Consider the following 56,360-nt stretch of genomic DNA (forward strand, 5'->3'; position numbering starts at 1 on the left):
GGATCAGGAGATTGCGGATGAACAGCGAATGCCAGGCGAATTCGGTGACGACCCGGGTCGGCAGCTTCAGATCCGAATCGGCGCCGCCGACCAGATCCTGAACATAGAGGTCCTTGTTCGCCGCATGGGCGTGGAAATCTGCCAGCAGCGCATCGAACTGCGCCGGCGAGATCGCCTTGTTGTTGTCCCACCAGACATGCGGTTCGGTGGCGCCGTCGCGCACGACGAATTTGTCCTTGGGCGAGCGTCCCGTATGCTGGCCGGTCTCGGCGACGAGGGCGCCATGGGCGGTGAGCCTGGCCTCGCCGCGGCGGATCGCTTCCTCGTACAGCGCGGCGGCGCCGAAGTTATAGCGTACCGTGCCCGTGGTCTTCAGATCGAGGGGGCATGCGGGATTGCGTTTGCCGGCTTCCGACATCAAGGGTCCCTTCTACGTTTGCCGCATCTGGCTTTGTTTTGCCGCGTCTGGCCGGCGGATAATCGGCGCCCCGGCGGTGGGGCTGAGAGGGTCAGAACCAGAAAACCCGAATGATATCAAATCTTTAATCGATTTAAAAAATTTGAAAGTTGTTTAAATCGTTTATATGTGCAAAAAATCACAGTGGTTGCCCAAAGGATTGGCAAACCTTGTTCGTCCAATCCGCGTAGGGGTGCGAATGCGGCCGCCGGCACGCTGTGCGTGACACTGCGCGGAGCTTATGCCACATTTTGTACCTAATTTGTCCTGCAAAAGCCCCTTCTCGACGAAAGAAGGGACAGCTCATGAGGGAGCCGCTTGAAATGGCAACAATCGCGCTTGTCGACGACGACCGCAATATCCTGACGTCGGTGTCGATCGCCCTCGAATCCGAGGGCTATCGCGTCGAAACCTACACGGATGGTGCGTCGGCGCTGGAAGGCCTGGCGGCGCGGCCGCCGAATCTCGCCATCCTCGACATCAAGATGCCGCGCATGGACGGCATGGAACTCTTGCGCCGGATGCGTCAGAAATCCGACCTGCCGGTGATCTTCCTGACCTCCAAGGACGACGAGATCGACGAGCTCTTCGGCCTCAAGATGGGCGCCGACGACTTCATCCGCAAACCGTTCTCGCAGCGCCTGCTGGTCGAGCGGGTGCGCGCGGTGCTGCGCCGCACCAGCGCCCGCGAGGCCGCCGCCAAGCAGCCCAGCCAGCAGGCCCGCTCGCTGGAGCGCGGCCAGCTGGTGATGGACCAGGAGCGGCATACCTGCACCTGGAAGGGCGAGCCGGTGACGCTGACGGTCACCGAATTCCTCATCCTGCATTCGCTGGCGCAGCGTCCCGGGGTGGTAAAAAGCCGTGATGCGCTGATGGATTCGGCCTATGATGAACAGGTCTATGTCGACGATCGCACCATCGACAGCCACATCAAGCGGCTGCGCAAGAAGTTCAAGGCCGTCGACGACGACTTCGAAATGATCGAAACCCTTTACGGAGTCGGATACCGGTTCCGCGAAGCGTAAGTTGATGCATGCCGCTCGACGGTGTACGGCGGTTTGGGTCAACGACATGCGTAGGAACAGGCCGGGAGCTGCTATTCGATGGCAGTGGACGTAGAGCGGAACAGAAGGGCGGGCGCCGTCAGGCGGCCGTCCAGGATGCTGCCCGCATTCCTGTCGAAGATCACCGTGCCGATGCGCCGTTTCCTCGGCCATCACATCTTCTCCAGCCTTACCCGCCGCATCCTGTTCCTCAACCTTGCCGGCCTGGCGGTGCTGGTCACCGGCATCCTCTATCTCAACACCTTCCGCGACGGGCTGATCGATGCCCGCGTCGAAAGCCTGATGACGCAGGGCGAGATCATCGCCGGCGCGATCGCGGCGTCCGCGACGGTGGAGACCGATTCGATCAGCATCGATCCGGAAAAGCTGCTCGAGCTGCAGGCGGGCGAGAGCCTGGGCCCCGGTTCCGACCAGCTCGACAATCTCGACTTCCCGATCAACCCTGAGCGGGTCGCGCCGGTGCTGCGGCGGCTGATCTCGCCGACGCGCACGCGCGCCCGCATCTACGACCGCGACGCCAACCTGCTGCTCGATTCGCGCCATCTCTATTCGCGCGGCCAGATCCTGCGCTACGACCTGCCGCCGGTCGACGACGAGCAGCCGGGCATCGTCGAGCGCGTCGAAAAGTTCGTCTTCGACTTCTTCCGCAACAAGGACCTGCCGGTCTACCACGAGCAGCCCGGCGGCAACGGCGCGGCGTTTCCGGAAGTGGTCAAGGCACTGACCGGCAGCCCCTCGACCATCGTGCGCATCAGCGAGCAGGGCGAGCAGATCGTCTCCGTCGCCGTCCCGATCCAGCGCTTCCGTGCCGTGCTCGGCGTGCTGATGCTGTCGACCGAAGGCGGCGACATCGACAAGATCGTCTCCGCCGAGCGCAAGGCGATCCTGCGCGTCTTCGGCATTGCGGCACTTGTCACCGCCATCCTGTCGATGCTGCTCGCCTCGACCATCGCCAACCCGTTGCGCCGGCTTTCCGCCGCCGCCGTCAGGGTGCGGCGCGGCGTCAAGAACCGCGAGGAAATCCCCGACTTCTCCGACCGCCAGGACGAGATCGGCAATTTGTCGATCGCGGTCCGCGACATGACCAACGCGCTCTATGCCCGCATCGAGGCGATCGAGAGCTTCGCCGCCGACGTCTCGCACGAACTGAAGAACCCGCTGACGTCGCTGCGCAGCGCCGTGGAGACGCTGCCCCTGGCGAAGAACGAGAATTCGCGCGGGCGGCTGATGGAGATCATCCAGCATGACGTGCGGCGGCTCGACCGGCTGATCACCGACATTTCCGACGCATCGCGCCTCGACGCCGAGCTGGCGCGCGAGGATGCGGGAACGGTCGACCTCAAGACCTTCATCACCGACCTCGTCGCCGTCTCGCGCGAGACGACGCGCAACAAGAAGGCGGTCGAGATCGAGCTCAAGGTGGCCAAGCTGCCGCAAGGCGTCAAAGGCTATGTCGTCACCGGCCACGACCTGCGGATCGGCCAGGTGATCACCAATCTGATCGAGAATGCCCGCTCCTTCGTTCCCGAGGAGCATGGCCATATCACCATCTCGCTGGCGCGCGCCGGCAAGCTCAACATCGTCACCGTCGACGACAACGGGCCGGGCATCCGGGCCGACAACATCGACCGCATCTTCGAGCGTTTCTACACCGACCGTCCGGCCGGCGAGGCCTTCGGCCAGAATTCCGGCCTTGGCCTGTCGATCAGCCGGCAGATCGTCGAGGCGCATGGCGGCACGCTGACGGCGGAAAACATCCCCGGCACCAAGCCCGGCGAGATCAAGGGCGCGCGCTTCGTGGTGACGCTGCCGGCCGAAGCTTGACTTCCGACGCCATCATGTCCGATCCCGCCGCGAAGCCCGAAAACATCCACGGAACCGCTATCCTGATCGGCGAGCGCGGCGTCCTCATCACCGGAGCGTCCGGCGCCGGCAAGACGACGCTGGCGCTGACGCTGATCGACCATTGCCGCGCGCGCGGCCTGTTTTCACGGCTGGTCGGCGACGACAGGCTGCTGGCCATGGCGCATGGCGGGCGGCTGGTGTGCCGCGTGCCGGCGACCATCGCCGGCCTCGCCGAGGTGCCCGGCTTCATTCCGCGGCCGCTGCCATTCGAGCCGGGCGCGGTGATCGACCTCAATGTGCGGCTGGTGCCACAGGCGGAAATGGCGCGTTTCCAGGAAGAAATCCGCGAACCGGTCGCCGGCTGCCCGGTGCCGCGCGTCGACCTTGCCGAGCGCAATGCGGCGACCGCCCTGCCGGCCGTGATGGCGCGGCTCTCCATCGCGCCTTTTCTATGATCCGCTTCGGCTTTTTTGCTGCAATGCGTCAAAATGGCCCGGGCCTGCGCAATTTTGGGCTTGTCAACGCGCCGCGCGTCGACAAGATAGCGCTCCCGCCGCCTGGAATGGCTGGCGAGCATAAAATACGCCTGTGAAGCGGCGATGACGGGAGCCACCAAAGAATGATCGGACTCGTGCTCGTGACGCACGGTCAGCTGGCCACGGAGTTCCGACATGCCGTGGAACATGTCGTCGGGCCACAGGACAATTTCGAAACCGTGGCGATCGGCGCCGAAGACGATATGGAGCAGCGCCGCCGCGACATCGTCGACGCCGTGGCGCGCGTCGACACCGGCGCCGGCGTCATCGTCTTGACCGACATGTTCGGCGGCACGCCCTCGAACCTTGCCATCTCGGTGATGGAATCCGGCCGCATCGAGGTCATCGCCGGCATGAACCTGCCGATGCTGATCAAGCTTTCCTCGATCCGCAAGGGCGACAACATGGCCGCCGCGCTCGACGAGGCGCAGGCCGCGGGGCGCAAATACATCAACGTCGCCAGCCAGCTCCTGAGCAGCAAATGAACGCGCTGTCGCCGGAACAGGACCAGCTCGTGCGTGATTTTCCGATCATCAACCAGCGCGGCCTGCATGCGCGCGCCTCGGCGAAATTCGTCCAGGTCGCCAGCAGCTTCGATGCCGCCATCCATGTCGAGAAGGACGGCGTCACGGTCGGCGGAACCTCGATCATGGGCCTGATGATGCTGGCGGCAAGCCCGGGCTATTCGATCCGCGTCACCGCCAGCGGCCCGCAAGCGCTGCAGGCCATCGACGCGCTGGAGCAGCTGGTCGCCGGGCGCTTCGGCGAGGAATGCTGACGACGAGCTTTTTGTCTTCATGCATGTCGTTACCCCAAAACCGCTGCACACTTTTGGGCGACATGCATCGGCGCAAAGACATGCACGAATAAAGATTTCTTTATATCCCATTGTCGTTTGGATGCCGATCTGCTAGTCAGGCCGGCAATCCGCGCCCTTCCACGCGCCGTCAGGCGCCGGCGCGTGTCACAGACAAATCACACCGGAGCACTGCCATGACGGGTAGCAAGGACTATGTGGTCGCCGACATTTCGCTTGCCGGCTGGGGCCGCAAGGAGATCGAGATCGCCGAAACCGAAATGCCGGGCCTGATGGCCTGCCGCGAGGAGTTCGGCGACAAGAAGCCGCTCAAGGGCGCGCGCATCACCGGCTCGCTGCACATGACGATCCAGACGGCGGTCCTGATCGAGACGCTGAAGGTGCTGGGCGCCGACATCCGCTGGGCCTCGTGCAACATCTTCTCGACCCAGGACCATGCCGCGGCGGCGATCGCCGAAGCCGGCATTCCGGTGTTCGCCATCAAGGGCGAGACGCTCGAGGACTATTGGGAATACACCGACAAGATCTTCCAGTGGGCCGATGGCGGCACCTCCAACATGATCCTCGACGATGGCGGCGACGCCACCATGTACATCCTGATCGGCGCCCGCGCCGAGGCCGGCGAGGATGTGCTGTCCAATCCGGGCAGCGAAGAGGAAGAGATCCTGTTCGCCCAGATCAAGAAGCGCCTGAAGGCCTCGCCCGGCTTCTTCACCAAGCAGAAGGAAGCGATCCGCGGCGTCACCGAGGAGACGACCACCGGCGTCAACCGGCTCTACCAGCTGCAGAAGAAGGGCCTGCTGCCGTTCCCGGCGATCAACGTCAACGATTCCGTCACCAAGTCGAAGTTCGACAACAAATACGGCTGCAAGGAATCGCTGGTCGACGGCATCCGCCGCGGCACCGACACGATGATGGCCGGCAAGGTCGCGGTCGTCTGCGGCTATGGCGACGTCGGCAAGGGCTCGTCGGCCTCGCTGAAGGGCGCCGGCGCCCGCGTCAAGGTCACCGAGGTCGATCCGATTTGCGCGCTGCAGGCGGCGATGGACGGTTTCGAGGTGGTCACGCTCGAGGACGCGGCGCCGACCGCGGATATCGTCATCACCACCACCGGCAACAAGGATGTCGTCACCCTCGACCACATGCGGTCGATGAAGGACATGGTGATCGTCGGCAACATCGGCCACTTCGACAACGAGATCCAGGTGGCGTCGCTGCGCAACCTGAAATGGACCAATGTCAAGCCGCAGGTCGACATGATCACCTTCCCGGACGGCAAGCGGATGATCCTTTTGTCCGAAGGTCGGCTGCTCAATCTCGGCAACGCCACGGGCCATCCGAGCTTCGTCATGTCGGCGTCCTTCACCAACCAGGTGCTGGCGCAGATCGAGCTCTACTCGAAGCACGGCCAGTACCAGAACCAGGTCTATGTGCTGCCGAAGCATCTCGACGAGAAGGTCGCGCGCCTGCATCTCGATAAGCTCGGCGCCCGGCTGACCGAACTGTCCGGCGAACAGGCCGCCTATATTGGCGTGACGCCGCAAGGGCCGTTCAAGCCGGAACACTACCGCTATTAACCAAAACGAAAATTACCACTAGATATTGAAGCCGGGCGATTGACTTTCGCCCGGCTTTATTTTTGCGCGGAATGATTCTTCACGCCGATTCCAGCAGGCGTTATTGTTGTGATTCGCGGTCCGGGGGACGAGGGCCGGGATACGCAATCTGGGCGGTCTTGCATTCAGGCGGCGAAGAGGACCAAGACATGCCGGGGGAAAACCCGCCTCGCGCGGGACAGGCCGTTTCCGGCGGCCAAAGCGATTCGGTGAGATCGGGCTCCGCCGTCAGGGGCGGGCGTTTGCTGCGGCGTGCCGGTGTCCGCATGGCGGCGCTGCTTGCCGGCTCGGCGCTTTGCAGCCCGTTACTTGGCCTTGCGGCGCATGCCGAAGCCGGCGTCGCGCAATCGGCCGGACTATCGGTCAGCACGGTCGAGGTCATGCAGCTCGCCATGTTCGCCGGGGTCATGGGGGCCGCCCTTGTCTCGGCCATCTTCCTGATCCGCGAAAGAGCCCGCACGTCGGCGCAGAACGCCGAGCTCAGGACCCGCATCGCCGACGTCAACGCGGCGCTGCAGCGCTCCGAGGCGCTGCTCAATCTGCGCGACCAGCGCGTCGTGGTGTGGGCTTCCGAGAACAAGAAGCCGGAACTCATCGGCACATTGCCGCTGGAGAGCGGCGCGCCCGAGGACCGCGCCGCCTTCCTCGCCTTCGGCCGCTGGCTGATGCCAGTTTCGGCCGCCGCGCTCGAGCATGCCGTGGCGGCGTTGCGGGAAAAGGCAAGGACCTTCGATCTCGTCATCGAGACGCAGGCCGGGGTGCCGCTCGAGGTGCAGGGCCGCAAGAGCGCGGCGCATGTGCTGGTGCGCTTCGTCTCGCTGTCTGAAACGCTGCGCGGCCAGGCAAGGCTGAAGATCGAGAACCAGCGGCTCAGCGCCGACTACGACACCATGCTCGGCCTGCTCGACGCGCTGAAGATGCCGACCTGGCTGCGCGCCGCCGACGGGCGGCTGAAATGGGTCAACCGCGCCTATGCCGAGGCGGTCGAGGCGCCAAATGCCGAAGCCGCGGTGCGCGAGGCCAAGGAGTTCCTCGGCGGCCAGGCGCGCGAACAGATCGCCGAGCAGCACAAGGCGCGGCCGGTGTTCGAGCAGACGCTGTCGACGGTGATCGAAGGCGATCGCCGCATGTTCTCGGTGACCGATTTCGCCGGTGCCGACGGCTCGGCCGGGCTTGCCTGCGACACCAGCGCCACCGAAACCATCCGCGGCGAGTATGAGCGCACGGTGCGCAGCCACGCCGACACGCTCGACCAGCTCAACACCGCGGTCGCCATCTTCGACGCCAACGAGAAGCTGCGTTTCTTCAACCAGGCGTTCCAGAAACTGTGGAACCTCGACAGCGGCTTCCTGCACAGCGCACCGGACAATGCCCTGCTGCTCGACCGGCTGCGCAGCGAGGGCAAGATCGCCGAGCAGCCGGAGTGGCGGCGCTGGAAGGAAGGCCTGCTCGGCGCCTATCGCGCGGTCGAATCGCAGGAGCACTGGTGGCACTTGCCCGACGGCAAGACCATTCGCGTGGTGGCCAATCCGCAGCCCAAGGGCGGCGTGACCTGGGTGTTCGAGAACCTGACCGAGAAGATGGATCTCGAAAGCCGCTACCAGACGGCGGTGCGCGTCCAGGGCGAAACGCTGGACAATCTCGCCGAAGGTGTCGCGGTGTTCGGTCCGGACGGTCGGCTTCGGCTGTCGAACCCGGCATTCGTGGCGCTGTGGGGACTGGACCAGGACGTGGTCAAGCCCAATGTCCATGTCTCGGCGATCCGCGACCTCTGCGACCGGCGCGCCAAGGACAGCCCGTGGGGCGGCTTCGTCGCCGCCATCACCGGTTTCGACGACGAACGCCGCGACCGCCATGGCCAGAGCGAACTCGTCAACGGCACGGTGCTCAGCTACGCCGTCATCCATCTGCCCAACGGGCAAGTGATGATGACCTTCGTCGACGTCACCGACAGCGTCAATGTAGAGCGGGCGCTGAAGGACAAGAACGAGGCGCTGGAGCGGTCCGACCAGCTGAAGAACGAGTTCGTGCAGCACGTTTCCTACGAACTGCGCTCGCCGCTGACCAACATCATCGGCTTCACCGAGCTGTTGTCGCTGCCCGCGACAGGGCCGCTGACGCCGAAGCAGCGCGAATATGTCGAGCATGTCGGCTCGTCCTCCTCGGTGCTGCTCACCATCGTCAACGACATACTGGATCTCGCCACCGTCGATGCCGGCATCATGCAGCTCGACATCTCCGAGGTCAGCGTCGACCGGACGATCGCCGCCGCCGCCGAGCTGGTCGCCGACCGGCTGGAGGAGCACTCGATCACGCTCAAGGTCGACGCCGCGGCGGCGCCGAAGAGCTTCCATGGCGACGAGACCCGCATCCGCCAGATCCTCTACAATCTCCTGAGCAACGCCGCGAACTACGCGCCGGAAGCAAGCACGGTCACCCTCGCCTGCCGCCAGCTCGCCGAGGGCGTGGAATTCTCCGTCCATGACGACGGGCCCGGCATGCCGCCGGATGTGCTGGATTCGGTGTTCCGCCGCTTCGAGCCGCGGACCAATGGCGGGCGCCGGCGCGGCGCCGGCCTCGGCCTGTCGATCGTCAAGAGCTTTGTCGAATTGCATGGCGGCAGCGTCCGCATCGAGACCGGCAAGGACCAGGGCACCACCGTCATCTGCGCCTTCCCCGCCGCGCCTTCGGGCATTCGCGCCGCGGCCGAGTAGCGGGCCTCATGGCAGGGCTGGAGCGTTTTCTCGCCGACGAAGCCGCCACGGCAAGGCTGGGTGAAGACCTGGCGATGGCGCTGCGCCCGGGCGACGTGCTGGCGCTCAAGGGCGATCTCGGCGCCGGCAAGTCGACGCTGGCGCGGGCGCTGATCCGGGCGCTGGCCGACGATGCCGGCCTCGACGTGCCGAGCCCGACCTTCACGCTGGTGCAGAGCTACGAGACGCGCGTTCCCGTGCATCATTTCGATCTCTACCGCCTGTCTTCGGCGAGCGAGCTCGACGAACTCGGCTTCGACGACGCGCTGGAGCAAGGGGGGGCGGCCCTGGTCGAATGGCCGGAACGCGCCGAAGCCGCTTTGCCCGATGGCACGGTCTGGATCGAGCTCGTCCACCAGGGCGACGGCCGCCTGGCGAAGCTGTCGGGACAGGGCGCTGCCATCGATCGCGCGGCGCGCTCGCTGGCGATGCGTGATTTCCTGGCCACGGCCGGCTGGGGCGAAGCCGCCAGGCGCTTCTTCGTCGGCGACGCTTCCGCCCGCTCCTATGAGATCGTTTCGCTCGCCGGCATCGCGCCGCGCGTGCTGATGAACTCGCCGCGGCTGGTGCTCGGCCCGCCGGTGCGCGACGGCAAGCCCTATGCGGTCATCGCCCACACCGCGCAGTCCGTCACCGCCTTCGTCGCCATCGACAAGGCGCTGCACGCCGCCGGCGTCAGCGTGCCGGAGATCCATGCGCAGGACCTGGAGCAAGGCTTCCTGCTGCTCGAGCATCTCGGCGCGGAAGGGTTCCTGGGCCAGAACGGCGAGCCGATCGCCGAGCGCTATGCCGCGGCGGGCGAGCTGCTGGCGATGATGCACGGCAAGGCCTGGTCCGACAGGATGGAGGCCGCGCCCGGCATCTTCCACGACGTGCCGCCCTTCGATCGCGAGGCGATGCTGATCGAAACCGATCTCCTGGTCGACTGGTATGTGCCGATGCTGACCGGCAAGCCGGCGGGCAATGCGTTGCTGGCCGGCTACCATAACGAATGGAACAAGGTGCTCGACCGGCTCGAGGGCAGCCAATACACGCTGATGCTGCGCGATTTCCATTCGCCCAATATCATCTGGCGCGGCGACCGCACCGGTCACGACCGGCTCGGCGTCGTCGATGTCCAGGACGCGTTGATCGGCCCCGCCGCCTATGACGTCGCCTCGCTCGCCATGGACGCCCGCGTCACCATCTCGCCTGCGATCGAGAAGCGGACGCTCGATGCCTATGTCGCGGCGCGCCACGCCGCCGGCGCCTTCGACGAGGCGGCGTTCCGGGAGGCCTACGCGATCATGGCGGCGCAGCGCAATTCGAAGATCCTCGGCATTTTCGTGCGGCTCGAAAAGCGCGACGGCAAGCCCTTCTACCTCAAGCACCTGCCGCGCATCCGCGACTATCTCAGAAGAGCGCTGGCGCACCCGGCACTCTCCGGGCTACACGACTTCTACGCCGCCCATGGCCTGCTGGAAGAACGACCGCTGTGACCGCAACCCCCCGGACCGCAATGGTGCTCGCCGCCGGGCTTGGAAAGCGCATGCGGCCGATCACCGACACGATGCCGAAGCCGCTGGTGGAAATCGCCGGCAAGACGCTAATCGACTGGGGGCTGGACAGCCTGGCGAGCGCCGGTGTCGTTAGGGCGATCGTCAACGTTCATTATCTTCCGGACCAGATCATCGCCCATGTCGCCGGCCGCAAGGCGCCGAGGATCGTCATTTCCGACGAGCGCGAGATGCTGCTGGACTCGGCGGGCGGCATCGTCAGGGCGCTGCCCTCGCTGGGACAAGAGCCCTTCTACATCATCAACGCCGACACGTTCTGGATCGACAGCGGCCAGCCCAGTCTCCAGCGCCTTTCCCTTGCATGGGACGCTGCCAGAATGGATATTCTGCTGATGCTCACCGATCTCGATTCCGCCACCGGACATTGCGTCGGCACCGATTTCCTGGTGGCGCCGGACGGCGCCCTGCAGCGCTCGAAAGGCGATCCGGCCGGCCTGATCTATGCCGGGGCTGCGATTGTCCACCCGCGCATCTTCAAGGACGCGCCGACGGGCCCGCATTCGCTCAACGCCTATTTCGACACGGCGATCGGCGCCGGACGGCTGTTCGGAATGGCGATGCAGGGCCGCTGGATCACCGTCGGCACGCCCGACGCCATTCCGCTCGCCGAGGCGGCGGTCGCCGGCGCCCTCGCGAAAGCGATATGAGCGGCTCGCGCCGCGTTTTCTCGATCCCGCCCGGAGCGCCGTTTCTGCCGACGCTGGCTGAAGCCTTGCTGGCCGGCCGGCTTGTCCCCGGCTTCCGCTTCGAGGGCGACCCGCTGGCGCTCGCCGACGTCACCCTCTATGTGCCGACGCGGCGCGCGGCACGGGCATTGCGCGGCGCCTTCGTCGACATGCTGGGAGGTCGCTCGGCCATTCTGCCGACGGTGCGGCCGCTCGGCGAGTTCGACGAGGACGAGGCCGCCTTCGACACCGAGGCAACGCCGGCAATCGATCTGGCGCCGCCGATTGCGGCGCAGGAACGCTTGCTGTTGCTGGCGCCGCTGGTGCGGGCGTGGAAGGAGAGCCTGCCGGCGCATGTCGCGGCGCGCTTCAATGAGGAATTCGTGGTGCCGACCTCGGCGGCCGACGCCATCTGGCTGGCGCGCGACCTTGCCCGGCTGATGGACGAAATCGAGACCGAAGGTACGGATTGGGCGAAGCTCGCCGGGCTGGTCAGCGGCAACCTCGCCGGCTGGTGGCAGGTGACGCTCGATTTCCTCGGCATCGTCACCGACCACTGGCCAAGGCTGCTGGAGGAGCGCAGCCTCTCCAATCCGGCCGCGCACCGCAGCGCGCTGATCCGGCTGGAGGCGGCGCGGCTGAAGCGCAATCCGCCGGCCGGACCGGTGGTCGCCGCAGGCTCGACCGGCTCCATTCCGGCGACAGCCGAACTGCTCGGGGTGATCGCCGGCCTGCCTAACAGCGCGGTCGTGCTGCCCGGCCTCGACAAAGGGCTGGATGAGGCATCCTTCGCCGCGATTTCGGCGCCCGGCGCCCGGCCGGCGACGCTCGGCCACCCGCAATACGGCCTGGCAAAGCTGATCGGCGGCATCGGCGTGCTGCGCACCGATGTCGAGGAGATCGTCGCCGCTGACCGGGCGCTTTCGCTGCGCGCGGCGCTTGTCGGCGAAGCACTGCGACCGGCCGAAACCACCGAATTGTGGACCGCGACCCGCCCCGGTTTCGCAGGCGAGGCCATGGGCGAGGCTCTGGCCGGCGTGACGCTGGTGGAAGCCGCAAGCGAGCGCGACGAGGCAGTGGCGATCGCGATCGCGCTGAAGCGCGCCGTCGAGCAGCCGGCCCGGCGCGCAGCACTTGTCACCGGCGACCGCGCGCTGGCGCGGCGCGTCTCCGTCGAGCTCAAGCGCTTCGGCGTCGTCGCCGACGATTCCGGCGGCACACCGCTCGCCAACACGCCGGCGGCGAGCCTGCTGAGGCTGGCGCTGCAGGCCGCATTCCGGCCTGGCGATCCGGTCGGCCTGTTGTCGCTGCTGAAGCACCCGCTGCTTGGCCTCGGCCTCGACCGGGCGCGCGTGCGCCATGCGGCGGAGATCGTCGAGCTGGTGGCATTGCGCGGCGGCACCGGGCGGCCGGACGCGGCCTCGCTGGCGTTGCTTTTCGAGGCCCGCCTTTCGGCTCTCGGCGACAGCCGCCCGCCCTTCTGGCTCTCGCGGCTGTCGGCGCGCGGCATCGACGAGGCGCGGGACATGCTTGCCCGCCTGGCCGAGGCGCTTGCGCCGCTCACCGCCTTTCGCGGCGAACAGGATGCCGACCTCGCCGCCTTGACGCATGCAAGCGTTGTTGCGCTGGAGAACCTTGGCCGGGCAGCCGATGGCGGCCTGGCGCAACTCTATGCCGGCGACGCCGGCGAGAAGCTCGCCGAACTCATGCGCGGCCTTGTCGCCGCTTCGGTGCCGTTCGCCTTCGCGGCAGCCGATTGGCCGGACGTGATGGACGCGCTGATCGCGCCCGAAATGGTCAAGCCGGCGCAAGGCACCGACCGCAACATCGCCATCTGGGGCGCGCTGGAGGCGCGGCTGCAAAGCGTCGACACGCTCGTCATTGGCGGGCTCAACGAAGGCGTGTGGCCGCGCAAGCCGGAGAGCGGCCGCTTCATGTCGCGGCTGATGAAGACCGGCATCGATCTCGAGCCGCCGGAACGGCGCATCGGCCTTGCCGCGCACGACTTCCAGATGGCGATGGGCGCGAAAGAGGTGGTGCTGACGCGCTCGGCCCGCTCCGGCGACGCGCCGGCGGTGCCGTCGCGCTGGCTGCAACGCATGCTGACCTTCATCGGCAGGGAGCATGCGGCAGCGCCCTTGCGGCGCGGCGAGGCGCTGCTCGCCTGGGCGCGCGCGCTCGATGCCGGCGAGCGGCAGGATTTCGCGCCACGGCCGCAGCCGAGGCCGCCGCTCGGCGTGCGGCCGCAGCATTTCTCGGTCACCGAGATCGAGACGCTGCGCCGCGACCCCTATGCCATCTATGCCAGGCGGATCCTCGGCCTGATGCCGCTCGATCCCGTCATTCGCGATCCCGGAGCGGCCGAGCGCGGCACGCTGTTCCACGCCATCCTGCATCTGTTCTCAGCCAGGATCGCCGATCCGCGCCAGCCGGACGCGCTGGCAGGTCTTCTCGAAGCCGGCCGGGCCTGCTTTGCGGAAGCCGCGCTGCCGCCGGACATCGAGGCGGTGTGGTGGCCGCGCTTCGAAAAGCTCGCCGCCAACATCATCGAATGGGAGCATGGCCGCGCCGACGCCGTCGCCCAACGCTATGCCGAGGAACGAGCCGAGAAGACCGTGGTCGGCCGCACCGGCGTGACGCTGTCCGGCTATGCCGATCGCGTCGACCTGCTGGCCGGCGGCATGGCCGACATACTCGACTACAAGACCGGCTCCTCGCCATCGAGGGCGCAGGCGCACACGCTGCTTTCGCCACAGTTGGCGCTGGAAGGCGCGCTGCTCAGGCGCGGCGCCTTCAAGGCGCTCGGCACAGCTGAGCCCTCGCAGCTCGCCTTCGTGCGGCTGAAGCCCAATGGCGACGTGTTCGAGGAATCGATCCTCGAATACAACCGCAAGCCCAGGACCGCCAATGAGCTCGCCGAGGAGGCCTGGGCACGGCTGGAGAAGCTGCTCTTCCACTATGCCGACCCGACAACCGGCTATCTGTCGCGCGCGCTGCCGTTCCGCGAGGGCGAGGCCGATGGCGACTACGACCATCTCGCGCGCGTGCTCGAATGGTCGGCCGGCGGCGATAGCGAGGACGAGGCGGGGGAGGCATGAAGAAGGCCTACCCGATCCCCAGCGACACCGCTGCCAGCCAGGCGCGCGCTTCCGACCCGCTGAATTCGGCCTGGGTGTCGGCCAATGCCGGCTCGGGCAAGACGCATGTGCTGGCGCAGCGCGTCATTCGGCTGCTGCTCAACGGCACCGATCCGTCGAAAATCCTCTGCCTGACCTATACGCGCGCCGCCGCCGCCAACATGTCGAACCGGGTGTTTTCGACGCTGTCGGAATGGACCTCGCTCGGTGACGCCGAGCTCGCCACGCGGATCGCGACGCTGGATGGCCGCCGCGCCGACGCCGACACGATGCGCCGCGCGCGGCGGCTGTTCGCCGAAGCACTGGAGACGCCGGGCGGGCTGAAGATCCAGACGATCCACGCCTTCTGCGAATCGGTGCTGCACCAGTTCCCGCTGGAAGCCAACATTCCCGCGCATTTCGAGATGCTCGATCCGCAGATGGAAGCGTCGCTGTTCGCCGATGCCCGCCGCGACATGATCTCTGGCGCCGGCGCCGGCGCCGAAGGACTGGCCGAGGCCTTCGCCACGGTGCTGGAGCGCGGCGGCGAGGCCGGCCTCGACGCGCTGCTGGCCGAGATCGTGGCGAAGCGCGATGGGCTGCGCGCCTTCCTGTCGGGGCTGGGCGAGGACTTCCGGCCGCTGTTCGCCGAATTCCGCTTCAGGCCAGGCCTGACGGCCGAGGACATCGCCGCCTCGCTCTGGCCATTGCCCGGCTTCCTGCCAGACTATTTCGCCGGCTTCGCGCGCACCGCGGAAACGGCCGATGCTCGCATCGTGCTGAACAACATCCTGCCCTATGCCAGGCTGGCCTTCGCCGAAGCCGACCCGATCCGCAAGCTGCAGCTGCTCGGCAAGGCCTTCCTCAAAGCCGATGGCGACGCTTACGAGCCGGCAAAGACCTTCAAGAGGGCGCTGCTCGACCGGCTGCCCGACCTGCCGGAGCGCTATCTGGCCGCGGCCAAGGCGATCCTCGAGGTGTCGGACCGGCTGGCGCTGTTTCGGATGCTCGAAGGCACGGCGGCGGCGTTGACCGTCGCCCGCTGGCTGATCGCCCGCTATGAGCAGCTGAAGCGCGGCCGCGGCTTCCTCGACTTCAACGATCTGATCACCCGCACCGTCGCCCTTTTGTCGCGGCCCGATGCCGGCCCCTGGGTGCAGTTCAAGCTCGACCAGGGCATCGACCACATCCTGCTCGACGAGGCGCAGGACACCAGCCCCGACCAGTGGGAGGTGGTGAAGAAGCTGACGGAGGAGTTCTTCGCCGGCCTCGGCCAGCGCGAGACGGTGCGGCGCACGATGTTCGCCGTCGGCGACGAAAAGCAGTCCATCTATTCCTTCCAGGGCGCCGCACCCGATTCCTTTGCCGAGAGCAGGCTTTTGTTTGCCGGTCGCGTGCGCGACGCAGAAGCCTCTTTCGCCGATCTCAAGCTGACCTGGTCGTTCCGCTCCAGCGACGATGTGCTAGCCGCCGTCGACCGTGTCTTTGCCGATCCGGGCGTCAGGCGCGGCATCAGCCACGACCCCGATCCGCTCAGCCACAAGGCGATCCGCACCGACGCGCCGGGCTATGTCGAGGTGTGGCCGTCGATCGGCGCCGACGCGGTCGAGGAGCCTGACGACTGGACCTTGCCGGTCAACCATGCCAGCGCGCCGGCGGTGCGGGTGGCCGAGCATGTGGCTGCGACGATCCAGGCCTGGCTCCGGGACGGCGAGGTCCTCGAGGGCAAGGGCCGCAGGCTGACGGCCGGCGACATCCTTGTCCTGGTGCGCAAGCGCGACCGCTTCGTCCATGCTTTGTCGCGCAGCCTGAAGAACCGGCAGATCCCGGTCGCCGGCGCCGACCGGCTGAGCCTGCCCGGGCACATCGCGGTGAAGGACCTGATCGCGCTCGGCCATTTCCTCATCCAGCCGGAGGACGACCTGTCGCTGGCGGCCGTGCTGCGCAGCCCGATCTTCGACGTGTCCGAGGAGCGGCTCTTTTCGCTGGCTAACGGACGGCCGACGGGTCTTTCGCTAATCGCTTCGCTCCGCAAGCAGGGTGGCGAGGATGCCGTACTGGCCGGCATTGTCGCGCGGCTCGACGCCTGGACGGACGAGGCAGCCTTCAAGCCGGTGTTCGAATTCTACGCCGCGGCCCTTGCGCGCGACGGCCTGCGCAAGAAGATGATCGCGCGCCTCGGGCCGGAAGCCGGCGACATAATCGACGAATTCCTGAGCTTCTGCCTTGCTGAGGAGCGCACAGGCCTGCCGGGGCTGGAGGCGTTCCTGGCAACGCTGGAAAGCAGCGGGCCAGAGATCAAGCGCGAGATGGACCAGACCCGCGACGAGGTACGCGTCATGACCGTGCACGCAGCCAAGGGCCTGGAGGCGCCTGTCGTCTTCCTGGTCGATGGCGGTTCGGCGCCGTTCAGCGACCAGCATCTGCCGCGCCTGATGCCGTTCGAGGGTTCGGGCGAGCATCTTGGGGGCAAGGGCTATCTCTGGCGCTCGGCGAGCGACGTTGCCAATAGCTTTTCGAAAGCCGCGGCCGCGCATGCAAGGGAGCTTGCCGACGACGAATATCGCCGTCTGCTCTATGTCGGCATGACACGGGCCGAGGACCGGCTGGTCGTCTGCGGCTATCACGGCAAGCGCGCGCCGAGCACCGGCACCTGGCATGCGATCGTCAGCCGGGCGCTGATCGGCGCGCCGGAAAGCGGGGAGCGCCGGCACCCGGCGACGGACGAGGTCGCAGTGCACCGCTTCCATATGACCAAGCTGCCGCCGGTGGCGTTGGTGGCGGCCGGATCGGCAAGCCCGGTGCAGCATGTCGCGCCGCTGCCGGAAAACCTGTTCCGCCCGTTGCCGCCCTATGAGGAGCTGCCGCGGCCTCTGTCGCCCTCCGGCGCCTCAGCGCTGATCGACGAAGCCAAGCAGACGGTGACCGACACGCGCTCGCCGGTACTGGATGCCGAGGCAGAGCCCGGTTTCGCCGTCCTGCGCGGGCTGGCGCTGCACAAATTGCTGCAAATGCTACCTTCGATCGCTGAAGGCGAGCGTCAGGACGCCGCGGAACGCTATCTGGCGCGCGCCGGCGCCGGCTGGCCAGAAGCAGAGCGCGGCAAAGCGCTGGCAGCCGTGATGGCGATCCTCGCCGATCCCCGCTTCACCGCATTGTTCGCGCCCGCATCGCGCGCCGAAGTCGCGGTCATGGGCAGCCTCGAGGTGAAGGGAAAGCTGCGCTCGATCTCCGGCAAGATCGACCGGCTGGCGATCTCTGGGCACAGCGTGTCGATCGTCGACTACAAGACCAACCGGCCGGCGCCAGCGACGCTGGAGGAGGTGCCGCCTGCCTACGTGCTGCAGCTCGCGCTCTATCGGGCACTGCTTCAGCCGCTCTATCCCGGCCGCGCGGTCCGGGCCGTGCTGCTGTTCACCGAGGCACCAAGGCTGATCGAGCTGCCGGCGCGTGCTCTTGACGATGCCCTTGCCCGACTCACGGGAGCGTGACACAAGAACTGCTTGAATTAGGCCGCTGCCACCACCACATTTGGTGTAACCCGAGTTCTCGAAAGGATTTCCGCATGACCACCGTCAAGGTCGACAAGAGCAATTTCCAGGCCGATGTGCTCAACGCCAAGGAGCCGGTCGTGGTGGATTTCTGGGCCGAATGGTGCGGCCCCTGCAAGATGATCGCCCCGGCGCTGGAAGACATCGCCAAGGAGCTTGGCTCGAAGGTGAAGATCGCCAAGCTCAACATCGACGAGAATCCGGAGCTTGCCGCCCAGTTCGGCGTGCGCTCGATCCCGACGCTGATGATCTTCAAGGGCGGCGAAGTCGCCGACATGAAGGTCGGCGCGGCGCCGAAGACCGCGCTGTCGCACTGGATCAACGGCAGCCTCGCCTGAGCCAATCGAAAAGTTTCAAAGGACAAGCCCGGCCATCGCACCGGGCTTTTTCTTTGGCGCCATGTCTCGGCGCCTTCTGGCCCTCGTGTGCTATGCCTGCATGTCGTCTGCTTGGGACGGACAGGAGAACACCATGACCGGAACAGCCAAGGCCACCGTCTTCATCGACAACGAGCGCGTCATCGTCACCGAATACCGCTTCCAGCCCGGCGACAACACCGGCTGGCACCGCCATGGCCATGACTATGTCATCGTGCCGCTGATGGACGGCAAGGTGAAGCTGCTGACCAAGGACGGCGAATCCTTCGCCGAGATGAAGAAGGGGGCGCCCTATTTCCGCAAGGAGGGCGTCGAGCACGACGTCATCAGCGCCAATGACAGCGAATACGCCTTCATCGAGATCGAGCTGAAATAGCCCATAGACGGCGCGCGGAAGTCACCAGTCGGCGATGCGATCGCCGCCGGTAAATTGCGCGCTTTTGGCGGTGTATTCGAACAGCTCGATCTTCACGCCGTTCGGATCGCGGATCCAGGCCTGAAATGTATCGTCGCAGGCGAGCTTCTTCGATGTGACCTCGACGCCCTTCGACCTGATATGGGCGATCGCCGCGTCGATGTTTTCCACTTCCAGGCAGAAATGGTTGATCTGGTTGCGATCGCTGTATCTGGCCTCGTCCTTCTGGAACACCTCGACATGGCTGCGGCCGCCGCAATCGAGGTAAAAGCCGAAAACCGTGCCGTCACGCAGGAAATTGAACCTTGTGTCCATGCCGAGCACGTCGCGGTAGAAGCTGCGCGTCGCTTCCAGGTCATGCGCGAAGATGCAGACATGGGCGAGTTGCTTGACCTTGATCACGACGGGCTCCTTGCGGTCAGAACAGGTCGGAACCCTGCCCTCAGGTCGGCGGCGTGCCGTTTTCGGCCAGCACCGCGCCGGCCAGGTAAAGCGAGCCGCCGATCAGGATGCGCGGCGGCGGACCGTCCCAGGTGTCGCGCAGCAGCATCAGCGCGCTGGCGACGGAGCTGACGGGTTCTGCCGACAGGCCGGCTTCGGCGGCGCGCAGCGCCAGCTCGTCATTCGGCACGCCGGCGTCGCTGAGGCTCACCGGCACCGTATAGACATGCCGGGCGAGCCCCTTGAAGGCACGGAAATAGCCGCTCTGGTCCTTGGTGTTGATCATGCCGGAGATCAGGAACAGCGGCCGCGGGTGCTTCTCTTCCTGCTCGGCGAGCGCCTCGGCGATGACGATGCCGGCGCCCGGATTGTGACCGCCGTCGAGCCAGATGTCGGCGCCCTTCGGCGCCAATTCGGCCAACTTGCCTTGCGCCAGCTTCTGCATGCGGCCGGGCCAGGCGACGCTGGCCATAGCCTTTTCGGCGGCGCGATGGCTGATCTCGAAGCCGGCGGCCTTGATCGCGGCGATCGCCGCGGCCGCATTGGCGAACTGGTGGCGCCCCGGCAGGCGCGGCGGCGGCAGGTCCATCAGCCCGTCCTCGTCCTGGTAGACCATGCGGCCGTTTTCCTCGAAAGCGAGGAAATCCTGGCCATAGACGAAGGTCGGGCAGTCGAGCCGCTCGGCGGTCTCGATCAGCACCTGCAGCGCCGTCTCGCTTTCCTGCGCGCCGATGACAACCGGGCAGCCGGGCTTGATGATGCCGGCCTTTTCTGCGGCGATCAGTTCGACGCGGTCGCCGAGATAGGCCTCATGGTCCATCGACACCGGCATGATCACCGACACCGCCGGCCGGGCGATGACATTGGTGGCGTCGAAGCGGCCGCCAAGGCCGACCTCGATGATGGCCGCTTCGGCCGGATGCTCCGCGAACAAGAGGAAGGTGACGGCGGTGAGGATCTCGAAGACGGTGATCTTCTGACTGGCATTGGCGGCCGCGACGCGGGCGATGGCATCGGCGAAGACCTGATCGTCGACCAGCTTGCCGCCGCCCTCGGCGGCGAGGCGGTAGCGCTCGTGCCAGTTCACCAGATGCGGCGAGGTGTGCACATGGACGAGGTGACCGGCCGCTTCGAGCAGCGCGCGCGAGAAGGCGGCGCAGGAGCCCTTGCCGTTGGTGCCGGCGATGTGGATCGCCGGCGGGATCAGCTCCTGCGGATTGCCGAGACGTTCGAGCAGCCGCGTGATGCGGTCGAGCGAAAGGTCGAAGCCCTTCGGGTGAAGCGCCATCAGGCTTTCGATTTCGCGGTCGGCGGCAAGCGTTGTCATGGACGAATCCTAGCGCATGACCCCGAAACCGGAAATCGGTTTCGGAAAGGATCATGCGCAAATCAAAAAGCTACAACACCGGACGGTGCGCGCAATCGCGCCTCGCGGCGTTCAGTGTCGCGTCAGGCCTGCGGCCGCGCTTCCTGGTGGGCGAGCGCCGGCGGCAGGATCTCGGGCTCGAGCGGCTTTTCTTCCTGCGGCAGCTTGAGCAGCATCTTCAGAAGCCGCGCGATGGTCTGGCGCATCTCCAGCCTCGACACCACCATGTCGACCATACCGTGCTCCATCAGATATTCGGAGCGCTGGAAGCCGTCGGGCAGCTTTTCGCGGATGGTCTGCTCGATGACGCGCGGCCCGGCAAAGCCGATCAGCGCGCCGGGCTCGGCGATGTGGACGTCGCCCAGCATGGCATAGGAAGCGGTGACGCCCCCGGTGGTCGGATTGGTCAGCACGACGATATAGGGCAGGCCGGCTTCCTTCAGCCGGTCGACGCCGACCGTGGTGCGCGGCAACTGCATCAGCGAGAGTATGCCTTCCTGCATGCGGGCGCCGCCGGAAGCGGCAAACAGGATCAGCGGCCGCTTGCGCTGCAGGGCGACCTCGAACGCATGGACGATGGCGTCGCCGGCAGCCATGCCGAGCGAGCCGCCCATGAAGGCGAAATCCTGCACGGTGACCACCACAGGCAGTCCGTCGATGCTGCCCAGCGCATTGACGATCGCGTCCTCCAGGCCGGTCTTGGCCTTGGCGTCCTTCAGCCGGTCGGTGTAGCGCTTCTCGTCGCGGAACTTCAGCGGATCCTGCACGACCTTGGGATTTTCGAGCGTCTCGTATTTGCCGTCGTCGAAGAAATATTTCAGCCGCTCCTTGGCCGAGATCTTCATGTGATGGCCGGACGACGGGATGACGAACTGGTTGGATTCGAGATCCTTGTGGAACACCATCTCGCCGGTCTCGGGATCCTTGATCCAGAGATTCTCGGGCATGTCGGTGCGCCGACCGAGCATCGAATTGATCTTCGGGCGGACGTAGTTGGTGATCCAGTTCATCGCTTCGGCTCCCGTCCTGACTAGGAAGAGGTAGGAAAACTATTCGGCGGCAGCAAGGCGGGCGGAGCGGACACCCTGGGCAAGGCCGCTGACCAAAGTAGCCACCGCCTCGGCCGGATCGGCGGTCTTTTCGCCCTTCGGCCCCAGCACATTGGCGACAGCGTTGACGATCGCGGTGCCGACGACGACGCCGTCGGCCGAGGCGCCGATGGTGCGCGCCTGCTCGGCGGTCTTGACGCCGAAGCCGACGCAGACCGGCAGCGCGGTGTGGCCCTTGATGCGCTTGACGGCCGCCGCCACCTTGGCGGTGTCGGCCAATGCCGAGCCGGTGATGCCGGTCATCGAGACGTAGTAGACGAAGCCGGAGGTGTTCTCCAAAACCTTGGGCAGGCGCCTGTCGTCGGTGGTCGGCGTCGCCAGGCGGATGAAGTTGATGCCGGCCTTCAGCGCCGGAATGCAGAGCTCCTCGTCCATTTCCGGCGGCAGGTCGACGACGATCAGCCCGTCGATGCCGCTGGCCTTGGCATCGGCAAGGAAACGCTCGACGCCGTAGATGTAGATCGGGTTGTAGTAGCCCATCAGCACGATCGGCGTCTCGTTGTCGGCGGTGCGGAATTCCGACGCCATCTTCAGCGTCTTGACCAGCGTCTGGCCGCCTTTCAGCGCCCTGAGGCCCGCCGCCTGGATGGCCGGGCCGTCGGCCATCGGATCGGAAAACGGCATGCCGAGCTCGATGACGTCGCTGCCTGCGCCAGGCAGCGCCTTCATGATGGCGAGCGAGGTGTCGTAGTCGGGGTCGCCGCCCATGAAATAGGTGACGAGCGCCGGGCGGCCCTCGGCTTTCAGCTTGGCCATGCGGCGGTCGATGCGGGTCGTCATGATCAGATCTCCATGCCCAGCATGTTGGCCACCGTGTGCACGTCCTTGTCGCCGCGGCCGGACAGGTTGACGATGACGATCTGGTCCTTGTCCATGGCCGGCACGATCTTGACCGCATGCGCGATGGCATGGGCCGATTCAAGCGCCGGGATGATGCCTTCGACGCGCGTCGTCAGCTGGAAGGCCTCCAGCGCCTCGTCGTCGAGGATCGGCACATATTCGACGCGGCCAGAGTCGCGCAGCCAGGAATGCTCGGGGCCGACGCCCGGATAGTCGAGGCCGGCCGAGATCGAGTGGCCGTCGAGGATCTGGCCGTCGGCATCCTGCAGCAGATAGGTGCGGTTGCCGTGCAGCACGCCGGGCGCGCCGGCATTCATCGAGGCGCAATGCTCGACGCCATCGAGGCCGCGGCCGCCGGCTTCGATGCCGATGATGCGGACGTCCTTGTCGTCGAGGAAGGGGTGGAACAGGCCGATGGCGTTGGAGCCGCCGCCAACGGCGGCGATGATGGTGTCGGGCAGCCGGCCTTCCTGTTCGAGGATCTGCGCGCGGGCTTCGGCGCCGATGACCGACTGGAAGTCGCGCACCAGCTCCGGATAGGGATGCGGGCCGGCGGCGGTGCCGATCAGGTAATAGGTGTCCTCGACATTGGTCACCCAGTCACGCAGCGCTTCGTTCATGGCGTCCTTCAGCGTGCCGTGGCCGGCGGTAACAGGCCGCACCTCGGCGCCGAGCAGCTTCATGCGAAAGACGTTGGGGCTTTGCCGGGCGACGTCGGTGGCGCCCATGTAGACGACGCAGGGATAGCCGAAGCGGGCCGCGACAGTGGCCGAAGCGACGCCATGCTGGCCGGCGCCGGTCTCGGCGATGATGCGCTTCTTGCCCATGCGCTTGGCGAGCAGGATCTGGCCCAGGCAGTTGTTGATCTTGTGCGAGCCGGTGTGGTTCAAATCCTCGCGCTTGAAATAGACCTTGGCGCCGCCGAGATGCCTCGTCAGGCCTTCGGCGAAATAGAGCTTTGAGGGCCGCCCGGCGTAGTGGGTCGACAGGTTCTGCAGCTCGGCCTTGAACTCCGGATCGTTCTTGGCCTCGTTCCAGTGCCGTTCGAGGTCGAGGATCAGCGGCATCAGCGTCTCGGCGACGAAGCGGCCGCCGAAAATGCCGAACATGCCCTGCTCGTCGGGCCCGGTGCGGAAGGAATTGGGCATAGCCGGCTTGTTCATCGCCGATCTCCTGGTTCAAGAATTGCTCAGGCGGCGCGGTCGTCGCGCGCGGCCCTGACGGCCCGGAAAAACTGCTCGATCAGCGCCGGATCCTTGACGCCCGGGGCGCTTTCCACGCCCGACGAAATGTCGATGCCGGGCGGATTGGCTGATCTCAGGGCGTCGCCGATGTTGACGGCGTTGAGCCCACCGGAAAGCATGTAATCGACGCCGGCGTCAAGGCCGGCAAGGATATGCCAGTCGAAGGCGACGCCATTGCCGCCCGGCAACTCGGAACCTTTCGGCGGCATGGCATCGAAGAGGAAGCGGTCGGCGATGCCGACGAACGGCTTTATCCGCTCCAGATCGGCCGTCTCACTGATCGACAGTGCCTTCATCACCGGCAGGCCATAGCGCGCTTTCACCTCGGCCACCCGCCCGGGCGTTTCGGAACCGTGCAACTGCAACATGTCAGGCTGCATCCTGGCGACGATCTCATCCAGGAAGGTGTCGCTGGCATCGACTGTGACGGCAACCGCCAACGCCTTGCCGCGCGCCGCCTCGCGCAACCAGCCGGCGCCGGCGGGCTCGATATAGCGCGGGCTCTTGGCGAAAAAGATGAAGCCGACATGGCTGGCGCCGCCGGCCAGCGCCGCGGCCATTGCCGCGTCGGTCTTCAACCCGCAGATCTTGATGTCGAGCGCCATGGCGCGGGGATTGGCACGAAAAGCCGCAAGAGTCGAGAAAAAGCATGCTGTTGCCGCCACGGCGGAAAGCACTACCTTTCAAACAGGGGACATTGGCGGGAGCAGACAATCATGACCGACCGAACCGTTGCCGAACTCAGGCAAAAGATCGCGCAGGCGCGCGACGTGATCGCGCATCTGATGGACAAGGCCGCCTTCAACGGGGCCGAGGCGCACCGGGCGCTGGACTATTTCGGCGGTGACGCTTTCGACCGGAATTTCCTGCCGTGGCCGCAACATGGCGCCGAGGGGTTGCGACCGGAGGAACTGAACGCGGCGAATGATGACTGAGCGGCCGGCCCAAGGCCGCCGGACGCGTCAATCGAACACGATCGCCTGCAGGGCGCCGCCGTTGCGCTTCAGCCAGTCCTTACAGCGGTCGGTGTCGGGGCAGAGCTTTTCGCACAGTTTCCAGAATTTCGGGCCGTGGTTCATCTCTTTCAGATGCGCCACCTCATGCGCGACGAGGTAGTTTATCACCGGCGCCGGCGCCATCATGATGCGCCAGGAGAAGGACAGATTGCCTTCCGAGGTGCACGAGCCCCAGCGGCTGGAGGTGTCCTTGAAGCGGATCGCCTTGGCGCGCTTGCCGAGCGCTTCGGTGTGTTTGGCCACCAACTTCTCGATCTCGCGCTTGGCCTCGCGCTTCAGATAGTCGGCGATGCGGCGCGGCAGATGCACGCGCTCGCCATGCACGATCAGCAGCGGGCCACGCTCGTCGCGCGAGATGGTGACGGTGCCGCGCTTAGACGGATCATGGACGATGCGATGCGCCACGCCGCGCACCGGAATCTTGATGCCCGGCCGCACCTGCGGCCGTGTCGGCACCTTGGCCAGCCGCTGCTCCAGCCAATCCTGGTGACGGTCCAGGAATTTCTCCACCTCGCCGCGGCGCAGGCCCGGCGGCACGGTGATGCGCAGGCCCTGGCCGCCGGAATCGATGCGCAGCGTCAGCCGCCGCGCCCTGTGGCTTTCGACGATCTTGAGCGGCAGGGTGCGGCCGGCAACGCTGTGCTCGCGCTCGACGACTGGCGCCGGCTTGGGTTTGGTCAGGCTGCGGAAAAAGCCGATGGTCATGGCCGGACGATACGCGATTCGAGGAAAACGACCAGTGGAGTGAACTTAAAAAGAGAACAAAAACGAAACGGCGCCGCTTGCGCGACGCCGTTCGTCATAGCGAGGCCGGTCGCGCAACCTCAGTCGTCAAGCAGGTTCGAGCCCTTGCGCTTGGGGGTCGACGGGCTTGCCGGCTTGGTCGTCCCGGTCGTGGTTGGCGCGGTCGACTTGTTGCGGTTGGCCATGAAACGATCGAACTCGTCCTGGTCCTTGGCGCGGCGCAGCTCGCGGGCATAGTCGTCGAACTCGGTCAGCATCTCGTCGAGCTTGCGGCGTTCCTCGGCCAGGCGGTCGAGCTCCTTTTCGCGCCAGTCGTCGAAAGCGACGTTGCCGGTGCGGGCCGAGCCGTGACCCCAGCGCGCGGCCTTGTCGGAACCGCGGCGGCAGCCGGCGAAGATGCCGTCGGTGGCGCGGTTCACGTCACGCTTGAAGCCGTCGAGCCGGTCGCCCCAGATGATGTAGGCGAGCATGGCGAAGCCGAGCGGCCAGAACACCATGAAGCCGATCACCATCAGCGCGATGGTCGCCGGCGTCCAAGCCGGACGGATCAATGCAGTTGTGTTCATTTTCTCCCAGTCCTTCCGTTGGGCACAGCCAATCCTGGCTGCGTGGAATCGAGATGGGATGGGCAAAACGGCGATTCAAGACGACCGCATCCAAAACCGGACAAAGGGCTGAAATGATTGTCTCATTTTGAGTTCTTCGAGGAAAAGCACGACCATTCCGGCAACCAGGCCCCAGAATGCCGCGCCGACGCCGAACAGCGTCAACCCCGAGGCGGTGACGGCGAAGGTGACGATGGCGGCCATGCGGTGGCCTTCGTCCTTGAGCGCGATCGACAGCGCGTTGGTCAGCGGCGCCATCAGCGCAAGACCCGCCACGAGCACGATGAGGGCCTGCGGCAGCACGGCGAAGATCGCCACCAGCGAGGCGCCGAACATGGCGAAGACGAGGTAGGCGAGCGTGTAGAACGGGCCTGTCTTCCAGCGCTCGGCCGGATCGGGATGGACATCCGGCCCGGTGCAGATCGCCGCTGAAATCGCCGCCAGATTGGTGGTCGGCCCGCCGAACGGCGCCGACAGCAGCGAGAAGAAGCCGGTGACGCCGATCAACGGACCGGGCTCGGGGTGGTAGCCGGCGGCCTTCAGCACGGCGAGGCCGGACAGGTTCTGCGAGGCCATGGTGACAAGGTAGAGCGGCAGCGCAAGCCCGATGACGGCGCCGGCCGTGAACTGCGGCGCAATCAGCGTCAGCGTCGACAGTTCCGGCGCCGGCAGGCCGCCGACACGGCCGGTGAGGAAGGCGGCCAGGCCACCGCCGATCAGCACCGCCAGCACCGATAGCGCCGGATTGAACAGACGGATGACGAAGAAGGCCGCGATCAGCGGCAGGATCAGCCAGGGATCGGAAGGGATGGTCTTGAAGGCATTGGTGGCGAAGCCGACGAGGATGCCGGCCAGCATGCCGGAAGCGACGGAGGGTGGAATCCGGGCGATGAATTGGGTCAGCGGCTTGAACAGGCCGGTGGCGATCAAAAGCACCGCGGTGACGATGAAGGCGCCGACCGCCTCGTTCACCGAAAAGCCGCTCGATGCCGCGAGCAGCGCCAAGCCGGGCGTCGACCAGGCGGTGATGACAGGCATTTTCGTGCGCCAGGACAGCCACAGGCACTCGACCGCCATCGCCAGGCAGATCGCCGTCACCCCGCTCGCCGTCTCGACCTGCGTCGCGCCGACCGCCTTGGCGGCGGCGATGACGACGGCGAGCGTGCCGCCGAAGCCGACGATCGCGGCGACGAAGGCGGATATCGGAACGGAGATGCGCATGCTCACATGCCCCGCTGCACCATATCGCCCACCGCCCGCAGCAGCAGGTCGAGATCCTGCGGCCGCGACAGGCGGTGGTCGCCGTCGGGAATGAGCGAAAGCGTCACGTCGTCAGCCGGCAGCAAGGCGGCAAGCTTGAGCGCGTGGCTGGACGGCACGTCCGCATCGGCGAGGCCCTGCAGGATGTGGACCGGGCAGTGGGTGTCGATCGGCCCGCCCATCACCAGGTTCTTGCGGCCGTCCTCGATGAGCGCGCGCGTGTAGATATAGGGCTCGGCCGAATAGTCCGATGGCTCGGCGAAGAAGCCTTTTTCGAGCAAATCCTGCTTCTGCGCCTCGGTCAGCGCCGGCTCGACCAGCTCGGCGGTGAAATCCGGCGCCGGCGCCAGGAGCACCAGGCCAGTGACACTGGCGTCGCCCGCCTTGCGCAGTTCCTGCACCATGCGCAGCGCGATCCAGGCGCCCATCGAGGACCCGACCAGGATCTGTTTGCCTTGGGTGAAACGGCGAAAGACGGCGAGGCTCTCGGCCAGCCATTTCGAGATGGTGCCGTCGGCGAAGGCGCCGCCGGACTCGCCATGGCCGGAATAGTCGTGGCGCAGGAAGGCTCTGGGCTCCTTTGCCGCCCATCCGGCCAGCGTCTCGGCCTTGGTGCCCAGCATGTCGGACTTGTAGCCGCCGAGCCAGACGACGCCAGGCGCGGCCCCTTGCGACGGCCTGACGGCCGCGCCTTGCGACTGCCTGACGGCGATGCTGGTTCCCCCGACATCCAGAAACATGGGAGCGGTTGCGGTCATGGCTGGCGTCTGGTCCTGTTCCTTGTGCCGGTCTTTTGGCACGGCGGAGCGTTCGACGAAAAGTGCTCTGCAACTTTCTTTGCTTGGTGCAGACGCGGGATCAGGTGATTTCTTGCGAAGGCTGTGCTATTGACTTGCGCCGCGCGCTCACCACATTGGCGCGTCCCGACCATCCGAACCCTACGAACCCCGAACGAAACGGCCAAGGAGACCACGACCATTCGCAGACCTTTCAAAGCAGCGGCGCCCACCAAGGATGGGCCGCGCTCCAACCGCGACATCCGGGTGCCCCGGGTCCAGCTCATCGACGCAGAAGGCCACAATCGTGGCGATGTTTCCATCAACGACGCATTGCTGCTGGCCGAAGAGGCCGGGCTCGATCTCGTCGAGATCTCGCCCAACGCACAGCCGCCCGTCGTCAAGATCCTCGATCTCGGCAAGCTGAAATACGCCAACCAGAAGAAGGCGGCCGAAGCGCGCAAGAACCAGAAGGTCATCGAGATCAAGGAGATCAAGATGCGCCCGAACATCGACAGCCATGACTACGAGACCAAGATGAAGGCGGTGCGCCGCTTCTTCGAGGACGGCGACAAGGTCAAGCTGACGCTGCGCTTCCGAGGCCGCGAAATGGCGCATATGGAGCTCGGCATGCAGCTCCTGAACAAGGTTCGCGAGGAAGTGGCGCCGATCGCCAAGGTCGAAGCCGAACCGAAGCTCGAAGGCCGCCAGATGATGATGGTGCTGGCGCCCCGCTGACTGGCGGGCGCCCGACCACCCAGGCGTTGGCGTCGATCACGGCTTCGAGAAGCCGAATTGACCACTTCCCCTGGCGGCGTGCTCTAAAATCCGCCTGAATTGCGGAGCACGGCGTCCCGACGATCGGCGGGGCGCCTGTTTTCAATCCGATCGCCGGCAAACCTCGACGATCGGATTGCATCATGGTCGATGACGTCAAATACCCCGACACCAACCCCGTGAAATACGGGCTGGGCAACTACCAGCAGATTCGCAGGATGGTGCTGGCGGTGCTGATCGCGGTGCTGTTCGCCGCGCTGCTGTTCGGCCAGTCGACCTTTCCGCCCGACACGTGGCTGCATGAGTCGATCGAGATGTTCGGTGTGCTGCTGATCTTCCTCGGCATCGTCGGACGGCTGTGGGCGACGCTCTACATCGGCGGGCGCAAATCCTCCGAAGTGGTCACCGGCGGCCCCTATTCGATCACCCGCAACCCGCTCTATGTCTTCTCGACGGTCGCCGCCGCCGGTGTCGGCGCGCAGATCGGCTCGTTCACCGGGATCATCCTGTTAGCGGCCCTGTGCGCCGGGGCGTTCCACATCGTCATCCTGCGCGAGGAGAAATTCCTCAAGGAGGCGCTCGGCGCCCCTTATCGAGCCTATCTGGCGAAAGTGCCGCGCTTCTTCCCCGACCTCTCGCTCTACGACGAAGGCGACACCGGCAGCTTCAAGCCGCGCCTGCTTCTGAACACGCTGCTCGACGGGCTGGTCTTCCTGGTCGCGCTGCCGGCCTTCGAGCTGATCGACGGCGCGCAGCTGTCGGGCGTGCTGCCCGTGCTCTTCAGGCTCCCCTGATCGCGGGCAGAGCGTCGCATGGCTTGAGGTGTTGCGCGCCGGCCGTGTTTGATCTATAGGACCGCCGTTCCGCGTATCGGCCCGAAATCGTCTTTCGGAAAGATACGCAGGAACAAAAACGAAAACCGCCCGGCAGGGCATGCCGTGGCGGTTTCATTTGCTTTTCGGGCTTTGGTCGGCCCGAAGCGAACAAGAAGCGCGATGGTGCGCCCACAATACGGAGTAGCAAAATGCCCAAGATGAAGACCAAATCGGCCGCCAAGAAGCGGTTCAAGATTACTGCCACCGGCAAGGTGCTGTCGGCTGCCGCCGGCAAGCGCCACGGCATGATCAAGCGTTCCAACAAGTTCATTCGCGATGCCCGCGGCACGATGGTTCTGGCTGAACCGGACGGCAAGAAGGTCATCAAGAATTTTCTGCCGAACGGCCTCTGAGCATTCGGCCTGGACACGCAACTGGTTTGACGCAATTCCCAACGGAAAACCGCTAAACACTTTTCCTGGAATTGCTTTTAAGGAGATCATGACATGGCACGCGTAAAGAGAGGCGTCACCGCTCACGCCAAGCACAAGAAGGTCCTGAAAGCCGCCAAGGGTTTCTACGGCCGCCGCAAGAACACCATCCGCATCGCCAAGCAGGCGGTGGAGAAGTCGCTGCAGTACGCCTATCGCGACCGCAAGAACCGCAAGCGCTCGTTCCGCGCGCTGTGGATCCAGCGCATCAACGCCGCGACCCACGAGCACGGCCTGACCTATGGCCGCTTCATTGACGGCCTCAACAAGGCCGGTATCGAGATCGATCGCAAGGTCCTGTCCGACATGGCCATCCACGAGCCGCAGGCTTTCGCCGCGCTGGTGGCCAAGGCCAAGGTCGCGCTCGAATACCTGAAGAACACCACGCCGAACGCTTTTGAAAGCGCTGTCGCCTAAGCCAGCGCTTCCCAAGCATTCGCAATTCTGATTTGGGGAACCCGCGCTGGCACGGCTGGCGCGGGTTTTTCTTATGCCTGATGCAACCAAAATGGTGACGCACCGGACACTGGTGGTTGCCCTATCGAGAGAGTTTCACCGTGAACGCCAGTGCTGGAAATCTTGAAGTCCTGGAAGGCTCGCTGCTTGCCGACATAGCGGCAGCCGCTGACGAGGCTGCGATCGAGGCGGTGCGCGTCGCGGCGCTGGGCAAGAAGGGCTCGGTCTCCGAAATGCTGAAGACACTCGGCGCGATGACCGCCGAGGAACGCCAGGTGAAGGGCCCGGCGATCAACGGGCTGAAGAACCGCGTCACCGAGGCGCTGACCGCGCGCAAGGCGGAACTGAAGGACGTGGCGATCGCCGCCCGGCTCGCCGCCGAGACGGTCGACGTGACGCTGCCGGTGCGCCAGTCGCCGGCCGAGCGCGGCCGCATCCACCCGATCAGCCAGGTCATCGACGAGATCGCGGCGATCTTCGGCGATCTCGGCTTCGCCATCGCCGAGGGCCCCGATGTCGAGACCGACTATTACAATTTCACCGCGCTGAACTTCCCGGAAGGCCACCCGGCCCGCGAAATGCACGACACCTTCTTCTTCCAGCCGGACGAGAAGGGCGAGCGCAAGCTTTTGCGCACCCACACCTCGCCGGTGCAGATCCGCACCATGGAGCGGCAGAAGCCGCCGATCCGCATCGTCATCCCCGGCAAGACCTACCGGCAGGATTCGGACGCCACGCACTCGCCGATGTTCCATCAGGTCGAAGGGCTGGTGATCGACAGATCAGCCAACGTCGCCAACATGAAGTGGGTGCTGGAGGAGTTCTGCAAGGCCTTCTTCGAGGTGCCGAGCGTCAAGATGCGCTTCCGCCCGTCCTTCTTCCCGTTCACCGAGCCGAGCCTCGAGGTCGACATCCAGTGCGACCGCTCGCGGCCGGGCGAAGTGCGCTTCGGCGAAGGCTCGGACTGGATGGAGATTCTTGGCTGCGGCATGGTGCACCCCAATGTGCTGCGCCATGGCGGGCTCGATCCCGACGAGTATCAGGGCTTTGCCTGGGGCATGGGCATCGACCGCATCGCCATGCTGAAATACGGCATGCCGGACCTGCGCGCCTTCTTCGATGCCGACGTGCGCTGGCTGTCGCATTACGGCTTCAGGCCGCTCGACCTGCCGACGCTGTTCGGAGGCCTCTCGGCATGACGGCGCCGCACACCGGCGGCTGCCGCTGCGGCGCGGTGCGGTTCGAGGCGTCAGTCGAGCCGCACCACATCAGCTACTGCCATTGCGGCGATTGCCGGCGGGCGAGCGGCGCGCCGGTGTCGGCCTTCGTCGGCTTCATGACCGACCAGATCGCGCTTGACGGCAAGGCACTGAAGCGGTTCGAGAACGGCCCGGTAACGCGCACCTTCTGCGGCGTCTGCGGCTCGCCGATCGCCTATACGGATGAGCGGCTCGCCGGCCACATCTATTTCACCCTCGGTTCGATGGACATGCCGGCCTATTTCAAGCCGACGCACCATGCCCATGTGCGCGAGCAGCTCCCCTTCCTGCATATGCCCGACGACCTGCCGCGCCATCTCAGAACCAGCGTGACCAGGCCCGATGGGCAAAGACCAGACGGAACACAGTCATGAAATTCACCCTCTCCTGGCTCAAGGACCACCTCGAGACCGACGCCTCGCTCACAGAGATCGTCGAGCGGCTGACCGCGATCGGCCTCGAGGTCGAGCATGTCGACGACAAGGCGGGGCTAAGACCCTTCGTCATCGCCAAGGTGCTGACGGCGGTGCAGCATCCCGACGCCGACCGGCTGCGCGTGCTGACGGTCGATACCGGCGACGGCAAACCGCCGGTGCAAGTGGTTTGCGGCGCGCCGAACGCCCGCGCCGGGCTGATCGGCGCCTTCGCCGCCCCCGGCACCTACGTTCCCGGCATCGACGTGACGCTCGCGGTCGGCAAGATCCGCGGCGTCGAGAGCCACGGCATGATGTGCTCGGAGCGCGAGTTGGAAATCTCCGACGAGCACAACGGCATCATCGACCTGCCGCAGGACGCGCCTGTCGGCACCAGCTTTGCCGCCTACGCCCATCTCGACGATCCGGTGATCGAGATCAATCTGACGCCGAACCGGCCGGACGCGACCAGCGTCTACGGCATCGCGCGCGATCTTGCCGCGAGCGGGCTCGGGCGCCTCGTCGGCGGCGGGATCATGCCGCATGCCGGCGATGGCCTCTGCCCGGTCAAGGTAACGATCGAGGCGCCGGAACTCTGCCCCGGCTTCGCGCTCACGCTGATCAGGGGCGTGAAGAACGGCCCGTCGCCGAAATGGCTGCAGCAGCGGCTGCTCGCCATCGGGCTCAGGCCGATCAGCGCCTTGGTCGACATCACCAACTACGTCACCTTCGACCGCGGCCGGCCGCTGCATGTGTTCGACGCCGAGAAAGTGACCGGTAACCTCACTGTGCGCCGGGCAAAGGATGGCGAAAAGGTGCTGGCGCTCGACGGCCGCGAATACACGCTGACGCCGGAAATGTGCGTCATCGCCGACGAGGACGGCGTCGAATCGATCGCCGGCATCATGGGCGGCGAGCATTCTGGCTGCGACGAGAACACCACCGACGTGCTGGTCGAATCGGCGCTCTGGGATCCGATCACCACGGCCCGCACCGGCCGCGCGCTCGGCATCATCACCGATGCGCGCTACCGCTTCGAGCGCGGCGTCGACCCTGAATTCATGGTGCCCGGCATCGAGCTGGCGACCAAGCTGGTGCTCGATTTCTGCGGCGGCACGCCGACCGAGATCGAGGTGGCGGGCTATGCCGGCCACAAGCGGAAAACCGTCTCCTTCCCGCTGTCGGAAGTGAAGCGGCTGACCGGCATCGAGGTGCCGCAGGCCGAAAGCCTCGACATCCTGACCCGCCTCGGCTTCGAGCCGCAGGGCTCGGGCGACGTCGTCAAGGTGAAGGTGCCGTCGTGGCGGCCTGATGTCGACGGCAAGGCCGACCTGGTCGAGGAGGTGATGCGCATCCACGGCGTCGACAATATCGCGCCGCAGCCGCTGACCTCGCATGACGCGGTCAACGGCAAGATCCTGACGGTGCTGCAGATCCGCACCCGCGCGGCCAAGCGCGCGCTTGCCGTGCGCGGCATGATGGAGGCCGTCACCTGGTCGTTCATTCCGGCCAAGCACGCCGAACTGTTCGGCGGCGGCCAGACGGCGCTGAAGCTCGCCAACCCGATCGCCGCCGACATGTCGGACATGCGGCCCTCGCTGCTGCCCGGCCTGATCTCTGCCGCCCAGCGCAATGCCGACAGGGGCATTGGCGATGTGGCGCTGTTCGAGGTTTCCGGCACCTATGAGGGCGACCTGCCCGACCAGCAGCGGCGCGTCGCCGCCGGCGTGCGGCGCGGCACGGCCAAGCTCGACGGCTCCGGCCGCCACTGGGCCGGCAATGCCGGGCCGGTCGGCGTGTTCGACGCCAAGGCCGATGCGATCGCGGCGCTCGAAGCCTGCGGCGCGCCGGTCGACCGGCTGCAGATCGAGCCCGGCGGCCCCGCCTGGTACCATCCCGGCCGTTCAGGCACGATCAAGCTCGGCCCGAAGACGGTGCTCGGCACGTTCGGCGAATTCCATCCGAAGACGCTTGAGGCGCTCGACGTTTCCGGACCGATCTGCGGCTTCGAGGTTTTTGTCGACGCCGTGCCGGAGCCGAAGGCCAAGCCGACCCGCACAAAGCCGAAACTGGAGCTGTCGCCCTTCCAGGCGGTGAAGCGCGACTTCGCCTTCGTCGTCGACAGGACAGTCGAGGCCGGCACGCTGGTGCGCGCAGCGCTTGCCGCCGACAAGAAGCTGGTCACCGGGGTCTCGGTGTTCGACGTCTTCGAGGGCGCGTCGCTGGGCGCGGCCAAGAAGTCGATCGCCATCGAGGTGTCGATCCAGCCGGTCGAGAAGACGCTGACCGACGAGGACTTCGAGGCGTTGGCCAAGCGCATCGTCGAGAACGTCAACAAGCAGACGGGCGGCGTGCTGCGCGCTTAAGCAGCGGATTGCCGGAAGGTGGCGAATCGTCCTCCAAAGGGCGATGGACCATCTCCGCTATTCCGGCCTTCCCTTCGAAGTGCAGCGCGCAGCGTTCCTCGGCATCATCGCGAGCGACCCGCTCATTGGCGAAACGCTGGCGCGGGTGCGGGAGCTCGCGCTGCCGGACTGGCTGATGGTTTCCGGCGCGCTCTACAACAGCGTCTGGAACCACCTGACCGGCAAGCCGCCGGGCTACGGCATCAAGGATGTCGACCTGTTCTATTTCGACGATGCCGACCTTTCCTACGAGGCCGAGGACGCGGTCATCCGCCGGGCGGCCAGACATTTCGACGGGCTGACGCTGCCTGTCGAGGTGCGCAACCAGGCGCGGGTGCATTTGTGGTATCCGGAGAAGTTCGGGCAGGAATGCCCGCGCTATGCGAGCGCAAGCGAGTCCGTCAGCTATTTTGCTTCGAAGACGCATGCGGTTGGCGTGCGGTACGGCCGGGACGGAGCGCTGGAGCTGGTGGCGCCGTTCGGGCTGGACGATGTGTTTTCGTTCCGGATTACACCGAACCGGGTGATGGACAACCAGCGGACGCATGAGGCGAAGGGGAAAAGGGCGCAGGAGTGCTGGCCAGAGATTGAGGTGGTGCCGTGGTAGGATATGTAAGCGCGAGGCGCCCCCCTCTGCCCTGCCGGGCATCTCCCCCACAAGGGGGGAGATCAGCAGCTTTGGCGCCGCGCCTTTCCTTCAAACGGTCGTAATTGGCGAAAGCGGCGGTGACAGCCAATCTCCCCCCAAGTGGGGGAGATGTCCGGCAGGACAGAGGGGGGCGCTGTCCCGCCGGCGTCTCAAAGCAAGCTGAACCGTCTAACCATTCACCAGCGCCATCAGCTCCTCGGTATAGCGCTTGCCGACCACCTTATCCGGCGACAGCGCGTCGCCGATCGCGGCAACCTCCGCAGCACTCAATTCGACCCTGGCCGCTGCCGTGTTCTGTTCCAGATGGCGGATTTTCCGCGCGCCGGGGATCGGCACGATGAAATCGCCCTGGTGCAGCACCCAGGCGAGCGCCAGTTGAGCCGATGTCACGCCCTTCTCCGCCGCCATCTTTTCCAGCGTGGCAACAACCTTGGCGTTGGCCGCCATGGCCTCGGCCTGGAAGCGCGGCTGGCCGAGGCGCCAGTCGCCGGCGTCGAGGACGTCCGGCTTGGCGATCGTGCCGGTGAGCAGGCCGCGGCCGAGCGGGCTGTAGGGGACAAAGCCGATGCCGAGCTCGCGGCAGACGGCGAGGACCTCGTCCTCTGGATCGCGGGTCCATAGCGAATATTCGCTCTGCACGGCCGAGATCGGATGCACCGCATGCGCCCGGCGGATGGTCGCGGCACTCGCCTCGGAGAGGCCGAGCGCGCGTACCTTGCCCTCGCGCACCAGCTCGGCCATGGCGCCGACCGTATCCTCGATCGGCACGTTGGGGTCGACACGGTGCTGGTAGTAGAGGTCGATGACATCAGTGCCCAGCCGCTTCAGCGAGGCCTCGGCCACCGCCTTGACGTGCTCGGGGCGGCTGTCGACGCCGGCCATGCGGTCGGTGCCCGTCCCCTCTTCCAGGATCTTGAAGCCGAATTTGGTGGCGATCGTCACCTTGTCGCGCACCGGCTTCAGCGCCTTGCCGAGCAGGATCTCGTTCTCGTAGGGGCCATAGACTTCGGCGGTGTCGAAGAAGGTCACGCCGATCTCGACGGCGCGGCGCAGCGTGGCGATCGCTTCGGCTTCCGGCTGGCCGCCATAGACGAAGCTCATGCCCATGCAGCCGAGGCCGACGGGGAAGACTTCGAGTTCAGTTCCAAGTTTGCGGGTTTGCATCACGCATCTCCTTGTTGTGATGCGGAACAAGTAGCCACTTGCCTTTCGTTCGATAACCGTGTCGCTTTTGCACGGCTTGTTCTATAAAATAGATCAATGAACCGCACCAACTTTTCTCAACTGGCCGTGCTTGCCACCGTCGCCCAATGCGCCAGTTTCCGCGGCGCCGCGCGCGAGCTCGGCATCGCACCGTCCGCGGTGAGCCATGCCGTATCGAGCCTGGAGGCGCGGCTCGGCGTGCGGCTGCTGGCGCGCAGCACGCGCAGCGTGGCGCCGACCGTGGAAGGGGCGCAGTTGCTCGAACGGCTGCGGCCGGCGCTTTCCGAAATAGACCACGCGCTGGAGACGGCGGTGGAGGCGCGCGACCGGCCGGCCGGCAATCTGCGGCTGACCGTGCCGCGCACGGCAGCGCACCTGACGCTGACGCCACGGCTCGGCGCCTTTGCCGCCGCCTATCCCGACATCGTGCTGGAGATCGTCATCGAGGACCGCTTCACCGATGTGGTCGAGGGCGGCTTCGATGCCGGTGTGCGGCTCGGCGAAAGCCTGCAGCGCGACATGATCGCCGTGCGCATCGGGCCCGACCTTCGCGGCGCCGTCGTCGCCGCGCCGTCCTATTTTGCCACGATGCCCAGACCGCGCCACCCGCGCGAGCTCGCCGACCATCGTTGCATCCGCTTCCGCTTTTCCAGCGGCATCCTCTATCGCTGGGAATTCGAGAAGGACGGCGAGGAGATCGAGATCGCTGCGCAAGGGCCGCTGATCCTCGACGAGGACCATCTGATCGCGCAAGCAGCGGTAGACGGCGCCGGGCTCGCCTTCGTCTTCGAGCCCTATGTCAGGGCGCCGCTCGCCGACGGCGGGCTGATCCGCGTGCTGGAAGACTGGTGCCCGACCTTCGACGGCTTCTTCGTCTATTATCCCAGCCGCCGGCAGATGCGGCCGGCGCTGCGGGCTTTCGTGGATTTCTTCAGGGTGGGCGGGTAGGGGCGCTGCAGGCTCGCGGCGAAACCATCGCTCCAAGGTTGGTCGCCAACCCTATTGGCCGCCGGCGCCCGGAATTGTGTGGAGAGTGGGGCATAGGGTAGCCTGGAAGAAAGCTGACCTCAGCGGCGTTTTTCGACCATGGAATCGTCAATCACCAACACCTCAACCCGCTATGGCTGGGCGATGATCGTCCTCCACTGGGTGATCGGGATCATCTTCGTCGGTCAGTTCGTGCTCGGCTTCGTGATGATGCGGATCGAAAGCCAGCGCACCGCCTTCGAGCTGATCCAGTTGCACAAGTCCTTCGGCTTCCTGCTGCTCGGCCTGATCATCCTGCGCATCGCCTGGCGGCTCGGCAACATCGTGCCGGCGTTGCCCTCCTCGGTCGGAGGCCTGGAGCGACAAGCCGCGCCGCTCGCGCATTTCGCGCTCTATCTCTTCCAGATCGCCCTGCCGCTCTCCGGTTGGGCGCTGGTGTCGGTGTCGACGCTGGAGATCCCGAGCATGCCGTTCAACCTGTTCGTGATGCCCAACCTGCCACTGGCTGTATCCGACGCGGCGGAGAGTTTTTGGACGGCAGCGCACTGGTACCTCGCCTATGCCGGCATCGCGCTCGTCGTCCTGCATATCCTGGCCGCGTTGCGCCATCATTTCTGGCTGCGCGACAGCGTGCTTGCGCGCATGATCACGCCTTCGTCAGGCCGGGAATAGAAGACCGCCGTCGTTCGTTGGTGAGGCGAGAAGACAGCAATGCGCTGCCTCAGAAAAAGGACCTCCCCCATGCATGCGCGCATCCTTGGATTGGCGGCCCTTGCCGCTTGCCTTGCCGTGCCCGCCATCGCGGCGGTGGCGCTCAGCGACGCCGCCGGCAGCTACACGATCAGCCCGGCCGCATCGAACATCCGCTTCACCATCGGCAAGGCGGGCGGCGGCGGCTTCGACGGCGCCTTCGCCCGCTTCAAGGGCAGCATCCGCATCGACAACGGCAATGTCGAACGCTCGCAGGTCAACCTCACCATCTTTCCCGAGAGCGTCGGCACCGGCCAGAACCGCATCGATGCCTTCCTGCGCTCCGACGCGGTGTTCGACAGCACCAACAGCCCGGAAATCCAGTTCCGCTCGACCAATGTGACCCGTACCGGCGACACGACGGCCTTGGTCACCGGCCGGCTGACGGCGCGCGGCAAGACGTTTCCGGAAAAATTCACCGCCGAGCTCAGCAGCCTCAAGGCCGGCACGATCAAATTCCACGTCACCGGCAAGGTGTTGAGGTCACGCTACGGCATGGATGTCGGCACGCCGATCTATTCCAACGTCGTCAACTTCGACATGACGCTGACGGGCAAGAGGGGCTGAGGCGCATTTCCTCGCCCCCGGCAAAGCGGGCCACGCTATGCACACATCTTCTGTGATTGGCGTGACTGATCAGGCCGTAGCTTGATTGCCACGTGGTTCCCCCAATCCGTCGCTGCTTCGCAGTGCCACCTTTCCCCCCTCCGGAGGGAAAGGAAGGGAGCGTTGCTGGAGGAGCGTTGATGGCAAAAAGCTAGGCGCCTTCCTCTACCCCGTCGATCGGGGGAGAGGTGGCTCGGCGAAGCCGAGACGGAGTGGGGGTCGACCAGCGCTACATTGGACAATGCATGCGCCAAGCCACGGAGTGTCTGCGATTGGCTTTTCCCCTGAATTGGGGCACACCTCCATGATGCAATTCGACATGGAGAAGCGTGATGTTCCGATGGGGTGTTCTGTCGACGGCCAAGATCGGCCGCGAGCAGCTGTTACCGGCGATCGTCGAGGCGGAGAACGGCATCCTGTCGGCGATCGCCAGCCGCGATCTGGCGAAAGCCCGGGCACTGGCCGACCGTTTCGGCGCGCCGCATGCTTTCGGCTCCTATGAGGAACTGCTCGCGTCGAAGGACATCGACGGCGTCTACATCCCGCTGCCCACCTCGCAGCATGTCGAGTGGACGGCCAAGGCGATCCAGGCCGGCAAGCATGTGCTGGTCGAGAAGCCGCTGGCGCTCGACGCCAAGGACATCGCGCCGCTGATCAAGCTGCGCGACGAGAAGAAGGTGCTGGTCTGCGAAGCCTTCATGGTCATCTACCACCCGCAATGGATCAAGGTGCGCGACCTGATCGCCAGCGGCGCCATCGGCCGGCTGCGCCACGTGCAGGGCGCGTTCTCCTATTACAATGTCGACCCCAAGAACATGCGCAACCAGCTTGACCTCGGCGGCGGCGCGCTGCCCGACATCGGCGTCTACCCGACGGTGTCGACGCGCTTTTCGACCGGCAAGGAACCGCAGCGCGTGCAGGCGACGATCGAGCGCGACAAGACCTTCGGCACCGACATCTATTCCTCGATCCGCGCCGACTTCGGCGACTTCGAACTGTCCTTCTACCTGTCGACGCAGATGGCGGCGCGGCAGGTGATGGTGTTCCACGGCGAGAAGGGTTTCATCGAGGTGTTCTCGCCGTTCAATGCCGGGCTCTACGACCACCATCGGGTCGAGCTGCACAACCAGAACCACACCGAGGCGCAGGTGTTCCGCTTCCCCGGCACGCAGCAGTACCGGCTGGAGGTCGAGACCTTCGCCAGGGCGGCGCAGGGCGGCAAGGAGCGCGTCTTCACGCTGGAGGAATCGGTGCTCAACCAGAAGGTCATCGATGCCATCTTCCGCGCCGGCGGCAAGGACGGCTGGGAACCGGTCTGAGTCTTTGTCTTGACGCAATCCGGACGGAAAACCGCTTCACACTTTTCCTGGAATTGCTCTATCGGCCTTGGGGGGAGCAAAAATGGCTGACGACGCGGACGTCATCATTGTCGGCGCGGGGCTGGCCGGCCTCGTCGCCGCGGCCGAGCTGGCCGAGGCCGGCAAGAAGATCATCATCGTCGACCAGGAACCGGAGCAGTCGCTGGGCGGCCAGGCCTTCTGGTCGTTCGGCGGTTTGTTCCTGGTCGACTCGCCGGAGCAGCGACGCATGCGCATCCGCGATTCGCACGATCTCGCGCTGGAAGACTGGATGGGCACCGCGGCTTTCGACCGCCCGGAAGATTTCTGGCCGCGCAAATGGGCCGAGGCCTATGTCGGCTTTGCCGCCGGCGAAAAGCGTTCCTGGCTGATCGAACGCGGGCTGAAATTCTTTCCCGTCGTCGGCTGGGCGGAACGCGGCGGCGGCAACGCCATCGGCCACGGCAATTCGGTGCCGCGCTTCCACGTCACCTGGGGCACCGGCCCCGGCGTGCTCGAACCTTTTGTCCTGCGTGTCCGCGAGGCGGCGATGCGCGGGCTTGTCCAGTTCAAATTCCGCCATCGTGTCAACGAGCTGACGCGAACGGGCACGACCGTCGATGGCGTGCGCGGCGACATCCTCGAGCCAAGCAGCGTGGAGCGCGGCCGCAAGAGCGCGCGTGACATCGCCGGCGATTTCGAACTTCACGCGCAAGCGGTGATCGTCGCCTCCGGCGGCATCGGCGCCAATCACGAGCTGGTGCGCAAGAACTGGCCCGAGCGCCTGGGCAAGGCCCCATCGCGGATGATCACCGGCGTGCCCGACCATGTCGATGGCCGTATGCTGGCCATCACCGAAGCGGCCGGCGGCAGGGTCATCAACCGCGACCGCATGTGGCACTATGTCGAGGGCATCAAGAACTGGGCGCCGATCTGGACCGACCACGCCATCCGCATCCTGCCCGGCCCGTCGTCGCTGTGGCTCGACGCGCGCGGCAAGCGGCTGCCGGTGCCGCTCTATCCGGGCTTCGACACGCTCGGCACGCTCAGCCACATCATGCGCACCGGCTTCGACTATTCCTGGTTCATCCTGACCAGGAAGATCATCCAGAAGGAGTTCGCGCTGTCGGGCTCCGAGCAGAACCCGGACCTGACCGGCAAGAGCTGGCGCCAGGTGCTGGGCCGCGCCACGTCGGGCATTCCCGGCCCGGTGAAAGCCTTCATGGAGAAGGGCGAGGATTTCATCGTCGAGGCCGACCTTTCGACGCTGGTCAAGCGCATGAACGCGCTGGCCGGCGGCGAACCGCTATTGGAGGAGGCCCAGGTCGAGCGCGAGATCCGCGCCCGCGACCGGCAGCTCGACAATCCGTTCTCGAAAGACATGCAGATCACGGCGTTGCGCGGCGCGCGCGCCTATCTCGGCGACAAGCTGATCCGCACCGCAAAGCCGCACAAAATGCTCGATCCGGCGAACGGCCCGCTGATCGCGGTGCGCCTCAACATCCTCACCCGCAAGACGCTCGGCGGCCTGCAGACCGATCTCGACAGCCGCGTTCTCGATGCCGGGGGCCTACCGGTCCCCGGCCTCTATGCGGTCGGCGAAGCCGCCGGCTTCGGCGGCGGCGGCCTGCACGGCTACGCGGCGCTGGAAGGCACGTTTCTCGGCGGCTGCATCTTCTCCGGCCGCAGCGCCGGGCGGTCGGCGGGCGGCGCGGTGGTCTGAACGTTCGACGGCGTTCCCGCAGGCTCGTGACGTCGGGCGCGCCTCGTTTGCCGCATCATTTCGCAAGCAAGACCATCTCTTGTGTGGGTACCCCCGCGCATTAACAGATGCTAACATTCTTCGTTCCTCGGGAACGTCGCAATGTCCAAGATTTGCTTGTTGTGCGCGTGCCTTCTTTTTCTGGCTGGCTTGTCGACACCTGCGTCCTCTGAGGCCGAAATCAGTCAGCGCAGTCACAGATATGCACTTGTCATCGGCAACTCCGCCTACCGCTATGCGCCATCGCTCCCCAACGGGGTGAATGACGCGAATGCGATCGCTCGAATTTTGGAAGAGACCGGGTTTAAGGTCACGCTTGGCCTGGATGCCGACGCCTCAACGTTCAGGGAACTCATCGGAAAATTCAGGCGAAACTTGCAGCCGGGTGATGTCTCGCTTTTTTACTACGCCGGACACGGGCTCCAAGCGAACGGAGAAAACTACCTATTGCCTGTTGATGCCGCCCTTCACCGTCCGGCCGACTTGGCTCTGGAGGCTGAGCGCTTGCAAGACATTATCGCAGCCATGACGGCCGAGGAAAATACCGCCATCGTCCTTCTCGATGCCTGTCGGGACAATCCTTTCGTCAAGCAACTAAGTGGACAGAGTCAGAGTCGCGGCTTTGCGATAGAAAAGGGGCTGGGAGCGCTGGATGCCGGCAGGGGGGTCTTCATCGGCTTTGCAACACAGCCGGGCAATGTCGCTCTCGATGGGGCCGTCAATCATAGCCCGTTTGCAGACTCTCTTGTGAAGCGCATAAAGACTCCCTCGATCGACATTGAAATTCTCATGCGTCGCGTCCGCTTGGACGTCATGAACGCGACGTCTGGAAGGCAGGTTCCCTGGAGCAATTCGTCCTTGGTGGAGCCGGGGTTCTCATTCAACCCAGATCCCACATTCAATAATCAGTCTCCGTCAGAGCTTCCTCAGCCAGACATCAATACGGCGAAAGACCTCGAGTTTTGGAAATCGATCAAGGATACATCCGATGTCTCCATGTATCGTGCCTATCTGGCGGCATTTCCGAATGGTGCGTTCATCGAAATAGCGAAGAGCCGAATTGCCAAGTTCCAAGCACCTTCGCCGCCACGCAAGAAAACCCTAACAAGGAAAGTCAGTCGCAAGCCGCAAGCCTCGCTGCCGATCAACGAGCCTTCCGCCAATCGTTCGGCGGAAACGACCGCACCTGCCAAGCAGGAATCCGTTGGACGATGCAGGGATGGCAACAAAGAGAGATGTCGCGAGAGATGCCGTGAAGGCGTAAGGCGTGCCTGTCGCAAACTGCAACAGCTTGGGGGTTAGACGACCCGCGGATTATCGCCTTGCGTAGCAAATTCGGGTGCGGCGGGCGTGTTCGCTTGATCCCACAATCCGACATTGCAACCTGAGGGCATGCGTCCAGATTACCGGCTTGCCAGCACCATACGGTTGCCCTCGCTGTCGCGGAACTCGGCGACGGTGCGGCCAGGCTGCCATGGAGCTTCCTGAGGCTCGGTGACGATTTCGACACCCTTCGCCTTCAGCGATGCGAACGTGCCCTCGACGTTGTCGTCGACCAGCACCAGCACGGGGTCGACCCCCGGCGCCTCGTCGGCGCGTCTGACAAAATGCAGGTTGGTGACGGCGTCGGGAAACGCCAGCTCGATCCAGCGCCAGCCGCCCTCGCCCATCGGCTGGTCGGCTATCACCTGGCAGGCAAGGTGATCGGTATAGAACGCCTTGGCGCGGTCCTGGTCGAACACCGGAAGTTCGGCAAACTGGATATGCATGATGTCTCTCCTCATCGCGGAGGCCGCCGCGCGGCCTCGACGGACGAAAGACGACGCAGACGCGCAGAAAGATTCGGGCCACCTTGAGAATCTTTTCGATGCTGCGGAACGTCTTTTGTGGGCAAACCCAGAAAAGGAGATGACAATGGGCTACAATCTCATCCGCTACGGCGTGAAGGATGAAAGCATCGCCGAAAACCGTACCCTGGTTGCAAAGGTGTTCGAGGCGCTCGACGAAACGAAGCCGCTATCCGTGCGCTACCTCGTTCTGGAGCTGGAGAATGGCGAGTTCGTGCATCTTGTCGGGTATGACAAGGACAGCGCCGCCCTGACCGGGCTCGACGCCTTCAAGGCTTTCAGCGCCGACCACGCCGAGCGGCGCTCCGGCGCTCTCGCCAGATCGGCGGCAAAAATCGTCGGCAACTATCGTATGCTGGACAATGCCAGTGAGGCCATGCCGGCCTGACCTCAGTGCCGGCACGGCCCTCCTGGCGTCGCCGTGCCGCAGCCTGCTCGGGAATGAACGCAATGATGTCATCGAAATTCGACCGGGCGGCGCTGGACGCGATGCTGGCCGGCCTGCGTCCGAAGTTGCACCGCTACGCAGCCCGCATGGCCGGCTCCGTCATCGACGGCGAGGACATCGTGCAGGAGACGGTGCTGAAGGCGCTGCAGGCGATCGACGGCAACGCCGCAGTCGACCGTCCGGAGCAATGGCTGTTTCGCATCGCCCACAATGCGGCACAGGACTATCTGCGCCACCGCCAGCGGGAGCGTTCCCGCCTAAGCGAGGCCGATATGACCGGAGTGGAAGACCTCTCCGCCAGCGCGGAGGCGAGGCTTGCAGCTGCCACCAGCCTGCGCACTTTCATGCAGCTCACTCTGCCGCAGCGCAGCGCCGTTATCCTGGTCGACGTGCTCGGCCTCAGCCTTTCCGAAACCTGCGAAGCGACGGGCGCGACGCTTGCCGCCACCAAGGCGGCGCTGCATCGCGGGCGGGCCGAGTTGAGGGCGTTGGCAGCAGCGCCGGAAGAAGCCGTCATGCCGGCGCTCGATGCCGACGACGAGCGGCGACTGCGCCACTACGTCGACCTGTTCAACGCGCGCGACTTCGACGCCGTCAGGGCGCTGATCGCCGAGGATATTCAGCTCGAAGTCGTCAACCGCACGCGTCTCAGAGGCAAGAAGCAAGCCTCGACCTATTTCGGCAATTACGACCGCGTCAGCGATTGGGCATTGTCGCTCGGTTTTGTCGACGGCCGGCCGGCGATCCTGATCCGCGATCCGAAGGTTCCGGACGGCGCGGCGCGCGGTTTCATGCTGGTCGAGTGGCGCGGCGAAGAGGTCGCGGGTATCCGCGATTTCCGCTACGCGCCCTACTGCCTGGCGGATGCGGATATCCGTCCGATCGACTGAACGGAAGCAGGGCGCCATCACTGCCCGAACAGGTCGGTGGGCATGCCGGATCGGGCCACTAGTCCGTACCGGGAAGGCAACGCAGGCGGGGCGGCCCCTAGGCCGTCCCGTCGAACTTGCTGGCTTCGACGCGGCGGCATCCACCTCGCGCCAGCATGCTGTTGGTCACTGATCGACGACCAGCCGCAGCGCCCGCGATGCCGGCTGCAGCTGGACCTGCCTGCCCCAGTCGAAGGCGATGAAATCCTGCTCGATGCCGTCGGCGAAGATCACGCCGCCCTCGTTCATGCGCGATGTGATGAGGAGCGGGCTTTCGGTGATCTTGCCGGCGCGCAAATTCGTGGCGGTGGCGACGCTCGGAAACGGCTCGCGCACCCAGAAGCCCACTGCGTGCTCTTCGCGGCCGAGCGACAGGTCGAGATGCGTCGCTTCCATGATCGAGCGCGCCCAGCCCGTCGCGCCGGTGCCGGAGGCGACGATGAGGCCGCTGGAGGAATGGTTTTCCGCCTCGCCCTCCGCCTCGATCCGGTAACGGGCCGACTGGTGGCTGCGGTGGCCGACGAAGATCTCGTTGAGCGCGAGGAGCGTTTCGCCGCCATCGAGCTCGGCCTGAACCATGGTTCGCGATTCGATGCCGACATTGCCGGCTATGCTGGCGGCGAGCAGCTTGCCCAGCCGGCCGACGCCGATGCGGACCAGCACACCGTCATAGAGATCCGGCGCCGGATTGACGCCGAGCACGGGCTGGCCGTCGAGGTACTTGGCGACATTGGCGACCAGCCCATCCTGTCCCACCGGCACGACAACGTCGTCGGCCGCGAACAGGAAGCGGTCGAGGTCGGCGCGCTTGACCAGGGTCTGGCGCCAATCCGCCGGCACCGAGGCCCGTGCCGCGCCCAGCACGGCATGGAACTTGTCGTGCCGGACCTCGACATCCTCGAGCCGCTGGCCGCGCGTCTGCAGGAAGAAGCGTGCCTGGTCGCGCGTCGCGTGGCGCGCGACCAGCAGCTCGTAGTCGGTCTCGCGCGTCACGAAGACCGCGCGGGGTCGGTTCGCCGCCATGCTTCGCCCCCCTCAGCGGGCCTCGATCACCGCCGGGCTCTTGCGGAATTCGCCGAGCACGGTGGCGAGCAGGTCCGGCGTCACGTTGACGTGCTCGATCTTCTCCAGCTTGCCGGCGAGCTGCTGGGCGGCGAGGCCGAGCAGGATCGCGGGCGGCAGGTCGCGGTAGATGGCGATGCGCTGCCGTTCGGCCTCGGCCCTGGCGCCCTCGACGGTGCGGATGCGCTCCGCCTCGGCGGCCGCCTCGACCTGCTGCGCCTCCGCCGCGCCGGTGGCGCGGTTGCGGGCGTTTTCGGCCTCCTCGGCAATCAACAGCTTCTCGCGCCGCGCCAGTTCGGTCCTGGTCGCCATTTCATTTTCGGCGATGGCACGCTCCTTTTCGACGGCGAGCGCCCGGCGTTCGAAGGTCGCTTCGTCGGCCTTCTGCTGCAGCGCCTCGAAGGTCGGTGTCTGCAAGGCCCGCTCGAGCTCGCTCGTCGGGGTGAGGTTGGTGAGCCGCACGGTGACCGCGGCGACGCCAATGTCGATCAGCGCCGGGTCGGCGGCGACAACCGCCTGCAGCCGCTCGCGCAACGGGGCGGGGCCGGCGTCGAGAAGCGCGCGGACCGGCGCCTGTCCGAGATATTGCTGCACCGCCTGGTTGGCGATGCCGGCGATGCGCGCCTGTATCTTCTCGATCGGCTCGCCCTGTGGCTTGCCGGTCCTGAGATTGATGCTGAAATCGACGCGCTCCGCCAGCCGCCCGGGATCGACGACATGCCAGCCGACCGTGCCCTGCACGGCCACGGTCTGGAAATCCTGGCTGCGGCCCTTGACGAACAGCGTCATCTCCCGGTCGTCCATCGGCACTTCGGCAATGCTGGCGGTTTCCGGCGCGAACCAGAACACCAGGCCGCGGCCGCTCTGCTTCACGCGACCATCGCGATAGCGGATGACGTGGCTGCTCGCCTCGCTGCGGAGCTGGGCGATGAAGCCGAAGTTGCGGATGGTGGCCATGATAGTCTCTCCCTCAATCGGTTACGGACGCTGGAAACGGTAAAGTTCTGCCGGTCGGTAGGCGGTGCCCGCCTCATAGGCGCCGGTCGCCGCCAACCAGCCCTTGTCGAGCAGCCGCCGGCGAAAGGCCGGCTTGTTGAGCGATGTGCCGAGAATCGCCTCGTGCACATCCTGGAGCTGCCGCAGCGTGAACAGTTCCGGCAGCAGCGCGAAGGCGACGTCGGAATAATCGAGCTTGCCGCGCAGCCTGAGCATCGCCATCGCCAGGATGTCAGCGTGGTCGAAGGCGAGCGTGAGCTTTTCGTTGTCCGGCGACAGCACGTTGACCGGACCGCCGGCCTCGCCGGCCCAGGGCACATGGATCGCGGCGGGCAGCAAAGTTGGCATCGCCCGCGCGGCCGCGGCGAAGGCCGTCTCGGTCAGCAGAACGAGATAGGCAGCGCTGATGATGCGCATGCGCGGGTCACGATCGACCGCGCCGAAGGTGTAGAGCTGTTCGAGGCGAGCACCCTCGATTGCGGCCTTCTCGCGCAGCACCCGCGCGGCAGCGGCATCGAGGGACTCGTCGATGCCGACAAAGCCGCCCGGCAACGCCCAGCGGCCTGCGTGCGGATGCTGGTCGCGCCTGAGCAGCAGGACCGTGGGGCGCCCGTCGCGCAGCCCCAGCAGGACGAGGTCGACCGCCACCGACGGCCGCTGGAATGCGCTGGGGTCGTAGTCCTTGAGGAAATCGGTCTCGCTCATTGACGTGTCTCGTGTCTATTACGCAAGTTACATATATCTATCTTGAATATATGTCAACTGGCGCGCAGGAGGTCGAGAGACGGTCAAGAAGGTGAGCGTAGACCGTCCGTGCACCTGTCCTGCGCGCTGATCGCCGTTAACTCGATGTCAGGGTGCTGTTGGAACGCCAGGCGGATCCGCGCGTTTGCACGTCAAGCTGTGCGGTCAAAACGGAGCTCGCGCAATGGCCTCCATCCGCTACATCGTGACGGACGTCGATAGGTCGGTCGAATTCTATCGCGACAGACTCGAGTTCTCGGTGAACATGCACAATCCCGGCAAGTTCGCAGCGCTCGTTCGTGATGATCTGACGCTCTATTTGAGCGCCCCGGGAGCGGGTAGTGGAGGAACAGCCGGCGGCACTCCGGAGCCCGGCGGCTGGAACCGGTTCATGATCATCACGAAGGACCTGGATGGGCTCATCAGCCGGTTGAATGCCGATGGGGCCGAATTCAGGGGCGAAATCAGCGAAGCGGGGGCCGGTCGAACCAGACTTCTGAAAGACCCATCGGGCAACCTGATTGAACTGTTTGAGTTCAAGTAATTGAAGCTCCTGACGCCTGCCGCGAACTGGGGCAACCCAGGGGCCATCAAGCTGTTTGAGGAGGTGTCGGATTGCGGGTAGGTGACGACCTACTCGTTGCCCTAGCGGAGGAGTTCAACGCGTCGATGGTGAAATGGCGCGCCCGAAGAGATTCGAACTCCTGACCCCCAGATTCGTAGTCTGGTGCTCTATCCAGCTGAGCTACGGGCGCGCAACAGGCCATGCTTTGCATAGCCCCGCGATCCGATCGTGACGACCGGCCGCGACGAGACGTGTTCCCTAACGACTGAATTTCCGAAAAGCAAGCCGATCCGGCAAAAGTTTTGTCGCAGGTGCTTTTTGTCCGGACTAGGCCGGTCGGCGCAGACTTCCGCGGGCCTGGTCGAGGCGGACCGGCTGGTCGGGGATGGTGACGGCGAAGGTGGTGCGCCCGCCGATCGATTCGACCAGCTCGACCGTGCCGCCATGGGCGCGGATCAGCTCGTAGGCGATGGCCAGCCCCAGCCCGGTGCCGCCGCTGCGCGCCGAGCCACGGAAGGCGGCGAACAGGTTCTCGCGCGCTTTCGGCGGCAGGCCGGGGCCGGTGTCGGTGACGACGATGCGGCTGACGCTGCCCAGGCGCTCGGCCGAGACCGCCAGCCGGCGCACGACCGCGCTTTCGGTGTCGGCCGCCATCGCCTGCACCGAGTTGCGGCAGAGATTGGTGAGCACGCGAAACAGCTGGTCGGAATCGGCGTCGACCTCGAAGGCGTGCTCGACGCCGTTGACGAAATCGATGCCCTCCTCGATGTCGAGCAGGCCGTGCACGTCCTCGACCAGCTGGCGCAGCCGCACGCGGCGGCGCGACGGCGGCGGCTCCTGCGTGCGGCCATAGGCGAGCACGCCTTCCGAATAGGACACGGCGCGGTCGAGCGCGCGCAGCAGCTTCGGCGCGAAGGACTGCACGGTCGGGTCCTTGACCAGCCGCAGGCGGTCAGACATCAGCTGCGCGGAGGCCAGGATGTTGCGCATGTCGTGGTTGATCTTCGACACGGCGAGCCCGAGATCGGCGAGGTGCTTCTGCTCGGAAAGCATCTTCTGCAGCCGTTCCTGCATCTGCGACAGCTCGCGCTCGGCGACGCCGATCTCGTCGGCGCGGGCGGCGGGACGGATAATGCGGCCGGGGTCGTCGGGCGCCTCGGAGAAGGACAGCATCGAGCGCGTCATGGTGCGGATCGGGCCGATCATGATCAGGTCGATCGCGGCATAGACCAGCATGGCGGTGAACAGCGAGATCAGCAGCGAGACGAAGGCGACGTTGCGCGAATAGACCAGCATGGCGCTTCGCAAGGCATAATCGGGCATGATCAGCTCGAATTCCTTGTCGCTCTCGCCGACCGGGCCGAATACGCGCAGCATGCGCTTGCCGCCGAAGAACAGTGTGTCGAGCGCCCCGGTCATGCCGTCGATCATGCCGACCTTGGAAATGTCGATGTGCTCGTCGACCTGCGGCGGCATCTCGGACACCACCAAAAGCCGCGAGACGCCGCCGTCGCGCACGGCGATCGCCTTGGCGCCGATCGCCATCAGCACGTCGTTCTGGGCCGTGCGCGAGAGCGAGTTGGGCTCGCCCTGCACCAGCACGATCGACACCGCGGCCGCCGTGCCCAACCGCTCCTTCAGCCAGCTCACCCGGTAGCTGGCGATCCAGGGCAGGAAAATCAGGATTTCGGCCAAGAGCACGAAGACGATGGTGAGCAGAAGAAGCTTGGTCGACAGGCCGCGCGACAGGGGCACCGTGCGGGCGGCGGTGCTCGCCGCGCCGGCCCTGTCGTCCGTGGCTTGGGCTTCAGTCATGCTTCAGGGTCTTCACAAACACTTGATAGCGAAGATTAGGCGATTGCGGCTTTTTTGCCAATTTCATCCTTGCCGGAGAAAAAAACATCCACCGCGCGATCGCGACAAAGGGCGCAGCGGCGCCGGATTGACTTCCAAAACCCTTCTTTCTATAAGCCCGCTCACGCTCGGGCCATTCGTCCCGGCGCGGTTTCGATCGCGCCTAAACTGGCCCGGCAAAGCTCCTGTTACAGAGTGACAGAATCAAGAAGGGCCGCACCCCGCGGTATTAAAACAAATGAAGCGTACCTACCAACCGTCCAAACTCGTCCGCAAGCGCCGGCACGGTTTCCGTGCTCGCATGGCCACCAAGGGTGGTCGCGGCGTCGTCGCAGCCCGCCGCAATCGCGGCCGCAAGCGGCTCAGCGCCTGAACGGAAGACGAGATCGTTGCCCGCAACCGGCAAGCCAGTGGGAGCACATCCCAAGCGGCTTCTGAAGCGCGCGGATTTCCTGGCTGTCCGCGGCGGCGAGAAGCGCCGCGGGCGGCTTTTCCTCGTCGAGGTTCTCGACCGTGGCGACGGATTGTCGCCGCGCGTCGGCTACACCGTCACCAAGAAGGTCGGCAATGCGGTCGTGCGCAACCGCGTCCGGCGCCGGCTGAGAGAAGCCGTGCGCACGCACGCGGCCGATGACATGGCGCCCGGCAATGACTATGTCATCGTCGGGCGTGAAGACGTGCTCGCCATTCCGTTCGGCCAGTTGAAGGCCGAGCTTTCCCGCCGACTGCGCGGAACACGATAGGCCAAGGGCTTCGATGGAAAACAACCGCAATTTCTTCATCACCATCGCGCTGTCGGTGCTGATCCTGACGCTGTGGCAGGTGTTCTACATGAACCCGCGCGTCGAGCAGCAGCGCGAGGCGGCCCGCATCGAGGAACAGCGGCAGGCCGAGCAGAAGAAGGCGGCCGAAGCGGCCAATCCGGGTGCTGCCGTCACGCCGGCCCCCGCGCCCGGCGCCATTCCGAGCGCTCCTGGCGGCGAGGCCGTGACGGCGGCCGGCCGCGCGCAGGCGCTGGCCGCGACCAGCCGCGTCAAGATCGACACGCCGAGCCTGGAAGGTTCGATAAACCTCACCGGCGCGCGCCTCGACGACCTCAAGCTCAAGCACTACACCGAGACCGTCGACAAGAACTCGCCCGAGATCGAGCTGCTCAACCCGTCGGCGCTGCCCAACGGCTATTTCGCCGAGATCGGCTTTGTCGGCAACGACAAGACCGGCGCGGTGCCGGGCGCCGACACGGTGTGGACGGTCGACGGCAACGCCACGCTGACGCCGTCGACGCCGGTGACGCTGACCTATACGAACGACAAGGGCCTGACCTTCAAGCGCACCGTCTCAGTCGACAACGACTATATGTTCACGGTCTCCGACACTGTGCAGAACTCAGGTACGGCGCCCGTCTCGCTGTTCAATTACGGCCGCGTCACCCGCTTCGACAAGCCCGCCGTCGCCAGCACCTATGTGCTGCATGAGGGTCTGATCGGCTATACCGGCACGGAAGGCCTGCAGGAGCACAAATACGCCTCGATCGAGAAAGACAAGCAGGCCCAGCCCGGCAAGTCGACCGACGGCTGGCTCGGCATCACCGACAAATACTGGGCGGTGACGCTGGTGCCGACCGAGAAGCAGCCGTTCCAGCCGCGCTACGCCTATTTCGAGGACGGCCGCCACCGCTACCAGTCAGACTTCCTGACCGACGCGATCAATGTCGATGCCGGCCAGTCGGCGACGGTCGAGACCGAGGTGTTCGCCGGCGCCAAGGAAGTCGCCAAGATCAACGCCTACGCCGAGGACCGCCACATCAAGCGGTTCGACCTCTTGATCGACTGGGGCTGGTTCCACTTCATCACCAAGCCGATGTTCTGGCTGATCGACACGCTCTACAAATTCTTCGGCAATTTCGGCCTGGCCATCCTCGCCACCACCGTCATCGTCAAGGCCATCTTCTTCCCGCTCGCCAACAAGTCCTACGCGTCGATGGCAAACATGAAGAAGGTGCAGCCGAAAATGCTCGAAATCCGCGAGAAATACGCGGACGACAAGATGAAGCAGCAGCAGGCGATGATGGAGCTCTACAAGACCGAGAAGATCAATCCGCTGGCCGGCTGCTGGCCGGTGGCGCTGCAGATCCCGGTGTTCTTCTCGCTCTATAAGGTGCTCTACATCACCATCGAGATGCGCCACGCGCCGTTCTTCGGCTGGATCCAGGACCTTGCCGCGCCCGATCCGACCTCGATCTTCAACCTGTTCGGCCTGATCCCGATGACGCTGCCGCATATGCTGATGATCGGCGTCTGGCCGCTGCTGATGGGCGTCACCATGTTCCTGCAGATGCGCATGAACCCGACGCCGCCGGATCCGACGCAGGCCGCGATCTTCACCTGGATGCCGATCATCTTCACCTTCATGATGGCGGGCTTCCCCGCCGGCCTGGTCATCTACTGGGCCTGGAACAATCTGCTGTCGATCCTGCAGCAGGGCGTGATCATGAAGCGCCAAGGCGCCAAGATCGAATTGTGGGACAATCTGGCGGCGCTGTTCCGCAAGAAACCCTCGCCGGCGGAATAGCCGGCAGCCCGATCAATTGTCTTCGAAAAACCCGGCTCGTCCGGGTTTTTTGTTGGCGCCGGGAAACTACGGCTCGGCGTGGTCCGTAGCTTTCTCAGTCCTCCCCAAGAAGCCGCGACGGCTTCCGGCGCAGCGACGCCGGTGTTTGGGAGGTCGTCCGGCAGGCCGGGGTCACCGCGCTGCTTCGCGGGACCCCGGCTTCAACAGCGCGGGTAGACCCGGTCGCCGCCCGTCCCTAAGCTCCGTATGCTGCAAGTGTGGACGGAGCCAGCCGATGACCGGACCCAACCCCAACATCAAGCACCCGATCCCGATGCATCCGCGCGTCGGCTTCCTGAAAGGACTGGTCAGCGCGCCCAACATCGAGGTCGGCGACTTCACCTACTATGATGATCCGGACGGACCGGACAAATTCGCCGAGCGCTGCGTGCTGCACCATTATCCGTTCATCGGCGACAAGCTGATCATCGGCAAGTTCTGCGCCATCGCCGAGGGCGCGCGCTTCATCATGAACGGCGCCAACCACGCAATGTCGGGCTTCTCGACCTATCCGTTCAACATCTTCGGCCATGGCTGGGAGGAAGGCTTCGACCCGAAGACATGGGCGAAGGAGATCCGCGGCGACACGGTGGTCGGCAACGATGTGTGGATCGGCATGGATGCGGTGATCATGCCCGGGGTGACAATCGGCCATGGCGCCATCGTCGCGGCGAAATCGGTTGTCACGCACGACGTGCCGGCCTATGCGATCGTTGCCGGCAACGCGGCCAAGGTGGTGAAGATGCGCTTCGACGACAAGACGATCCGGCGGTTGCTGATGGCAGGCTGGTGGAACTGGCCGGTGGACAAGATCGGCCGCAACCTCGACGCCATCAGGGGCGCCGACATTGCCCGCCTGGAGGCAGCCGTCTGATGGACAAGACCGTGATCGGCACCGACCTGTTCACCCGCGGCTGGGTCTTCATCCGCGGCGTGCCGGCGATGAAGTTCCTGCCGCCGGAGGGTCCGCCGGAGATCGCCTTCGCCGGCCGTTCGAATGTCGGCAAGTCGTCGCTGATCAACGCGCTGGTCGGCCAGAAGGGGCTGGCGCGGACCTCGAACACGCCGGGGCGCACGCAGGAACTCAACTATTTCGTGCCCGACGGTTTTTCCGGCGAAGGCGCCGACCTGCCGCCGATGGCGCTGGTCGACATGCCCGGCTACGGCTATGCCAGCGCGCCGAAGGAAAAGGTCGACGACTGGACGAAGCTGGTCTTCGACTACCTCAAGGGCCGCGTCACGCTGAAGCGCGTCTATGTGCTGATCGACGCCCGCCACGGCATCAAGGCCAAGGACGATGAGGTGCTGTCGCTGCTCGACAAGGCGGCAGTCTCCTACCAGATCGTGCTGACCAAGACCGACAAGATCAAGGCAGCCGGCGTGCCGCGGCTGATCGAGGAGACGCTGGCCAAGATCAAGAAGCGGCCGGCCGCCTTCCCGTTCGTCCTGGCGACGTCGTCGGAAAAGAGCGACGGGCTGGAGGAACTGCGCGCCGCGATCGTGCTGGCCGCCAACGGCGGCTGACGCACCCGCCGCGAAGGCACGTCCGGTCAAGCAAGACCGGCGTATCGCCCGGCCCCATCCCCGATCCTCGTCAATCCGTTTCGTCGCGCTCCGGCGCGTGGTCCCGCCGGCCGGCCAGGATTTCACGCTTGCCGACGTGGTTGGGCGTGCCGACCAGGCCCTCCTTCTCCATGCGTTCGACCAGCGATGCGGCGCGATTGTAGCCGATGCCGAGGCGGCGCTGGATGTAGGAGGTCGAGCATTTCTTGTCGCGCTTGACCACTTTGATGGCTTCCTCGTAGAGGGCGTCGCCGTCCTCTTCGGCCATCGCGCCCTTGTCGAAGACGGGACCCGCGTCGGCCGCCTCTTCTTCCGCCTCCTCGTCGGCGGTGACCGTTTCGAGATATTCCGGACGCCCCTGCGCCTTCAGATGCGCCACGACATGCTCGACCTCCAGGTCGGAGACGAAGGGTCCGTGCACGCGGACGATGCGACCGCCGCCGGCCATGTGCAGCATGTCGCCCTGGCCCAGCAACTGCTCGGCGCCCTGCTCGCCCAGGATGGTGCGGCTGTCGATCTTCGACGTCACCTGGAAGGAGATGCGGGTGGGGAAATTGGCCTTGATGGTGCCGGTGATGACGTCGACCGAGGGGCGCTGCGTGGCCATGATCAAGTGGATGCCGGCGGCGCGCGCCATCTGCGCCAGCCGCTGGATGGCGCCCTCGATCTCCTTGCCGGCCACCATCATCAGATCGGCCATCTCGTCGACGATGATGACGATGTAGGGCATCGGCGCCAGGTCGATCTCCCGTTCCTCGAACAGCGGCTCGCCCGTGCCCTTCTCGAAGCCGACCTGCGCCTGCATGACAACGACCTCGCCGTTGTCGCGGGCGGTGGCGGCGCGCTGGTTGTAGCCGTCGATGTTGCGCACGCCGAGGCGCGCCATCTTGCGGTAGCGGTCCTCCATCTCGCGCACTGCCCATTTCAGCGCCGTGACGGCCTTCTTGGAATCGGTGACGACGGGCGTGAGCAGATGCGGGATGCCGTCATAGACGGACAGTTCCAGCATTTTTGGGTCGACCATGATGAGGCGGCATTCCTCCGGCTTCATCCGGTAGAGCAGCGACAGGATCATGGTGTTGATGGCGACCGATTTGCCGGAGCCGGTGGTGCCCGCGACCAAGAGATGCGGCATCTTGGCCAGGTCTGCGATGACCGGCTCGCCGCCGATCGTCTTGCCGAGGCCCAGCGCCAGTTTGCAGGACGTGTTGCGGAAGCCGGCCGATTCGATCAACTCGCGGAAATAGACCGTCTCGCGCGTCTCGTTGGGCAGTTCGATGCCGATGACGTTGCGGCCGGGCACGACGGCGACGCGCGCCGAGATCGCCGACATGGAGCGGGCGATGTCATCGGCCAGGCCGATGACGCGGCTGGATTTCACGCCAGGCGCCGGCTCGAACTCGTAGAGCGTGACGACCGGACCAGGCCGGACATGGATGATCTCGCCCTTGACGCCGAAATCCTCCAGCACGCTTTCGAGCAGGTCGGCGTTCTGTTCCATCCGCTCCTGCGACATGTAGAAGCCCTGGCCCTCCGGCGGCATTTGCAGCAGGTCCTCGGACGGAAGCTCGTAGCCGGACGGGGCGGCCGACGGCACCACCTTGCCGGCGGCGGGCAGAGACGGCGCGCGCTTCGCGGTCCTGGCACTCTTTGGAACGGAAAT

Annotated in this window: 54 protein-coding genes and 1 tRNA gene (2 of these 55 running past the window's edge); 36 read left to right on the top strand and 19 right to left on the bottom strand. The window is 65.5% G+C overall.

Features of this window, described 5'->3' with window-relative positions:
* On the bottom strand, window positions 1-418 hold the beginning of the coding sequence (locus EN846_RS24975; protein WP_127391615.1) for a phosphoenolpyruvate carboxykinase. 1,184 nt of this gene lie to the left of the window's left edge; the window shows 418 of its 1,602 coding nt (coding positions 1-418); the start codon lies at window positions 416-418; the stop codon falls past the left edge of the window.
* Between the two features lie 362 nt (window positions 419-780).
* Between EN846_RS24975 and EN846_RS24980 the strand changes: the two genes are divergently transcribed.
* From EN846_RS24980 to EN846_RS25045, 13 genes are all read left to right on the top strand, one after another.
* The gene (locus tag EN846_RS24980; protein ID WP_126057113.1) at window positions 781-1,482 is read left to right on the top strand and encodes a response regulator transcription factor; all 702 of its coding nucleotides are present in this window, start codon (window positions 781-783) and stop codon (window positions 1,480-1,482) included.
* Between the two features lie 78 nt (window positions 1,483-1,560).
* A complete protein-coding gene (locus tag EN846_RS24985) occupies window positions 1,561-3,345 on the top strand; it encodes a sensor histidine kinase (protein ID WP_127283707.1) in 1,785 nt (594 codons plus the stop codon).
* 14 nt (window positions 3,346-3,359) lie between these two features.
* Window positions 3,360-3,821, top strand: a complete 462-nt coding sequence (locus EN846_RS24990; protein ID WP_127283708.1) for an HPr kinase/phosphorylase — start codon at window positions 3,360-3,362, stop codon at window positions 3,819-3,821.
* Window positions 3,822-3,985: 164 nt separating this feature from the next.
* On the top strand, window positions 3,986-4,387 hold the full coding sequence (locus tag EN846_RS25000; protein ID WP_127283710.1) for a PTS sugar transporter subunit IIA: 402 nt from the start codon (window positions 3,986-3,988) through the stop codon (window positions 4,385-4,387).
* On the top strand, window positions 4,384-4,680 hold the full coding sequence (locus EN846_RS25005) for an HPr family phosphocarrier protein (protein WP_127283711.1): 297 nt from the start codon (window positions 4,384-4,386) through the stop codon (window positions 4,678-4,680). Before EN846_RS25000 ends, EN846_RS25005 begins: the two co-directional genes overlap by 4 nt.
* Before the next feature lie 215 nt (window positions 4,681-4,895).
* Entirely contained in the window at window positions 4,896-6,296 is a 1,401-nt protein-coding gene (gene ahcY / locus EN846_RS25010; RefSeq protein ID WP_127391613.1) for an adenosylhomocysteinase, read from the top strand.
* A gap of 188 nt (window positions 6,297-6,484) precedes the next feature.
* A complete protein-coding gene (locus EN846_RS25015; RefSeq protein WP_135913962.1) occupies window positions 6,485-9,049 on the top strand; it encodes a PAS domain-containing sensor histidine kinase in 2,565 nt (854 codons plus the stop codon).
* Between the two features lie 8 nt (window positions 9,050-9,057).
* On the top strand, window positions 9,058-10,566 hold the full coding sequence (tsaE, locus tag EN846_RS25020; RefSeq protein ID WP_127392973.1) for a tRNA (adenosine(37)-N6)-threonylcarbamoyltransferase complex ATPase subunit type 1 TsaE: 1,509 nt from the start codon (window positions 9,058-9,060) through the stop codon (window positions 10,564-10,566).
* Window positions 10,563-11,291, top strand: a complete 729-nt coding sequence (locus EN846_RS25025) for a nucleotidyltransferase family protein (RefSeq protein WP_127392974.1) — start codon at window positions 10,563-10,565, stop codon at window positions 11,289-11,291. The genes tsaE and EN846_RS25025 overlap by 4 nt, the downstream gene beginning before the upstream one ends.
* Window positions 11,288-14,407: a double-strand break repair protein AddB gene (gene addB / locus EN846_RS25030; RefSeq protein WP_127392975.1), complete on the top strand. Its 3,120-nt coding sequence runs from the start codon at window positions 11,288-11,290 to the stop codon at window positions 14,405-14,407. The genes EN846_RS25025 and addB overlap by 4 nt, the downstream gene beginning before the upstream one ends.
* Window positions 14,404-17,916 carry a double-strand break repair helicase AddA gene (gene addA, locus EN846_RS25035; protein ID WP_135859391.1) on the top strand — a complete coding sequence of 1,171 codons (3,513 nt, stop codon included), beginning with the start codon at window positions 14,404-14,406 and terminating at the stop codon, window positions 17,914-17,916. The genes addB and addA overlap by 4 nt, the downstream gene beginning before the upstream one ends.
* 74 nt (window positions 17,917-17,990) lie before the next feature.
* Entirely contained in the window at window positions 17,991-18,314 is a 324-nt protein-coding gene (gene trxA / locus EN846_RS25040; protein ID WP_126057124.1) for a thioredoxin, read from the top strand.
* A gap of 133 nt (window positions 18,315-18,447) precedes the next feature.
* Window positions 18,448-18,729 (top strand): cupin domain-containing protein, encoded by a 282-nt coding sequence (locus EN846_RS25045; protein WP_127283612.1) that lies wholly within the window; start codon window positions 18,448-18,450, stop codon window positions 18,727-18,729.
* Between the two features lie 21 nt (window positions 18,730-18,750).
* Here EN846_RS25045 and EN846_RS25050 read toward each other — a convergent pair whose 3' ends face one another.
* The 6 genes from EN846_RS25050 to EN846_RS25075 all read right to left on the bottom strand — a co-directional run bounded on the left by EN846_RS25050 (window position 18,751) and on the right by EN846_RS25075 (window position 24,373).
* On the bottom strand, window positions 18,751-19,170 hold the full coding sequence (locus EN846_RS25050; protein WP_127392111.1) for a VOC family protein: 420 nt from the start codon (window positions 19,168-19,170) through the stop codon (window positions 18,751-18,753).
* Between the two features lie 40 nt (window positions 19,171-19,210).
* Window positions 19,211-20,536: a folylpolyglutamate synthase/dihydrofolate synthase family protein gene (locus EN846_RS25055; protein WP_127392112.1), complete on the bottom strand. Its 1,326-nt coding sequence runs from the start codon at window positions 20,534-20,536 to the stop codon at window positions 19,211-19,213.
* A gap of 122 nt (window positions 20,537-20,658) precedes the next feature.
* Window positions 20,659-21,585 carry an acetyl-CoA carboxylase, carboxyltransferase subunit beta gene (accD, locus tag EN846_RS25060; RefSeq protein WP_127283609.1) on the bottom strand — a complete coding sequence of 309 codons (927 nt, stop codon included), beginning with the start codon at window positions 21,583-21,585 and terminating at the stop codon, window positions 20,659-20,661.
* 39 nt (window positions 21,586-21,624) lie between these two features.
* Window positions 21,625-22,464, bottom strand: coding sequence for a tryptophan synthase subunit alpha (gene trpA / locus EN846_RS25065; protein ID WP_127283608.1), 840 nt, complete (start codon window positions 22,462-22,464; stop codon window positions 21,625-21,627).
* A gap of 2 nt (window positions 22,465-22,466) precedes the next feature.
* On the bottom strand, window positions 22,467-23,687 hold the full coding sequence (trpB, locus tag EN846_RS25070; protein ID WP_127392113.1) for a tryptophan synthase subunit beta: 1,221 nt from the start codon (window positions 23,685-23,687) through the stop codon (window positions 22,467-22,469).
* 26 nt (window positions 23,688-23,713) lie between these two features.
* Window positions 23,714-24,373: a phosphoribosylanthranilate isomerase gene (locus tag EN846_RS25075; protein ID WP_127392114.1), complete on the bottom strand. Its 660-nt coding sequence runs from the start codon at window positions 24,371-24,373 to the stop codon at window positions 23,714-23,716.
* Between the two features lie 111 nt (window positions 24,374-24,484).
* Between EN846_RS25075 and EN846_RS25080 the strand changes: the two genes are divergently transcribed.
* Window positions 24,485-24,703: a hypothetical protein gene (locus EN846_RS25080; RefSeq protein WP_127283604.1), complete on the top strand. Its 219-nt coding sequence runs from the start codon at window positions 24,485-24,487 to the stop codon at window positions 24,701-24,703.
* 27 nt (window positions 24,704-24,730) lie between these two features.
* Here the strand turns inward: EN846_RS25080 and EN846_RS25085 are convergent, their stop codons facing one another.
* From EN846_RS25085 to EN846_RS25100, 4 genes are all read right to left on the bottom strand, one after another.
* A complete protein-coding gene (locus tag EN846_RS25085; RefSeq protein WP_127283603.1) occupies window positions 24,731-25,489 on the bottom strand; it encodes a M48 family metallopeptidase in 759 nt (252 codons plus the stop codon).
* A 119-nt stretch (window positions 25,490-25,608) separates the two neighbouring features.
* Window positions 25,609-26,094 carry a DUF2852 domain-containing protein gene (locus EN846_RS25090; protein WP_127311391.1) on the bottom strand — a complete coding sequence of 162 codons (486 nt, stop codon included), beginning with the start codon at window positions 26,092-26,094 and terminating at the stop codon, window positions 25,609-25,611.
* A gap of 75 nt (window positions 26,095-26,169) precedes the next feature.
* On the bottom strand, window positions 26,170-27,354 hold the full coding sequence (locus EN846_RS25095; RefSeq protein WP_127392115.1) for a benzoate/H(+) symporter BenE family transporter: 1,185 nt from the start codon (window positions 27,352-27,354) through the stop codon (window positions 26,170-26,172).
* A gap of 2 nt (window positions 27,355-27,356) precedes the next feature.
* On the bottom strand, window positions 27,357-28,151 hold the full coding sequence (locus tag EN846_RS25100; protein ID WP_127283600.1) for an alpha/beta hydrolase: 795 nt from the start codon (window positions 28,149-28,151) through the stop codon (window positions 27,357-27,359).
* Between the two features lie 219 nt (window positions 28,152-28,370).
* On the opposite strand from EN846_RS25100, the gene infC reads away from it, so the two are divergent.
* The 8 genes from infC to EN846_RS25140 all read left to right on the top strand — a co-directional run bounded on the left by infC (window position 28,371) and on the right by EN846_RS25140 (window position 35,392).
* Complete coding sequence (gene infC, locus EN846_RS25105) at window positions 28,371-28,907, top strand: translation initiation factor IF-3 (RefSeq protein WP_059187883.1); 537 nt, start codon at window positions 28,371-28,373, stop codon at window positions 28,905-28,907.
* Window positions 28,908-29,089: 182 nt separating this feature from the next.
* Window positions 29,090-29,740 carry an isoprenylcysteine carboxylmethyltransferase family protein gene (locus EN846_RS25110; RefSeq protein ID WP_127392116.1) on the top strand — a complete coding sequence of 217 codons (651 nt, stop codon included), beginning with the start codon at window positions 29,090-29,092 and terminating at the stop codon, window positions 29,738-29,740.
* Between the two features lie 230 nt (window positions 29,741-29,970).
* Entirely contained in the window at window positions 29,971-30,174 is a 204-nt protein-coding gene (rpmI, locus tag EN846_RS25115; RefSeq protein ID WP_027166935.1) for a 50S ribosomal protein L35, read from the top strand.
* A 93-nt stretch (window positions 30,175-30,267) separates the two neighbouring features.
* Entirely contained in the window at window positions 30,268-30,669 is a 402-nt protein-coding gene (gene rplT / locus EN846_RS25120; RefSeq protein ID WP_042637600.1) for a 50S ribosomal protein L20, read from the top strand.
* 140 nt (window positions 30,670-30,809) lie between these two features.
* Window positions 30,810-31,907, top strand: coding sequence for a phenylalanine--tRNA ligase subunit alpha (gene pheS / locus EN846_RS25125; RefSeq protein ID WP_128346285.1), 1,098 nt, complete (start codon window positions 30,810-30,812; stop codon window positions 31,905-31,907).
* Window positions 31,904-32,341, top strand: coding sequence for a GFA family protein (locus EN846_RS25130; protein WP_127311560.1), 438 nt, complete (start codon window positions 31,904-31,906; stop codon window positions 32,339-32,341). Before pheS ends, EN846_RS25130 begins: the two co-directional genes overlap by 4 nt.
* Complete coding sequence (gene pheT / locus EN846_RS25135) at window positions 32,338-34,746, top strand: phenylalanine--tRNA ligase subunit beta (RefSeq protein WP_127391981.1); 2,409 nt, start codon at window positions 32,338-32,340, stop codon at window positions 34,744-34,746. The genes EN846_RS25130 and pheT overlap by 4 nt, the downstream gene beginning before the upstream one ends.
* 43 nt (window positions 34,747-34,789) lie before the next feature.
* Entirely contained in the window at window positions 34,790-35,392 is a 603-nt protein-coding gene (locus EN846_RS25140; RefSeq protein ID WP_127391980.1) for a nucleotidyltransferase family protein, read from the top strand.
* Between the two features lie 210 nt (window positions 35,393-35,602).
* On the opposite strand, the gene EN846_RS25150 is transcribed toward EN846_RS25140, so the two are convergent.
* The gene (locus tag EN846_RS25150) at window positions 35,603-36,598 is read right to left on the bottom strand and encodes an aldo/keto reductase (protein ID WP_127391979.1); all 996 of its coding nucleotides are present in this window, start codon (window positions 36,596-36,598) and stop codon (window positions 35,603-35,605) included.
* A 96-nt stretch (window positions 36,599-36,694) separates the two neighbouring features.
* Here EN846_RS25150 and EN846_RS25155 point away from each other — a divergent pair, with 96 nt between their 5' ends.
* The 6 genes from EN846_RS25155 to EN846_RS25180 all read left to right on the top strand — a co-directional run bounded on the left by EN846_RS25155 (window position 36,695) and on the right by EN846_RS25180 (window position 43,381).
* Window positions 36,695-37,585: a LysR family transcriptional regulator gene (locus EN846_RS25155; RefSeq protein ID WP_127391978.1), complete on the top strand. Its 891-nt coding sequence runs from the start codon at window positions 36,695-36,697 to the stop codon at window positions 37,583-37,585.
* 138 nt (window positions 37,586-37,723) lie between these two features.
* Complete coding sequence (locus tag EN846_RS25160; RefSeq protein ID WP_127391977.1) at window positions 37,724-38,296, top strand: cytochrome b; 573 nt, start codon at window positions 37,724-37,726, stop codon at window positions 38,294-38,296.
* A 69-nt stretch (window positions 38,297-38,365) separates the two neighbouring features.
* Window positions 38,366-38,941, top strand: coding sequence for a YceI family protein (locus tag EN846_RS25165; RefSeq protein WP_127391976.1), 576 nt, complete (start codon window positions 38,366-38,368; stop codon window positions 38,939-38,941).
* A gap of 371 nt (window positions 38,942-39,312) precedes the next feature.
* Entirely contained in the window at window positions 39,313-40,299 is a 987-nt protein-coding gene (locus tag EN846_RS25170) for a Gfo/Idh/MocA family oxidoreductase (protein WP_127391975.1), read from the top strand.
* 82 nt (window positions 40,300-40,381) lie between these two features.
* Window positions 40,382-42,040 carry an FAD-binding dehydrogenase gene (locus tag EN846_RS25175; RefSeq protein ID WP_127391974.1) on the top strand — a complete coding sequence of 553 codons (1,659 nt, stop codon included), beginning with the start codon at window positions 40,382-40,384 and terminating at the stop codon, window positions 42,038-42,040.
* A 141-nt stretch (window positions 42,041-42,181) separates the two neighbouring features.
* Window positions 42,182-43,381 carry a caspase domain-containing protein gene (locus EN846_RS25180; protein ID WP_127391973.1) on the top strand — a complete coding sequence of 400 codons (1,200 nt, stop codon included), beginning with the start codon at window positions 42,182-42,184 and terminating at the stop codon, window positions 43,379-43,381.
* Window positions 43,382-43,482: 101 nt separating this feature from the next.
* Here the strand turns inward: EN846_RS25180 and EN846_RS25185 are convergent, their stop codons facing one another.
* On the bottom strand, window positions 43,483-43,848 hold the full coding sequence (locus tag EN846_RS25185) for a VOC family protein (RefSeq protein WP_127391972.1): 366 nt from the start codon (window positions 43,846-43,848) through the stop codon (window positions 43,483-43,485).
* On the opposite strand from EN846_RS25185, the gene EN846_RS35950 reads away from it, so the two are divergent.
* Window positions 43,847-44,314: a hypothetical protein gene (locus EN846_RS35950; RefSeq protein ID WP_245509020.1), complete on the top strand. Its 468-nt coding sequence runs from the start codon at window positions 43,847-43,849 to the stop codon at window positions 44,312-44,314. The genes EN846_RS25185 and EN846_RS35950 overlap by 2 nt on opposite strands.
* Window positions 44,315-44,376: 62 nt before the next feature.
* Window positions 44,377-45,264: an RNA polymerase sigma factor gene (locus EN846_RS25195; protein WP_127391971.1), complete on the top strand. Its 888-nt coding sequence runs from the start codon at window positions 44,377-44,379 to the stop codon at window positions 45,262-45,264.
* 165 nt (window positions 45,265-45,429) lie between these two features.
* On the opposite strand, the gene EN846_RS25200 is transcribed toward EN846_RS25195, so the two are convergent.
* The 3 genes from EN846_RS25200 to EN846_RS25210 are packed head-to-tail and all read right to left on the bottom strand — an operon-like array spanning window position 45,430 to window position 48,066.
* Window positions 45,430-46,326 carry an NAD(+)/NADH kinase gene (locus tag EN846_RS25200; RefSeq protein WP_127391970.1) on the bottom strand — a complete coding sequence of 299 codons (897 nt, stop codon included), beginning with the start codon at window positions 46,324-46,326 and terminating at the stop codon, window positions 45,430-45,432.
* 12 nt (window positions 46,327-46,338) lie between these two features.
* Window positions 46,339-47,322 (bottom strand): SPFH domain-containing protein, encoded by a 984-nt coding sequence (locus EN846_RS25205; RefSeq protein WP_128274430.1) that lies wholly within the window; start codon window positions 47,320-47,322, stop codon window positions 46,339-46,341.
* Window positions 47,323-47,343: 21 nt separating this feature from the next.
* On the bottom strand, window positions 47,344-48,066 hold the full coding sequence (locus EN846_RS25210; protein ID WP_127391938.1) for an NUDIX domain-containing protein: 723 nt from the start codon (window positions 48,064-48,066) through the stop codon (window positions 47,344-47,346).
* A 223-nt stretch (window positions 48,067-48,289) separates the two neighbouring features.
* Here EN846_RS25210 and EN846_RS25215 point away from each other — a divergent pair, with 223 nt between their 5' ends.
* On the top strand, window positions 48,290-48,649 hold the full coding sequence (locus EN846_RS25215) for a VOC family protein (RefSeq protein ID WP_127391939.1): 360 nt from the start codon (window positions 48,290-48,292) through the stop codon (window positions 48,647-48,649).
* Window positions 48,650-48,783: 134 nt separating this feature from the next.
* Here the strand turns inward: EN846_RS25215 and EN846_RS25220 are convergent.
* Both EN846_RS25220 and EN846_RS25225 read right to left on the bottom strand, forming a co-directional pair.
* Window positions 48,784-48,860 (bottom strand) — tRNA-Arg (locus EN846_RS25220).
* A gap of 137 nt (window positions 48,861-48,997) precedes the next feature.
* Window positions 48,998-50,485, bottom strand: a complete 1,488-nt coding sequence (locus EN846_RS25225; RefSeq protein WP_127286822.1) for a HAMP domain-containing sensor histidine kinase — start codon at window positions 50,483-50,485, stop codon at window positions 48,998-49,000.
* A 277-nt stretch (window positions 50,486-50,762) separates the two neighbouring features.
* Between EN846_RS25225 and rpmH the strand changes: the two genes are divergently transcribed.
* From rpmH to yihA, 5 genes are all read left to right on the top strand, one after another.
* Window positions 50,763-50,897 carry a 50S ribosomal protein L34 gene (rpmH, locus tag EN846_RS25230; protein ID WP_008833937.1) on the top strand — a complete coding sequence of 45 codons (135 nt, stop codon included), beginning with the start codon at window positions 50,763-50,765 and terminating at the stop codon, window positions 50,895-50,897.
* A gap of 16 nt (window positions 50,898-50,913) precedes the next feature.
* Window positions 50,914-51,267 carry a ribonuclease P protein component gene (rnpA, locus tag EN846_RS25235; RefSeq protein WP_127391941.1) on the top strand — a complete coding sequence of 118 codons (354 nt, stop codon included), beginning with the start codon at window positions 50,914-50,916 and terminating at the stop codon, window positions 51,265-51,267.
* A 13-nt stretch (window positions 51,268-51,280) separates the two neighbouring features.
* Window positions 51,281-53,095 carry a membrane protein insertase YidC gene (gene yidC / locus EN846_RS25240; protein WP_127391942.1) on the top strand — a complete coding sequence of 605 codons (1,815 nt, stop codon included), beginning with the start codon at window positions 51,281-51,283 and terminating at the stop codon, window positions 53,093-53,095.
* Between the two features lie 274 nt (window positions 53,096-53,369).
* Window positions 53,370-54,008, top strand: a complete 639-nt coding sequence (locus EN846_RS25245; protein WP_127311061.1) for a CatB-related O-acetyltransferase — start codon at window positions 53,370-53,372, stop codon at window positions 54,006-54,008.
* Window positions 54,008-54,658: a ribosome biogenesis GTP-binding protein YihA/YsxC gene (yihA, locus tag EN846_RS25250; protein ID WP_127287148.1), complete on the top strand. Its 651-nt coding sequence runs from the start codon at window positions 54,008-54,010 to the stop codon at window positions 54,656-54,658. Before EN846_RS25245 ends, yihA begins: the two co-directional genes overlap by 1 nt.
* Before the next feature lie 70 nt (window positions 54,659-54,728).
* On the opposite strand, the gene EN846_RS25255 is transcribed toward yihA, so the two are convergent.
* A protein-coding gene (locus EN846_RS25255; protein ID WP_127391943.1) for a DNA translocase FtsK crosses the window boundary here: on the bottom strand, window positions 54,729-56,360 show its 3' portion. 834 nt of this gene lie beyond the right edge of the window; only the last 1,632 of its 2,466 coding nucleotides appear in the window; its start codon lies beyond the right edge, outside the window; its stop codon occupies window positions 54,729-54,731.

This window comes from Mesorhizobium sp. M4B.F.Ca.ET.203.01.1.1 (assembly GCF_004791025.1).
GTDB classification, from domain to species: domain Bacteria; phylum Pseudomonadota; class Alphaproteobacteria; order Rhizobiales; family Rhizobiaceae; genus Mesorhizobium; species Mesorhizobium abyssinicae.

Bases quoted from the DNA above. Each gene is read 5' to 3' on its own strand.
- addA (WP_135859391.1), top strand. From the start codon at position 14,404: ATGAAGAAGGCCTACCCGATCCCCAGCGACACCGCTGCCAGCCAGGCG.
- EN846_RS25215 (WP_127391939.1), top strand. From the start codon at position 48,290: ATGGCCTCCATCCGCTACATCGTGACGGACGTCGATAGGTCGGTCGAA.
- EN846_RS25185 (WP_127391972.1), bottom strand. From the start codon at position 43,848: ATGCATATCCAGTTTGCCGAACTTCCGGTGTTCGACCAGGACCGCGCC.
- EN846_RS25005 (WP_127283711.1), top strand. From the start codon at position 4,384: ATGAACGCGCTGTCGCCGGAACAGGACCAGCTCGTGCGTGATTTTCCG.
- EN846_RS25175 (WP_127391974.1), top strand. From the start codon at position 40,382: ATGGCTGACGACGCGGACGTCATCATTGTCGGCGCGGGGCTGGCCGGC.
- ahcY (WP_127391613.1), top strand. From the start codon at position 4,896: ATGACGGGTAGCAAGGACTATGTGGTCGCCGACATTTCGCTTGCCGGC.
- EN846_RS25155 (WP_127391978.1), top strand. From the start codon at position 36,695: ATGAACCGCACCAACTTTTCTCAACTGGCCGTGCTTGCCACCGTCGCC.
- EN846_RS25225 (WP_127286822.1), bottom strand. From the start codon at position 50,485: ATGACTGAAGCCCAAGCCACGGACGACAGGGCCGGCGCGGCGAGCACC.
- EN846_RS25085 (WP_127283603.1), bottom strand. From the start codon at position 25,489: ATGACCATCGGCTTTTTCCGCAGCCTGACCAAACCCAAGCCGGCGCCA.
- pheT (WP_127391981.1), top strand. From the start codon at position 32,338: ATGAAATTCACCCTCTCCTGGCTCAAGGACCACCTCGAGACCGACGCC.
- rpmI (WP_027166935.1), top strand. From the start codon at position 29,971: ATGCCCAAGATGAAGACCAAATCGGCCGCCAAGAAGCGGTTCAAGATT.
- EN846_RS25160 (WP_127391977.1), top strand. From the start codon at position 37,724: ATGGAATCGTCAATCACCAACACCTCAACCCGCTATGGCTGGGCGATG.
- EN846_RS25150 (WP_127391979.1), bottom strand. From the start codon at position 36,598: ATGCAAACCCGCAAACTTGGAACTGAACTCGAAGTCTTCCCCGTCGGC.
- EN846_RS25055 (WP_127392112.1), bottom strand. From the start codon at position 20,536: ATGACAACGCTTGCCGCCGACCGCGAAATCGAAAGCCTGATGGCGCTT.
- tsaE (WP_127392973.1), top strand. From the start codon at position 9,058: ATGGCAGGGCTGGAGCGTTTTCTCGCCGACGAAGCCGCCACGGCAAGG.
- yidC (WP_127391942.1), top strand. From the start codon at position 51,281: ATGGAAAACAACCGCAATTTCTTCATCACCATCGCGCTGTCGGTGCTG.
- EN846_RS25015 (WP_135913962.1), top strand. From the start codon at position 6,485: ATGCCGGGGGAAAACCCGCCTCGCGCGGGACAGGCCGTTTCCGGCGGC.
- EN846_RS25140 (WP_127391980.1), top strand. From the start codon at position 34,790: ATGGACCATCTCCGCTATTCCGGCCTTCCCTTCGAAGTGCAGCGCGCA.
- rpmH (WP_008833937.1), top strand. From the start codon at position 50,763: ATGAAGCGTACCTACCAACCGTCCAAACTCGTCCGCAAGCGCCGGCAC.
- addB (WP_127392975.1), top strand. From the start codon at position 11,288: ATGAGCGGCTCGCGCCGCGTTTTCTCGATCCCGCCCGGAGCGCCGTTT.
- trpA (WP_127283608.1), bottom strand. From the start codon at position 22,464: ATGACGACCCGCATCGACCGCCGCATGGCCAAGCTGAAAGCCGAGGGC.
- EN846_RS25000 (WP_127283710.1), top strand. From the start codon at position 3,986: ATGATCGGACTCGTGCTCGTGACGCACGGTCAGCTGGCCACGGAGTTC.
- EN846_RS25205 (WP_128274430.1), bottom strand. From the start codon at position 47,322: ATGGCCACCATCCGCAACTTCGGCTTCATCGCCCAGCTCCGCAGCGAG.
- EN846_RS35950 (WP_245509020.1), top strand. From the start codon at position 43,847: ATGATGTCTCTCCTCATCGCGGAGGCCGCCGCGCGGCCTCGACGGACG.
- EN846_RS25095 (WP_127392115.1), bottom strand. From the start codon at position 27,354: ATGCGCATCTCCGTTCCGATATCCGCCTTCGTCGCCGCGATCGTCGGC.
- EN846_RS25210 (WP_127391938.1), bottom strand. From the start codon at position 48,066: ATGAGCGAGACCGATTTCCTCAAGGACTACGACCCCAGCGCATTCCAG.
- trpB (WP_127392113.1), bottom strand. From the start codon at position 23,687: ATGAACAAGCCGGCTATGCCCAATTCCTTCCGCACCGGGCCCGACGAG.
- EN846_RS25180 (WP_127391973.1), top strand. From the start codon at position 42,182: ATGTCCAAGATTTGCTTGTTGTGCGCGTGCCTTCTTTTTCTGGCTGGC.
- yihA (WP_127287148.1), top strand. From the start codon at position 54,008: ATGGACAAGACCGTGATCGGCACCGACCTGTTCACCCGCGGCTGGGTC.
- EN846_RS25170 (WP_127391975.1), top strand. From the start codon at position 39,313: ATGTTCCGATGGGGTGTTCTGTCGACGGCCAAGATCGGCCGCGAGCAG.
- EN846_RS24990 (WP_127283708.1), top strand. From the start codon at position 3,360: ATGTCCGATCCCGCCGCGAAGCCCGAAAACATCCACGGAACCGCTATC.
- EN846_RS25165 (WP_127391976.1), top strand. From the start codon at position 38,366: ATGCATGCGCGCATCCTTGGATTGGCGGCCCTTGCCGCTTGCCTTGCC.
- EN846_RS25110 (WP_127392116.1), top strand. From the start codon at position 29,090: ATGGTCGATGACGTCAAATACCCCGACACCAACCCCGTGAAATACGGG.
- EN846_RS25195 (WP_127391971.1), top strand. From the start codon at position 44,377: ATGATGTCATCGAAATTCGACCGGGCGGCGCTGGACGCGATGCTGGCC.
- EN846_RS24980 (WP_126057113.1), top strand. From the start codon at position 781: ATGGCAACAATCGCGCTTGTCGACGACGACCGCAATATCCTGACGTCG.
- rplT (WP_042637600.1), top strand. From the start codon at position 30,268: ATGGCACGCGTAAAGAGAGGCGTCACCGCTCACGCCAAGCACAAGAAG.
- EN846_RS25075 (WP_127392114.1), bottom strand. From the start codon at position 24,373: ATGGCGCTCGACATCAAGATCTGCGGGTTGAAGACCGACGCGGCAATG.
- accD (WP_127283609.1), bottom strand. From the start codon at position 21,585: ATGAACTGGATCACCAACTACGTCCGCCCGAAGATCAATTCGATGCTC.
- EN846_RS25080 (WP_127283604.1), top strand. From the start codon at position 24,485: ATGACCGACCGAACCGTTGCCGAACTCAGGCAAAAGATCGCGCAGGCG.
- EN846_RS25130 (WP_127311560.1), top strand. From the start codon at position 31,904: ATGACGGCGCCGCACACCGGCGGCTGCCGCTGCGGCGCGGTGCGGTTC.
- EN846_RS24985 (WP_127283707.1), top strand. From the start codon at position 1,561: ATGGCAGTGGACGTAGAGCGGAACAGAAGGGCGGGCGCCGTCAGGCGG.
- trxA (WP_126057124.1), top strand. From the start codon at position 17,991: ATGACCACCGTCAAGGTCGACAAGAGCAATTTCCAGGCCGATGTGCTC.
- EN846_RS25045 (WP_127283612.1), top strand. From the start codon at position 18,448: ATGACCGGAACAGCCAAGGCCACCGTCTTCATCGACAACGAGCGCGTC.
- EN846_RS25090 (WP_127311391.1), bottom strand. From the start codon at position 26,094: ATGAACACAACTGCATTGATCCGTCCGGCTTGGACGCCGGCGACCATC.
- EN846_RS25100 (WP_127283600.1), bottom strand. From the start codon at position 28,151: ATGACCGCAACCGCTCCCATGTTTCTGGATGTCGGGGGAACCAGCATC.
- EN846_RS25200 (WP_127391970.1), bottom strand. From the start codon at position 46,326: ATGGCGGCGAACCGACCCCGCGCGGTCTTCGTGACGCGCGAGACCGAC.
- EN846_RS25245 (WP_127311061.1), top strand. From the start codon at position 53,370: ATGACCGGACCCAACCCCAACATCAAGCACCCGATCCCGATGCATCCG.